Consider the following 57,080-nt stretch of genomic DNA (forward strand, 5'->3'; position numbering starts at 1 on the left):
CTTTCTTTTAGAGGCTTTGCAATTTGGTGCGCCACCCCACGGAGGTTTAGCTTTTGGACTAGATAGAATTATAATGCTTTTATGCAAGGCGCATTCAATCCGTGATGTGATTGCATTTCCTAAGACACAAAAAGCTACTTGCCCTTTAACAGATGCGCCAAGTGTTGCAAATGAAGAGCAGTTGAGAGAGTTGCATATTAGAGTGAGAGAAACTAAAAAGTAAGGAGAAAAAGGTGAAGAAGTTATTTCTAGTGATTGGTGCGCCCGGAAGTGGGAAAACAACAGATGCAGAGATTATTAGTAAAAACAATAGCGATTCTATGGTGCATTACTCCACAGGTGAGCTTTTGCGTGCGGAAGTTGCAAGTGGGAGCGAGTTAGGAAAGCGCATTGATAGTTTCACAAGTAGAGGGAATCTTGTGCCTTTAGAGATTGTGGTTAAAACAATTGTTGATGCGATTTCAAATGCACCAAAAAATGTGGTGTTAATTGATGGTTATCCGCGCAGTGTGGAGCAAATGACAGAACTTGATAAGATTCTACAAGATAAAAATGATATTACGCTTGCAAGTGTGATTGAAGTAGAGGTTAGTGAGCAAACAGCTTGTGATAGGGTGTTAGGACGCGCAAGGGGGGCTGATGATAATGTGGAAGTGTTTAATAATCGTATGCGTGTGTTTCAAGAACCATTAAAGGATATTCAAGAATTTTATAGTAAAAAAGGAATCTTGCATAAAATCAATGGTGAGCGCACAATTGAAGAAATTACAAGTGAAATGGAAGTATTTATTAAAAGCAAAATTTAAAGGAGTAAAGAATGGATTTAAGCAAAATTAAAGTAGGAAGTAACCCAGATAAGTTAAATGTTGTGATTGAGATTCCCTATGGTTCAAATATCAAATATGAAATTGATAAGGATAGTGGCGCAGTTGTCGTGGATAGAGTGATGTATAGTGCAATGTTTTATCCTGCAAATTATGGTTTTGTGCCAAATACGCTAAGTGATGATGGAGATCCTGCTGATGTGCTTGTGATTAATGAATATCCTTTGCAGGCTGGAAGTATGATTAAGGCGCGTTTAATTGGTGTTTTGATTATGGAAGATGAGAGTGGATTAGATGAAAAACTCCTTGCTGTGCCTATCTCTAAGATTGATCCAAGATATGATGGAATCCAAAGCCTAGAGGATTTGCCACAAATTACTTTAGAGAGAATTAAAAACTTCTTTGAAACTTATAAAATGCTAGAGCCAAATAAGTGGGTGAAAGTCAAAGAATACAAGGATTTAAACACGGCAAAAGAGATTTTGGAGAGGGCAATTAAGAATTATAAGTGATTGCAAAATGGTTGATGGAATCTTTTTTGAGTTTATTAGGATAATTAAATGGAAGAATCTCTGCTTGGGTTTTTTGAGAATGCGCCGTATCTAATAAGCTTATTTGCTGGGATTTTGACTTTTCTTAGTCCCTGCGTGCTTCCGCTTATTCCTGCTTATCTTTCTTATGTGTCTGAAATTTCCTTAGATGAATTTAAAAATACAGGGGGGTTGGATTTAAAACAGCGTTTTAGAATTCTAAGAAGTGCGCTGTTATTCACGCTTGGTTTAGGGCTTGTGTTTGTTGTTTTTGGCGCAGTAGCGGCTAGAATTTTAAATGTTGGAATCCTATTAAGTCCGCTTCTGCGTTATGCAGCTGGTGGAATCCTAGTAGTTTTTGGGTTGCATATGCTAGGGATTTTTAGGATTCCATTTTTAAACTACCAAAGGACATTGCAAAAAATACTTCCTGCAAGCGGTAACTTTGGAATCTTAAAAGAATATTTAATGCCTTTTTTGCTAGGTATTAGTTTCTCTCTTGGCTGGACGCCTTGTGTGGGTCCAATTTTAGCTAGCATTATTGCTCTTGCAAGTCTTGATGAGCAAAGCGGAATCACATTGCTTATAATTTACACGCTAGGATTAACATTGCCCTTTTTGCTTTGTGCATTGCTAATTGGCTATGCCTTTAATGCGTTAGAAGGGATTAAGCGGTATTTTAGGGTGATTAAATGGTGTGCTGGATTGTTGTTAATTTGTATTGGAATCTTAGTAGCAAGTGGTGGAATGGCAATTTTGTCTGCTTATTTAGTGCGTGCTTTTGCGTAATGAAAATTTGGCTTAAAAATTTTAGAGATTTAGATGCAAAGGAAGTTGTGCTTGTGTTAGAATGGCGTAATCATAAGAATGTTGCGCCTTTTATGAGACATAAAGTGGTAACTTTGCAAGAGCATTTGTGCTTTTTGGAAAGTTTAAAAAAGGATTCCACAAAAGAATATTTTTTGGTGTTTAAAGATGCAATTCCCATTGGAGTGATTGATTTTGTAGAAATTTCATTACAATCGTGTGCATTTGGTCTTTATCAGAATCCTAGTTTAAGTGGGTTTGGTAGCATTTTAATGCAAGAAGTGCTAGAGTATGCGTTTAAAATTTTAAAGGTAAAAGAGTTAAAGGCTTGTGTTTTTAAAAATAATACTAAAGCATTAGAATTGTATTTGAAATTTGGTTTTACAATCACAAAGGAGAATGCCACAATGTATAATGTAAGCTTATGTGCGGGGGGGGGGCTTAAATTCTAACCCTTATTGCGTTAATTTGGGAGTGGCAGCGTGAGAGTTGCCATTTTAACTTCTCAATCTCAATGGTTTGTGCCTTATGCTAAGGATTTACAAGCAAAGATTCCTGATGCAAAATTGTATTTTGATGCTAAAGAAATGCTAGAATCCTTTGATGTTGTTTTTATTTTGTCTTATCACAAAATTTTAGAAAAGCATTTTTTAAAGAGACATAAACATAATATTGTTATCCACGCTTCTGCATTGCCTAAGGGAAAAGGTTGGTCGCCCTTATTTTGGCAGGTGCTAGAAGGTAAAAAAGAGATTATTTTTAGTCTTTTTCAAGCAAGTGGTGGTGTAGATTCTGGAGAAATTTATCTGCAAAAGACATTGCATTTAAGCGGGGTGGAACTCTATGAAGAATTAAGAGAGAAGCAGGCTGCAATGTGTAGGGAGATGGCTTTGGAATTTTTAGAAATGTATCCAAACATTAAAGGTGTAATGCAAGAAGGGGAGAGTAGTTTTTATGCTAAGAGAAGCAAAGAGGATTCCAAGCTTGATATTACAAAAAGTATAGAATCGCAATTTAATCTTTTAAGAATCGTAAGCAATGAGGAGTTTCCTGCATTTTTCTATAAAGATGGAAAGAAATTCATTCTTAAAATTTATAAAGAGGATTCCGCTAACCAGGGGGGGGGATAATTATTAGCTTAGAAAATTATGTGGATTTAGATTTAAGGACACAAAGAGAGATTTTAAGCCTTCGTAATGATGCGAGGATAAAGTCAAATTTCTACACGCAACATACTATCACTTTACAAGAGCATTATGCCTTTATAGAATCTTTAAAGCATAATGCAGATAAGCAGTATTTTAGCATTTGCTTTTGTAAGAGAGTGCTAGGAAGCATTAATTTTTATAAAAAGGGAGAGAATGCGGAGTTTGGATTTTTTGGTAATCCTAATTTAGGCGTTAGCGGAATTGGGCGCGTGCTAGAGCAGATTAGTGTACTTTATGCCTTTAGGATTCTAAAGGTAAAGCGGTTGTGCTTAGAGGTTTTTAAGAGCAATAAGGAAGTGATTAATCTCCACAAGAAATTTGATTTTGTGTCTTGTGGAGAAAAAATTGTTAGGGGTAAGGAGGTTTTAGTTATGTGTAAAGAGGAATAGAATAAATCCATCAATATTTTTCACATTGTTTAAACATTTCTTCAAAGGTGTTGTGTGATTGTGTAATGAGCTTAACATCATCTAAAATTAACAATGTTTCATAATTGGTTTCAAAGGCGCTTTTAGACCAATTTGCTGAGCCTAGTATAAGATGCTTGTTGTCACTAATTGCCATTTTAATGTGCATTAAGCCATTGTATTTTCCATTTTGTGAACGCTCTCCTTCTAAAAGACAAGTTTCTATATTTTTGAGCTTTGCAAGATAGCCGATTGTGGATTTATTAGGATCTTGATTGCTTTTTTTATCATAAACAATGCGCACCTTTACACCCTTTTTTGCAGCATCTCTAATTGCCTTGCTAATTTCACGATTTGTGAAGCTGTATATTGCAATATCTAGTGTGTTTTGTGTGTTTTTGATGGTTTGTAACAGTGCATCTAACGCCCTTTTTTGTTCTTTTGGCATAAAATACAAATCGCTCGCAAGGAGATGATTTAAACACAATATGTTAAAGCAAAACAGAATGAAAACTTTTTTAAACATTATAATCCTTCCAAAAATTAAGATATAAATCGCTAAAATTGTAGCAATTCTTTGATTAAGCTAAGAGAAATGGAGCATTTATGAAGTTATATCTTGTTAGCAAAAATCCAATTATCAATAAACTTGTAGTCTTAAGCACTTCTAAGCTTGGTGTGGAAATGGTAGAATCTCAAGAGGTGGATATTAATATGAGTGCAGAGCTTGTATTAATGGATGATGAATGTTTTGAAGCAGAGAGTTTTACAGCATATAAGGCACAAAATACAGCAGCAAAAACAATTTTATTCTACTCTAAGGCGACTGAACGCATTGAGGGTTTTGACACTTATATCCAAAAACCATTTTTGCCTACAGATTTAGTTAAAACTTTAAGTGAGATTTCAGGTATTAGCATAGAGGATAATACCAAAAAGAGTGTGGAGAGTGATATTTTAGAGCTTGATAGTAGTGAGGATGCAGATGTGTTGCATTTTGATGAAGAGTTGGATTTTTCTAATTTAGATGATTTGGATTTGGAGGGTGATAAAGCGTTAAATTTAGAGAGTGATGAGGAGCTTTTAGATGGGATTGATATAAATGTGGAATCTAAGGAAGAAATGGAAGCTCAAGATGCAAAAGAGTCTTTAGGGGAAGAAATAGAGGGTGATTTGCAAGTATTAGACAAAGAGGATGTGGATGCTATTAAGGATTTGTTAGAAGATTCTGAGGATTCTAAAGAGGTTAGAGATGACGCTTTGCCTGAGCTTGATAAAGAAATTGGTGAAATTGCAGAAGAAACGGAGGCTATGGATTTGTCTGGTATGGCAGATGATGCGGAAGAAGAGTTAGAAGTTATAGAACAGGATGATTCTAATGTTGCAGAATCAAAGAGTGCAGAAGTTTCAAAAAATGTTGAGATGGATTTAAATGCTTTTGATGAAGAAGCCCAGAGTCAAGAAGCAGCAGAACAAGAAGCAATGGAATCTGAAAATGCAGATTTGGAGTCTTTGGAGGATTTAGACTTAGAAAATAAAGAATCCCTAGAAAATACAGAATTGGCAGAGAGTGTAGAAGTTATACAAACAGAAGATTTAGAGGATTTAAACAGAGAGCTAAGTGTGGAAGATTCTCTTAATAATCCCAACGCAGAGGAGATAATAAACAAGCAAGATGCTGTTGTGGAGGATGATTTAGCAGGGTTGAGTTTAGAAGGTGTTAATTTAGATGTAACGGATGAAGATGTAAGTGTGGAATCTAATACGGAAGCAACAGATGAGATTCCATTAGATAAGACGGATTCTGCAATGGATTTGATAAGTGGCGATGATACATTTGATGCACTAAGCCTTGAAGATATGGGAGAGGCTCTAGGAGAAGCAATTCAAAAAGACCCAATCCCAGTTCCAATTCCAATTCTCACAAAAGATACTCTAAAAGATAAAGAAGCGCAATTCCCAAGTAGCATTCAGGCAAATTCATTGGAATCCTTAATTAGCACGCTCCAAACACTCCAAACACAGGCTTTAAAAGATCTTTTAAGTGGTGCTACGATTAATATTAGTATCCAATTTCCTAAAAAAGATGAAAAAGAATGAAGTTAAAAGGGGCGATTCTTATTTTATCTGGTCCTAGTGGAGCTGGTAAAAGCTCATTGTGTAAAAGGTTAGCGCAAGAGTTTCCTAACCATTATTTTTCCATCTCTTCTACTACGCGTGCAAAGCGTGATGACGAAGTGCAGGGCGTGCATTATAATTTTATCTCCAAAGATGCTTTTGAAGAAAGCATTGCTAAGAATGAGTTTTTAGAATGGGCTAGGGTGCATAACCATTACTATGGCACTTCTAGGGAGCAAGTTTTAAAAGCATTAGAGGAAGATAAGCTTGTGATTTTTGATATTGATGTGCAAGGACAAAGGAATCTTAAAAAAGTCTTTCCCTTTCACACTACAAGTGTTTTTGTAACAACCCCTAATAAAAGTGTTTTAAAGGAGCGTTTAGGGGCGCGCGGGAGTGATATTGATAGTGTTATCCAAATGCGTTTAGGGAATGCGTTAGATGAAGTGAAAAGCCTGCCAAATTATGATTATTTAATCGTTAATGCAAATTTAGAGGAAGCCACAAGCAAGTTAATATGTATCGCAAAAAGTGCATTTTGTAAAACTTCTCTTTATGCGTTGGAATCCTTTTTGCAAAATTGGGAAAAATAAATTTTCTACAAGATTAAGGCATAAAACGCTAGAATTGCGAAATTTTAACCCAAAGAGATTCTATGCCAAAACGCACTGACATTCACACTATTTTACTCATTGGCTCTGGTCCTATTGTGATTGGACAGGCTTGTGAGTTTGATTACTCTGGCACACAGGCGGCAAAAACACTAAAAGAGCTAGGTTATAGAGTTGTGCTTATTAATTCAAATCCTGCTACGATTATGACAGATCCTGAATTTGCTGATAGAACTTATATTGAACCTATCACAAAAGAAGTGGTTGCTGATATTATTAAAAAAGAAAAAGTGGATGCGATTTTACCAACAATGGGCGGACAGACTGCGCTTAATATCGCAAGGGATATGTTTGAACAAGGAATGCTACAAGGTGTTAAATTTCTAGGTGCAAAGCCTGAAGCAATTAAGAAAGGAGAGGATAGACAAGCTTTTAAAGAAGCAATGTTAAAAATTGGAATGGATTTACCAAAATCCCACTATGCTTATACGCTTGAAGATGCGCTTGAGGCGGCAAAAGAGATTGGATTTCCTCTAATTATCCGCGCAAGCTATACGCTAGCTGGGGGTGGAAGTGGAGTTGCGTATAATATTGATGAGTTTAAGGCATTAGCGCAAAATGGCTTGGAAGTTAGCCCAATTAATGAGATTTTAATTGAGGAATCTTTGCTAGGCTGGAAAGAATACGAAATGGAGGTTATCCGCGATAGTGTAGATAATTGTATCATTGTGTGTAGTATTGAAAATCTTGATCCTATGGGTGTGCATACGGGGGATTCCATTACCATTGCGCCTGCTTTAACGCTCACAGATAAGGAATATCAGAGAATGCGTAATGCTTCTTTTGCTATTCTTAGGGAAATTGGTGTGGATACAGGTGGTTCTAATGTGCAATTTGCGATTAACCCTAGCACAGGGAGAATGACTGTAATTGAGATGAATCCGCGCGTTTCACGAAGCTCTGCTCTTGCTTCTAAGGCAACAGGCTATCCCATTGCAAAAGTTGCTACGCTTTTAGCTGTGGGTTATACCTTAGATGAGATTAAAAACGATATTACAGGCACCCCTGCTAGTTTTGAGCCAAGCATTGATTATATTGTTACAAAGATTCCGCGCTTTACTTTTGAAAAATTTCCACAAGCAGATTCTACGCTCACAACTTCTATGAAATCTATTGGAGAAGTTATGGCAATTGGCGCAACTTTTAAAGAGTCTTTGCAAAAGGCATTAAATAGCCTTGAAGCTGAGATTTTTGGCTTTAATCCTTTAAGCACAGATTTAGGCTACATCCAACACGAAGTGCGCCGTCCAAATGCGCAAAGATTGCTTTATGTTGCTGATGCTTTGCGCTTGGGAGCGAGTGTAGATGAGGTGCAAAAGTGGTGCAAGATAGATGCTTATTTTTTAGGACAGATTGCAGAGATTATTGCTTTAGAGAAAGAAATCTCTTTTGAGAAACTTAATGATTCTGCATTTTTGCGCCTTGTAAAATCTTATGGTTTTAGCGACAGAATGCTTGCTTTTTTGATTAATAAAAGTGAATCCTTAGAATTGCGTGAGGAGGACATTTATGCATTGCGGCAAAAGTTAGGGGTGCAGTTTGTTTATAATGAAGTGGATACTTGCGCAGCGGAGTTTGCGACACAAACAGCATATTTGTATTCTACCATTCCATTAAATGCACAAGCAGTAGAATCTAAGGAATCCTGTGAAAAGAAAGTTTTAATTCTAGGTGGGGGACCAAATCGCATTGGGCAGGGGATTGAATTTGATTATTGTTGCGTGCATTCAAGCTTTGCTTTGCGTGATATGGGATACACAAGCATTATGTATAATTGTAACCCAGAAACCATTAGCACAGATTATGATACAAGCGATGTGCTTTATTTTGAACCCATAACCTTTGAATGTGTGCGTAGTGTGATTGAGAGAGAAAAGCCGGAGGGAATCATTGTGCATTTTGGAGGGCAGACGCCTTTAAAACTTGCTAAAAAGCTTACAACCATTGGTGCAAAAATCATTGGCACAAGCGCAAAAACCATTGATATTGCAGAGGATAGAGAAAAATTTGCAAAATTTGTAGAAGAAAATGGGCTTTTGCAACCAAAAAATGGCACTGCTTACACTAAGGAGGAGGCAATTTCTATCGCACAAAACATTACCTTTCCCGTGCTTGTGCGCCCTAGCTATGTGCTTGGTGGGCGTGCTATGCGCATTGTGTATAGCGTTTTAGAACTCCAAGAGTATATGAGTGAGGCAGTGAGTGTGAGTGAGGATTCTCCTGTGCTCATTGATAAATTTTTAAGCAATGCGATTGAATTGGATGTGGATAGTATTTGTGATGGCAGAGAGGTGTATATTGCAGGAATTATGCAACACATTGAGGAGGCTGGAATCCATAGTGGGGATTCTGCTTGCTCCTTGCCTACAATTAGCATTGCAAAAGAAAAGCTTAAAGAGATAGAAGAGACCACAGCTAAAATTGCTAGAAATCTAGGCGTTATAGGGCTTATGAATGTGCAGTATGCGATTTTTGAAGACACGCTGTATTTGATTGAAGTCAATCCGCGTGCAAGTCGCACCGTGCCATTTGTAAGTAAGACTACTGGGATTCCGCTTGCAAAGGTTGCCACAAGCGTAATGGTGCATCAAAATCTAAAAGCTGCCCTAGAGCGTTATGATATTTTTAAAAGGGTGGAATTTAAAAATGGGCTTTATAAGCCAAAAGCATACAAACATATTGCTGTTAAGGAATCTGTATTTCCCTTTAATAAACTAAGTGGTGCGGTGATGACTTTAGGTCCTGAAATGCGTTCAACTGGTGAAGTTATGGGGATTAGCGAGAATTTTGGATTAAGTTTTGCTAAAAGCCAAATGGCGTGCAAAAATGCTCTACCAACAAGTGGCAAAATCTTCATTTCCTTGCGTGCGCTTGATAAACCAAATGCCCTTCCTTTAGCAAAAGAATTGCAAAATTTAGGTTTTAGTCTTTGCGCTACAAAAGGCACAGCAGAGATTTTAAACCAAAATGGAATCGCTTGTGAAGAGGAGCTAAAAATTAGTGATGGGCGTCCTAATATTGGCGATAAGCTAGCAAATGGAGAGATTGCTCTAGCGATTAATACAAGCGATGCGGCATCAAGCAAAGATGACACAGATAAAATTCGCACGCAAGTGTTGCGCAATAATGTGCCTTACTTTACAACCATTGAAGCAGCGCGTGTAGCTGTTAGCGCAATTTGTGAGATAAAAAGTAAGAATCCTAATACAGCAAAAGCCCTTCAGGATTATTTAGCATAATGGAAGCGTCAATTTTTCTTGCACAAAGCGACACAACAGCAGGCTTTTTATGCCAAGATTCCACGCAATTAAATCACATTAAAGGGCGTGATGCTAGACAAAGCGTGCTTTTAACACTCAATACTTTAAGCAAATTAAAAAATCTCGTGCGCATCCCAAATGTGCATAAAAACAGAGTCCGCAAAAGCACAAAAAGTACTTTTATTTATAAAGGGAGAAATGCTCTCCGTTACAAATCTTTAGCAATTCGTCTTGTGCCAAAGGAGGAAGCTAAAATGGGACATAGCGATTTGCTAGAGTTTTTTCCTTTTTTGTATTCAAGTTCAGCCAATGCGCATAAAAAAGAGTTTGATTTAAATTTTGCCTTACAAAAGGCAGATATTTTGGTATTAGATGAGAGATTTTTGAGTGCGCAAAAGCCTTCAAAAATGTATAAAATTGCAAACATAAGAATAAAAAAGATAAGGTAGATGATGAAAGTAACAGAGATTTTGCAGTCCTTTTTATTGGGTTTGGTGTTAGTGTTTTTGTTGTTTTGCGTATTTTGGGCGGCAATTTATGCGAGTTATATGCAATATTATGGGATTGCAGAATTTTTTAATCCCTTTTTTAGAAATGTTTTTAATCCCATAGCATTTTTTATTCTTACGGCGATTTTTGGATTGGGATTAATGCTTCCCTTTGTGGATAAGCTTTTTAAGATTCTGTTTTTTATACTTTTAGCGTGTGCCTTATTGCTTTTTATGCCCTCTTTAGGAAAGGTAGCAGGAAGTATTTTTCTAGCTAAAGACCAGATTATCACGCTACAAGGTGAGCAAAAGAGAATCCAAAGTTTATACGAAACTAATTATTATATTGTGTATTTAAGCGCAGATTCTGATGATTTTGAAACACGCAAACGCAATCTTGTGTATTATGAAAAGCCTATTGCAAAATGAAGGGTGTGTCTTGATACACACAGAAATTTAGCCAGTTAGCAAATAGCACGCTAGCACTTGAACGCCACGAGAAAATTGGCTCTGATTGCGTGTTGTAATAATTTTTAGGCTTTGCAATTTCTAAGCCCTTTTCTAAATCCCGCTTATATTCTAAATCTAGTGTGTCTTTAGAGTATTCTGGATGCCCTAAGATAAAGAAATCTTTTTCATCTTTTAATGCACTAACTCCGCTTTCTTTGCCTTCAAGCAAAATTTTTAAATGTGGATTTGCGCGCACTTGTGTTTCATCAATACCAGAATGCCTAGAGTGTGGAATCCTAACAAGCTCATCAAGCCCATTTAAAATCAAATCCTGCTCCACCCAAAAATGTTCAAAAATCCCAGAGAGTTTAGCGTTTAAAGCAATTTTTTGAATCTTATGGAAGTGATATAGCCCAGCCATTGCTCCCCAACACAAATAAAGCGTGCTTGTGCAATGCGTTTTTAAAAATTCCATAATCTCTATTAATTCTCTCCAATATTTTACTTCTTCAAATTCTAAATGTTCAATAGGTGCTCCTGTAACAATTGCGCCATCAAATTTTCTGTCTTTAATGGCATCAAAGCTAACATAAAATCTATCCAAATGTGATTTTGGAGTGTTTTTGCCTGCATAGCTAGCAGTTGTTAGTAGAGTGATATTTACTTGCAAAGGAGAGTTTGCAAGTAAAGATAGAATCTGATTTTCTGTCTGGATTTTTGTTGGCATTAGATTAAAAATCAGCACTTCTAATGTGCGAATATCCTGCGTTTTTGCACGCTTAGAACCCATAATAAAAGCGTGTTGTTTTAAAAGGCTAAAAGCTGGAATTTCTTCTGGAATAACAAGTGGCATTGCAAATCCTTATTTTTCTAATGCTTGCTTTAAATCTGCAATTAAGTCTTTTGGGGATTCTAACCCTATGCTTAAGCGCACGGTAGAAGGTGTGATTCCAGCAGATTCTAATTCTTCTTGACTGAGTTGAGAATGTGTAGTGGATGCTGGATGGATTACAAGAGATTTAGAATCGCCAATATTTGCAACAATTTTAAAGATTTCTAACGCATTGCAAACCTTTTTTGCTTCTTCATAGCTTTCTACTTCAAAGCTTAAAAGTCCGCTAGAGTTGGAATCTTTAAAGTATTTTTTAAGCAGAGTATGATAAGGATTTCCCTCTAACGCAGGATAGAAAACTTCTTTAACTTTAGGATGGGATTGTAAGAATTTAGCAACCTCTAAAGCATTTTGACTATGCTTTGTAATGCGCAATTCTAATGTTTCTAATCCTTGAAGGATAATCCACGCATTTTGCGGGGAAAGCGATGCTCCAATATTTCTTAGCCATTCTGTAAGCAAGCGCACACCAAAAATGGGCAAGGATTCCGCTAAGCTTGCATAGACTAATCCGTGATAGCTTGCATCAGGAGTGTTAAAGGCTGGATAGCGCGGGTTATTGACGATTAAGTCATTTAGTCCGTTGCGTTCAATCACAACGCCACCTAGTGCGCTACCTTGTCCGTTAGCATATTTACTAAGGCTATACACAACAATATCCACTCCGTAGTCAAAAGGTTTATGTAAAAATGCTGTTGCCACTGTGTTGTCACAAATTGTTGCGATATTATGTTTTTGAGCAATTTTTGTGATTTTTTCTACATCAGCAATAGAAATTTGCGGGTTAGACAAACTTTCAAAAAGAATCGCTTTTGTCTTAGAAGTGATTGCTTTTTCTAAAGATTCTTCTATGTTATCAATATCAAAGACACTAGAGCTTATGCCAAAGCGTTTGAGTGTATGCACAATGAGTGTTTGTGTCCCACCATAGATTTTATTAGAATACACGATATGATCGCCATTTTCTGCAAGATTGACAAGTGCATAAAAGATTGCTGCTGTTCCGCTTGCTGTTGGCACGCCAAAAGCCCCTCCCTCTACTGCTGCTAGTCTATCGCCTAATACCTTATAAGTAGGATTTGTCAGTCGTGTGTAGATGTTTCCAAGTTCTTGGAGGGCAAATCTAGCTGCTGCTTGCTCTAAATTCTCAAAGCTATATGCCGTGTTTTGATAGATAGGCACGCTTAGTGTGCGTTGCGTATCATAGTCGTATCCTGCGTGTAAAGCTAAAGTTGCTTCCGTATAATTTTGTGTTGCCATTTTTATCCTTTATAGTGAAATTTGAAAGTATTATAGCATTAAATTTAAAAAATACAATATGTATTTATAAAATTTTATCAAAACTTTCAAAATCTTGTAAATTTTGCACAATTTCTACAACCCACTCTAATCTTTTTAGATGCTTATCCGATATAGTTTTCGTAGTTAAACTTCACAAGATACATTTAAATCTTTAAGTTTATTTACTAGAGATAAATGCACAGCACAAGGAAGTGCTAGCAAAAATAAAAGGAGTTAAAATGGCATTTCAAGTCAATACCAACATTAATGCGTTAAATGCACACGCACAAAGCACTTTTACGCAGACAAGTCTTTCAAGTTCTTTGCAAAAGTTAAGTTCAGGTTTGAGAATCAACTCTGCTAAAGATGATGCTTCAGGGATGGCAATCGCTGATAGTTTGCGCTCTCAAGCAAATGCGTTAGGACAGGCGATTAGAAATACAAACGATGGTATGGGGATTATCCAAATTGCAGATAAAGCGATGGATGAGCAAGTTAAAATCCTAGACACGATTAAGACTAAAGCCACACAAGCTGCGCAAGATGGGCAAACAACACAAACAAGAGCAGCAATCCAAGCAGACATTAATCGTCTCATCCAATCTTTGGATAACATTGCTGGAACAACAACTTATAATGGTTTAAATCTACTTGCGGGTGGTTTTACAAATAAAGAATTCCAAGTCGGTGCTTATTCTAACCAAACCATTCGTGCAAGCATTGGCGCAACAAGCTCTGATAAAATCGGGCATGTAAGAAGTGAATCCACAAGATTTACAGCAATGGGAGAAATTGCCTTAGGTTTTGTGCAAGCAAGAGGCGGCGACACTGTTAAATTGGAATCTGTTGTGATTTCTACTTCAGCAGGAACAGGACTTGGTGTCTTAGCAGAGGTGATTAATAAAAACTCTGACAATCTAGGTGGAATCCGTGCGCAAGCAACCGTTAATAGAATGGGAGAGCAAGCTATTGGAAAAGGTGACATTACTAGTTTAACCATTAATGGTGTTAAAATTGGTGATATTGCAGATGTTAAGACAAACGATTCTGATGGACGCTTGGTGCAAGCCATCAACTCTAAAAAAGAAGAAACAGGAGTGCAAGCTTCTATCACTGAAGATGGTAGATTAATGCTAACTTCCACAGATGGTAGAGCAATCCGAGTAGAAGGTGGCGGTATGTCTGCTGGTGGTGCTGGTATCACAACAGGAATTGGTGCTAGCACATTTGTTGGAACATTAACATTAACAAGACTAGGCTCTAATGACATCAAGGTTTCAGCAAGTGGTGCAAATGCAGATATTGCAGCCTTTTCATCATCTGCTCAAGTAACAACAACATTAAGGGGAGTTACAGGAGGATTTGACAAAGATGTAAGATCAGCTGTTGGTGCAAATGCGGCACACTCAGCGCAAGCACTAGGTGGCGCAGCACTTTCTGGTGTGAGTTTAGGAGTTGGTGTAACAACACTTAAGGGTGCGATGCTAGTAATGGATATTGCAGAATCAGCGTTGAAGCAACTTGATCAAATCCGCTCTGACTTAGGTTCTGTGCAACAACAAATGCAATCCACAGTCAATAATATCACAATCACACAAGTGAATGTGAAGTCAGCGGAATCTGGTATTAGAGAAGTGGATTTTGCAAGTGAATCTGCAAACTATACAAATACAAACATTCTAGCGCAAGCAGGAAGCTATGCGTTAAGCCAAGCAAACGCTGCACAACAAAACATCTTAAGACTATTGCAATAGTCTTATTCCACAGAATCCCTTTTGGGATTCTTTCTTTTGTAATATTCTTCTCAAAGCTTCTTATTTGGTTTTATAAGGGATTTCTAAAAGTGATTTGTAGTGGTTTGGAAGTCTTTAATGGTGGAGCTGTGGGGAATCAAACCCCAGTCCAAAATCTAAATCAACAATAACCGATTTACATGCTTATTTGGGTTTAAAAATCTTTCTTTATCTAAAAAACTCCCAAAAATTTTTAAACAAAGGCAGTCAAAATCTTAACCTTATGTTTGACAGCACAAGGCGCATCTAGCTTGAATGATGTCCTTAGAAAATCGCTAGAATCCTAACTAAGAACAGCTCCAAAAGTTAGTTAAACCTACGCAACTTTAGCGTAAGCTGGAGCGTAATTTGCATTGTTTGCGTTTATATTTAAGAGCTAGTTTTGCGACTTAGCACAAGTCGGCATGCAGTTAGAGCCATCTAAATCCTGTCGAAATTCTAATCAGCCCCAAAAAGTAAAGTTTAAATTATACTATAAAATCTGAAAATGTAGTAAAATGCGCTTAAAAATCTTTGAGGATAAAAATGAGTGCGCAAACACAAAGTAAAATCACAACCACGCAAATTTTAAAGAAAAAAAACAAAGAAAAAATCACAATGCTAACTGCCTATGATGCGCTTTTTGCAAAAATTTTTGATGGGGAAGTGGATATGCTTTTAGTTGGCGATAGCCTAAATATGAGCTTTTTTGGGGAGAATGATACGCTAAGTGCAACGCTAGAGCAGATGATTTATCACACAAAGGCAGTTTGCAATGGAGCAAAAACAAGCCTTGTGGTGTGTGATATGCCTTTTGGTAGCACTATTAGCGCACAAGTTGCCCTAGAGTCTGCATTGCGCATTTTTAAAGAAAGCAAAGCACAGGCGGTTAAAATTGAAGGTGGAGTGGAGGTTAAAGATATAATTAAGCTTTTAGTGCAAAATGGAATCGCAGTTGTAGGACACATTGGCTTAAAGCCACAATTAGTGCGTTTAGAAGGTGGTTATAAGGTTAAGGGTAAGCAAAAGAGAGAGTTGGAATCGCTTTTACAAGATGCAAAGGCATTAGAGAATGCAGGAGCGTTTTGCTTTGTGCTAGAAGGGGTGTGTGCGGAGGTTGCAAAGCAAATTACACAGAGTGTTCAAATCCCTGTTATTGGAATTGGAAGTGGTGCAAGTGTTGATGGGCAGGTGCTTGTGTGGAGTGATGCGTTTGGGTTTTTTGAAGAGTTTAAGCCTAAGTTTGTGCGTCAATATTTGCAAGGTGCAAAGATAGTAAGAGAGGCAATGCAAGCCTATATTAAAGATGTGAAAAATGGGGATTTTCCAAGTGCTAGTGAGAGTTATTAAAGGAAAATTATGGAGCGCATTGTAGAGATTGAAAAAATGTCGCTTGATGGGGAAGAGGAAGTTAAACTTCGCCCATCGTGTTGGGATGATTATATTGGGCAGGAGAAGTTAAAAAAGAATTTGCAGGTTTTTATTGCAGCAGCAAAAAAGCGCAAAGATGCGCTAGATCATTTACTGCTTTTTGGACCGCCGGGGCTTGGCAAGACAACTTTAGCACATATTATTAGTGCAGAAATGCAAACTTCTATTAAGGTAACTGCTGCGCCAATGATTGAAAAAGCAGGAGATTTAGCGGCGATTTTAACAAATTTAAATGAAGGCGAGATTTTATTTATTGATGAAATCCATCGCTTAAGCCCAGCAATTGAAGAGATTTTATATCCTGCAATGGAGGATTTTAGATTGGATATTATTATTGGAAGTGGTCCTGCGGCACAGAGTGTAAAGATTGATTTGCCCCGCTTTACGCTAATTGGCGCAACAACAAGGGCGGGAATGATTAGCAATCCTTTGCGCGATCGCTTTGGAATGCAGTTTAGAATGCAGTTTTATGAGAAGGAAGAACTTGCAAGGATTGTAATGCTAGCTTCCATTAAGCTACAAAAGGAGTGCAAAAAGGAAGGGGCGTTAGAGATTGCTAAACGCTCGCGTGGCACGCCAAGAATTGCATTGCGCTTGCTTAAGCGTGTTAGGGATTTTGCAGAAGTGGCAGAAGAAGCAATGATTACAAAAGAGCGCACGCAATATGCACTCAATGAACTAGGGGTGAATGAACACGGCTTTGATGAGTTAGATTTGCGCTTTTTAAAGATTATTTGTGAGAGCAGGGGGCGTCCGATTGGACTTAGCACGCTTGCAGCGGCGATGAGTGAAGATGAAGGCACGATTGAATATGTGATTGAGCCTTATTTGCTAGTGAATGGGTTTTTAGAGCGCACAGCAAGGGGTAGGATTGCTACGCAAAAAACTTATGAACTCTTTTCTTTTAGGAATGCTTTGTTTTAGATTTTCATTGTGGAATACCTTTTGCTTTAAGCCTTGTAATTTTGTCAAAAAGGCTTAGAATGCAAGGTGGATATTATAGTTCCGTAGGTGGTATGGTAACACAAATTAACCGCTTAGATGTGATAGCAAATAATATTGCAAATGCTAACACAACAGGTTTTAAGCGTGATGATGTTGTCATTGGAGATTTTTTGCGCTTGTATGAGCAACACAAAGAGTTTTTGCCCTTAAAAGAGCAAACAAAAGATGCGGCAAAGTTTTATAATCGCTCCCTTAATCGTGTGCCACAAATTGTGGAGGAATTTACGGATAATAAAGTGGGCGGAATGATGATTACGGGTAATACATTTGACTTTGCTTTGAGTAGAGAAAATATGTATTTTATGGTAGAAACTCCTGATGGCATCCGCTACACACGCGATGGTTCTTTTGTGCTAAATGAGCAAGGTAGACTTGTCACAAAAGAAGGCTTCCCCGTGCTTCCACGCGAATATTTAGATGCTCCACAATACATTGAATTTATTGATGGATTCCAAGTAGAAGTGGATAGCAATGGCAACATTTACACAAGGGATTTAAATAACGAAGGCATTAGTGAGATGGCATTAATTGCAAATGTTGGTGTGGTGTCCTTTGAAAATCCAAAATATCTTAAAAAAATCGGTGATAATCTCTACTCTTATCCCAAAGAACGCAATAATGAGCGTGAAGCATTAGCACAAAGCGGAGCAGTTAGGCAAGGCTTTTTAGAAAAAAGTAATATTAATGTTGTCCAAGAAATGACAGGACTCATTGAAACAAATCGCTTGGTTGAAGCGTATTCTAAGGTGTTAAAAACACATATGGATGAGCTAAACACAGAGGCAATCACAAAACTAGCGGCAAAAGCATAAAGGATTTAAAATGATGCGCGCATTATACACAGCAACAACAGGAATGTTAGGACAGCAATTACAAATTGATGTCACTTCAAATAATATCTCAAATGTGAATACCTTTGGTTACAGAAAAGAAAGGGCGGAGTTTGCAGATTTGTTCCATCAAGTGCTACAATATGCAGGTTCTAGCACGAGTGAGACGACACTAAGCCCCACAGGCATTGAAATAGGACTTGGCGTGCGTCCAACGGCGGTGCAAAAGATTTTCTCACAAGGTAATTTTAAGGAAACAGAACAGAATCTTGATGTGGCAATCACAGGGAATGGGTTTTTTCAAATTGAATTGCCTGATGGGACGATTGCTTACACGCGCGATGGTTCCTTTAAGCGCGATGATGAAGGGAATGTAGTCAATTCTCAAGGTTATCTGCTTGTGCCAAATATCACAATCCCAGATGATGCCACGCAGATTAATATCGGCACAGATGGCACGGTTACCGTGGTGCAGGGGAATGAAACAGAAGTGAATCAAATTGGGCAAATTGAAACAGCTAATTTTATTAATCCAGCAGGATTACACGCTTTAGGGGATAATCTCTATCTTAACACGAATGCTTCAGGAGATCCAATTGTAGGCACTCCGGGGCTAAATGGCTTTGGGCAGCTTAGGCAGGGCTTTGTGGAGACAAGCAATGTGAAGCTTGTTGAAGAGATGACTGATTTGATTGTGGGGCAAAGGGCGTATGAGGCAAATTCTAAATCCATCCAAACCGCTGATGCGATGCTACAAACCGTCAATCAACTCAAGCGTTAAAACTAATTAATGCTTGATGATGGAAATTGAAACTAGAATCCTAAGAGATTCTAGTGTGTATGCTGTTATTTTCTGCATAGAAGCTAACCTTGCTTCCTTCTTTGATTTTATCTTGTAGAATTAAATCTGCTAGGCGGTCTTCTATCTCTTCATACAAGGAGCGTTTAAGCGGTCTTGCTCCAAAAATTGGATCAAAGCCAACTTTTGCGATAAACTCTTTTGCGCTATTTTCTAGTGTAATTTCAATATTGCGCTCTGTTAGTTTCTTTTGGATTCCTTTAAAGAGAATATCTACAATGCGCGCAATTTGTTCTAAGCCTAAAGGATTAAAAATAATAATATCATCTAAGCGGTTTAAAAACTCTGGTTTAAAATAACTTTTTAAGGCATCTTTTACAGCCTTTTGGCGTGCATTTAAATCGCTAATTTCCATAATCGCATTGCTTGCAATATTGCTTGTTAAAATAATAATAGTGTTTTTAAAGTCAATGGTTACACCTTTATTGTCGGTTAATCGCCCATCATCAAGCACTTGTAAGAGCATATTAAACACATCTGGATGCGCCTTTTCAATCTCATCAAAGAGCACCACGCTATAAGGTTTTCTACGCACTGCTTCTGTGAGTTGCCCACCCTCTTCATAGCCTACATATCCAGGAGGTGCGCCAACAAGTCTGCTTGCGGCGTGTTTTTCCATATATTCGCTCATATCAATGCGGATAAGATTCTTCTCACTATCAAATAAGAATCTAGCTAGGGTTTTTGCTGATTCTGTTTTCCCAACGCCTGTGGGACCTAAGAATAAAAAGCTTCCAATGGGGCGATTTAGCTCACTTAAGCCTGCTTTATTGCGCTTTATGGCTCTTGCAATGGCGTGTAAGGCGTTATCCTGCCCTACAACATCTTTTTTAAGCTCCCATTCAATGCCTAAAATCCTATCTTTTTCCTCTTGAAGCATTTTTTTAATAGGGATTTGTGTCCAACGACTAATCACTGCGGCAATGGATTCTGGTAGCACAGCATTTCTTAAAAGCGTGCCATTTTCTTGCATACTCTCCCATTTTTGATTTTGCGATTCTAACTCTTTTTCTAACTCTGGAATCTTTCCATAATCAATTTCAGCAGCTTTGCTAAACTCTCCGTTGCGTTTTGCTAGCGTGCTTTGTGTGCGTAAAGAGTCAATCTCTACCTTAATGCTAGCAATTTTATTAAACACTTGCTTTTCTGTTTCAAATTGCGCTTCTAATGTTTTTTTGGTTTCTTCCTTGTTGCTAAGTTCCTTTTCAATCTCTTGAATGCGTGCTTGGTTTTTCTCGCTTTTTTCCATTAAAAGTGCTTCTTTTTCAACTTGTAAGGCTTCCATTTCTCTTTTAACTTTGGCAAGCTCACTTGGTTCAGATTCTATTTGCATTTTAAGCTCTGCTGCTGCTTCATCAATTAAATCAATGGCTTTATCAGGCAAAAATCTATCGCTAATGTAGCGGTTTGATAGCTTTGCAGCGGCGACTAATGCGCTATCTGTTATGGTTACATTATGGTGGGCTTCTAATTTCTCTTTGATTCCACGCAAGATTTGCAAGGCTTCATTGATATTAGGCTCATTTAGCATTACAGGTTGGAATCGTCTTTGTAAGGCGGCGTCTTTTTCAAAATATTTGCGGTATTCTTTGAGTGTTGTTGCACCTATGGTATGGAGTTCTCCCCTTGCAAGAGCGGGTTTTAGGATATTTGCGGCGTCCATTCCGCCTTCACTTGCGCCTGCACCTACGATTGTGTGAATTTCATCAATAAATAAAATAATATTACCACTTTTTTTGACTTCATCAATCACTTTTTTCAAGCGGTCTTCAAACTCTCCGCGATATTTCGCCCCTGCAACTAATGCACTCATATCAAGGGCAATCACGCGTTTATTTTGTAAAGAAAGTGGCACTTCTTTTTTAATAATTCTCTGTGCTAGCCCTTCTACAACAGCGGTTTTTCCAACGCCGGGTTCTCCTAAAAGAATGGGATTATTCTTTGTCTTTCTGATTAAAATTTGCATCATATGCGTGATTTCTTCATCTCTACCAATGACTGGGTCAAGCTTGCCTTCAATGGCTTTTTTGGTTAAGTCAATGCCAAATTTTTCTAGCGATTCTAAGTTTTCATCAGCACTTTGTGAGTCAATCCTAGCCCCTGCACGCATTGCTTCAAAAGTCTTTTTAAGTTCATGAATATCTAAGAATTTAGAAAAAAGATTCCTAATGGTTGGCTCTTGTAAATTTGCTAGGATAAAGGTATCAAGAGCGATATAGGAATCGCCATTTTTTGTGGCTAGTCCATCAGCTTGGTTTAGAGCATCGCTTAGATTGCGTGAGATTTTAAGATTTTCCTTCGTTACATTATTGTTTTGTGGAAGTGTGCTAGCAATGCTTTTTGCTTCAAGTTCAAGGGCGGTTTTGTCAAGGTTTAGGCGGTTTAGGGCTTGGTTTAAAAGTGAGCTAGTGTTTGCTAGCATTGCCCAAAAGAGATGGATGGGTTCAATTTCTTGGTTTTTATTGTGTAAGGCAAGAGATGTGCCTTGTTCTAAGGTTTCTTGCAATGTGTTGGTGAGTTTTTCTAAAAGATTCATAAACACTCCTTTTTAAAAATGATTTGTTTGCATTATATAACTTTAGTGTAATATTGTCAAGTTTTATAATAATAAAATACTAAGATTTTCTAAATGCTATAAACTAAGATTTAATGGATGGAATATATTGCTTAAGATGGGTAGTTTTGAAAATGCTTTGTAAAAATTTAGAAATTTATGGAATTTTTAGCTTTATTTAGTGTATGTCTTTTGGTATAATTTTTAGGATATTAAATTTACAAAGGGTGGAGGTTTGTATGAAAGATAGAATTGTAGTTGCAACGGATTTTTCAAAGAATAGTTTAGTTAGCATAACAAAGGCAATGGATTTAGCAAAAAAACAAAAATGCTCGCTTGATGTTGTGCATATCGTGGAATATTCCATTTTTCACGATACTAAAAAGGATAAGAAGGCAGGTAAAGAGGCGTTGGCAAAATTTCTTGCAGAGCATTTTCCAAAGTTAGAAGTGGAGGTTTCGCAATTTTGTTATGTAGGGACAATTTACAAAGAAATCCATAAACACTCAAGGGATAGAGAGTGCCGTTTGCTAGTCATTGGTGCAACAGGGGAGACACAGCATTTAACAGATGTTCTTTTGGGTTCTGTGGCAAAGCGCATTGTGCGTAAAGCAGAGATTCCGGTGCTTGTAACAAAAAATGAGTCTTTGTCGGATTATGCAAATATTTTTTCTCCAACAGACTTTTCAGAAGATTCTTTGAAAACTGCTGAAGCAACACGTAAGCTTTTTCCTAATGCACATTTGATTTTTTATCATATGATTGCTCGTCCTTTTGAGTTGCGTTTGGGGCATTATGGTGCTGATGATGCGCAGATTTCAAGCTTTAATAAAGAATCGGAAGCTAAGGCAAAAGAAATTTCAAAAAAATTCTTAAAAAACTTTTCTGGAAAAAATGAAGTGGTGTTAGATAGTGGAATCTTATCTTACACTAGGCTATTAAGTGTTGCAGAATCCAAAAATGCTTCGTTAATCGCACTTCCAACAAGTGGAAAAATTAGCTTTTTTGCTTTAGATGTGTTACAAAATTCTCATGTAGATGTGTTTATTTGTAAATTTTAACGCTATAAGAATTGCTCTAAGCGATTCTTTTTCTTAAAGTGCAGCTTGTTCCTTTGTTTTTTAGTTTTAAAGAGCGGGTTGTTTTACTTGTATGTCTAATGCTTCTGTGTTGTTTTACGCTAGGTTTTAAATCTTATCAATTCCATACGCTCAAATCACAACAAACACCACAAATCAAAGCGGAAGTTTTATTGCAATACACAAAAACCAAAAATAATAAAACTTATTTTGTGTTAAAGCTAAAAAGTGATTTTGGAATCTTTTACACCACAACTTATGAGGATTTACGCACGATTAAGCATAGGCAGGTTTTATTGCGCATAGTGCTTAAAAATGTGGGATTTTTAGAATTTTTAAAAGGGTTTTATGCGCCAAGTTTTAACATTGTTTTATTGCAAGATTCCACTTTTAAAACAGCCTTGCGTCAAAATATTTTATCGCAACATAGCACACAAGTTATGGGGGAGTATTATTTAGCGCTTTTTTTAGCAGATAGTTTGCCAAAGCAATGGAGGGATTTAGCGCAGAGTTATGGCATTGCGCATCTTTTTGCCATTTCTGGATTCCATATTGGAATTTTAAGTGCAGCAGGATTTTTTATTTTAGGGCTTTTGTATAAGCCTTTGCAAGCAAGGTTTTTTCCTTTTAGGAATTACTTTTTTGATGTGGGTTTTATTGTGGTTGTTTTGCAGTTAGCCTATTATTCCATCCTTACGCAATCGCCTTCGTATTTGCGTGCAATGACAATGAGTGCGGTGGCGTTTTTTATGCTGTGGAAGGGGATTAACATTTGGCGCATTGAGATGCTGTTTTGGTGTGTTGCAATTTTGCTTGCACTTTTTCCGCAGCTGCTTTTTTCTGTTGGTTTTTATTTCTCCTGCCTTGGGGTTTTATACATTGCTCTTTTCTTTAAATATTTTAAGTCTCCAAAAGGTGCGCTAAAGAAACTATTATACGGAATTGCTTTGAATGCTTCTACCTTTTTTCAAATGAGCATTATTGTGCATTATTTCTTTCCGCCCTTTTCTCCTTTAGTGCTTCTTTCGCTTCTATTTACGCCATTATTTATGCTGTATTATCCCTTCGTTTTGTTGGCGCATTTACTAGGATTTGGTGGAGTCTTAGATGCACCTTTGGTGTGGTGGCTAGAGATTCCAACACGCACAATTGTGTTAAATCCCGGAATTTATGCGTTTTTACTCTGCAATGCTTTAAGCCTTGTGGCAGTTAAATATAAAAGCGCATTTTTGGCACTTTTAGCATTGAATATTATGTGTTTTTGCTACGGAGTGTATTTGTATTTTTATGCTTTTTAGGCTAGAATTTACCATTTTTAGTTTTGAATAAGGGTTGTTGCGTGGATGGTATTATTTCTAAGGTGAGTAAGGGAATCTTTGCGATTCTACCTTTTTTGTTATTGTTTTGGATTTTTTCTTTTGTGTATGAATTTTGTGCAAAAATCTTTTATTCTGTTTTTGGAATCACAAATGCAAATTTATTTGTTACACTTTTGATTTTTGTTTTGAGTGTGGTTTTGCTCTATTACATTGGGCATTTAGTGGATAAAAATAAAGAGTTTTTGCTCATTAGAGTCACAGAGATTATCATTGGTAGGATTCCGCTTGTTAAAAGTATTTATTCTGGGATTAAAGAGGTGCTAAACATTTTCTCTGGCAAAAATAAAGAGGGATATTTAGGTGTGGCATATGTCAATGTCGGAAATATGGAGTTGCTTGGTTTTATCACTAAAGAAGAGGAGGAAGTATTTTGGGTCTTTGTGCCAACAACGCCAAATCCTACTTCAGGCTTTGTGCTAAGGATTCCAAAAGATAAGGTTAGGATGTCAGATTTATCCGTGAGTGAAGGTTTTAAGAGAATCATTTCTTTGGGCGTGAAATAAGGAAGTTTATGCAATTTTTGCAAAAGGTTAAAGATTTTAGAGAGCTTGTGATGTTTGAGCATAGTGTTTTTTCTCTGCCTTTTATTTTTATCGCAATGGTAACTGCTGCGCAAGGGTGGTTTGGGTTTAAACTGCTGATTTTTGGAGTGATTGCAAGTGTGAGTGCTAGGAATTTCGCAATGGCATTTAATCGCTTTGCAGATAGGAGGTTTGATGCCACAAATCCCCGCACACAAAATCGTCCAAGTGTAGATGGTAGAATCTCTAAAAAAGCAATGCTAATATTTATTTTTGTAAATGCGCTGATTTTTGTGGCAATGGGGTATGTGATGAATCCTTTGTGTTTTTATCTTTCTTTTCCGATTCTAATTATTTTAGCAGGCTATTCTTTGGTGAAGCGTTTTTCTAGTGCGGCTCATTTAGTGCTTGGGCTATCTTTAGGGCTTGCACCTATTGCTGGAGTGGCGGCAGTTAGCGGAGAGATTCCGCTTTGGAGTGTGTATTTATGTATTGGGGTGCTATTTTGGGTGGCAGGATTTGATTTGCTCTATGCTTTACAGGATATACAGCACGATAAGAAAGAAGGGTTATATTCTGTGCCAAGTGTCTTTGGTGTGCAAAAAACACTTTGGATTTCACGCATTTTTCATTGTTTAACGCTTGCCTTTTGGGGCTTGTTTATAGTGGAAGCACATCTTGGGCTTTGGATGTGGATAGGGTTTTTTGTAGCGGTGGTGGCATTGTGTTTTGAGCAGTATTTAGTAACTAAAAATTTTGAGCATATTCCGCGCGCATTTTTTACGATAAATGGCTATTTGGGAATTGCATTTTTAGGATTTTGTATTGTGGATTTTATTAGTCAATAAAGGGAGAGTAGATGGAAAATTTTGCAAAAAGTCGTTTGATTGAAACTTTATTAAACATTGAATATGCAGTGGCACATAATAATGCAGAAACCTTTGCAGAGGAGTTTAATAAACTCACGCAAAGCGATGAAGATCCTATTGGTGAGTGGTTGCGCTTAACCCGTGCTAAAAAAGGAAATTTAGAAGCAGATAATGTGGTGATTTTAGAATTGCTTGTGGAGGTTTATAGAAAGATAGAGTCTCTTGAGGCACGCATTAGCGGAGAGACAAAAAATTATGTCGCATTAGAGAATAAAGGAAGTGTTAGCACAATTGGGCATAGTTGCTTTGCACTTAAGGATTCTAAACTTTTAGAAAACACCCTTTATTATGGTAGAATAGAACTTCCTACTTTTCCTACGCGCATTGTTCCTGTGTATTTTGTGTATCGTTCAGGGCTTGCGTGGATTGAACGCATTCATGGGCGCGATGAAGTAGAATGGGATGGTTATGTTGCAAGCAAGGAGCGCGCATTGATCCGCTCCATTAAGAATAAAAAGGTAGAGAATGGGTAATGCTGTTGATATAATGCTTTGGGGTGGGATTGGACTTGCAATTGTTTTTATTCTCCTTATTGTATATTTATATCTAAAAGAAGGGGAAGGCAATAAGCGTGCAAGGCGTTATGAAAAATCCATTGAAGAGCTAAACAAAGAAGTCTATCGTTTGACTAAACGCATAAAGGAGCAAGAAAGTGAGCTAGAGCGTTTTAAAGTCAATATTAAAGCACAGATTTATCAAGACACGCGCTTAGAGATGAAAAACTTGCTTGATGCAAATTTAAGTGCGCAAGTTGCGCCATTACGCAATGATATGGAATCACTAAAAGCAGAGTGGCAAGGCGCAAAGTGTGCTTTAGAGAGTGTAGAGCATTTAGAAAATAAAATGTTTGCACTTGAAGATAGAATTAAAGAATTTGTTTATACACCAACAAGCCCTACAAACATTGATGAAGGACGCATTATTGCTATGTTTAAAGAGGGTTGGAGTGTGGATTCTATTGCAAAAGAGTTGCGTATTGGTAAGGGTGAAGTGGAATTTACTCTTAAGTTTGCGAATTTAAGTTAAGGAGCGGTAATGGAATTTCGCGTCCCTGCAACAAGTGCTAATTTGGGTCCGGGCTTTGATAGCTTAGGGCTTGCATTGGGATTGTATAATCGCTTTAGTTTAAAACCATCTAAAATCCCTTCCATCCAAATCCGTGGTGAAGGTGCTAAGAATCCAAAATTGCGTGTGGATAATGTGTTTGTTAGAATCTTTAATGAACAATTAAAGAAACTCATAGGCTCTACGCTCCCATTTAAATTTATTTTTGATAATGCGATTCCAATTTCTAGGGGGCTTGGAAGTAGTTCTGCAGTGATTATCGGAGCAATTGCAGCAGCATTTAAAGTTGCACAAATGCCTTTTGATAGACAAAAGATTGTGAATCTTGCATTGCGTTATGAAGCCCATCCAGATAACATTACGCCTGCGTGTATGGGTGGGTTTAATGTTTGTGTGTTGGCAAACAGAGATAGGGAAGTGCGCTTTATTAATCAGCCCTTTCCTGAGAGTGTGGCTGCTGTAATTGTGATCCCCAATCAATCTACTTCTACGCATCTTTCGCGCCAGAGTCTTCCTAAGCGTTATTTTCAAAAAGATGTTATTTTTAATCTCTCACACGCAAGTTTGCTTTCTAGCGCATTTATCACGGGGCGTTTTGATTTATTGCGTGAAGCAAGCCAAGATAGAATGCATCAATTTTATAGAATGAAACAGATTCCATTACTCTTTGAAGTGCAACGCACTGCTTTGCAAAATGGTGCATTAATGAGCACACTTTCAGGGAGTGGTTCAAGCTTTTTTAATCTGTGCTATAAAGACGATGTAAAGCATCTTTGTGGCACGCTTAGTCAAAAGTTTTCAAAATTAAGGGTATTAAGTTTAGGTTTTGATAATGAGGGAGTATGGTTTGAAGACGAAAATCTAAGACATTTTGATGATGAATTTAAGCTCTAGTTTGCTATAATGAGGGTTTATGTCTAGTTCGGTTAGAATGTGCATTGTATGCAGGGGGAGATTTCCACAAAAATCTTTGTTGCGCTTGCAATATCAAAATTCTAAATTACAGGCATTTAAAGGCTTTGGTAGAAGTTTTTATGTTTGTCAAAACTGCCAAAATACTCCAAAATTAGACGATTGCATCATAAAAGTTTGTAGATTGGATAAGAAACACAAAGAAACCATTAAATCCGCATTAAAGGAGATTTTTTTATATGGATAAAATCCGTATTAGTCAAATTGCTAAAGAATTGAGTAAAACAAGTAAAGAAGTTTTGCAAAAAGCAGAGGAGCTAGGTTTTGAGGTGAAAACTGCTTCTAGCACTGTTACTGCCACAGAAGCCGATGTGCTTTATAACTACATTTTATCTGGTGTAAATCCCAATGCTAGCAAAGAAGGTAGCCAAAAAGCAAAAACAACAAAATCCAATGCTACCGAATCCCAAACTAAAGAGTCTAAAAAAGGCACAAAAGAAAGCGTAAAATCTAGCGCAAAAACAACAAAATCTAATGCAAGAAGTGAATCAGAAGCTAGCACACAGGATAAGAAAGATTCCAAAAAGCAAAAAACTGCCAAATCTATAAAGGATTCCACACAAGAAAGCAAGGAAAAGTTAAATACCAAAAAAGAAAGTGCTTTAAAAGTTGAGCAGGAGCCTTTAGGGGAAATGCACCAAAACAGCACAGAAGCTTTTAAGGCGGAGGGAAATGGTCCGCAGGATAATGTGTCTATTAAGCGCACAGGCTTAAGGATTGTCAAAAAGCGTGATTTTAAGGACAATGCAAAAGAGGAAAACATACAAGAGCCCAAAAAAGAGGAGCGCAAGGAGTCTCCACGCACATTGCAAGATTTGCTAGGAAATTTAGAAGAAACTCACACACAACACAAAAACAAGAAAAAAGAAAAATCCAACTTGCATAGTAGCAAAAATCTAGGGCAACAGAAAATAGATTTAATGGATAATAGAGAGTTTCAAAGTATGCACGATGATGAGGAAGAGGGAATTATTTTATTTGATTTAAGTGTGCAAGATGAACGGGATATGGATGAGGAGGAGAATGAGCGTAAGGCAACAGCGGAGCGCATTAAGGTGCAACGCCATAATCCTTTTATGGAGCAAGGAAGTACAAGGCGTTCTAGCCGTAAAAAAGCCCCAAAAGTGCAAAAGGTGCAAGAGATTGTAAGTGGTGTGGTTAAGATTCCAGAAGAGATTAGAGCTTATGAGTTTGCTGAGAAGGTTGGCAGAAGTATAGGTGAAGTGATTAAAGTGCTTTTCAGTCTTGGAATGATGATTACTAAAAACGATTTTTTAGAAAAAGATGCCATTGAGATTTTAGCAGAGGAATTTGGTGTGCAAGTGGAGTTGTTAAATACCGCTGATGAACTAGATTATACACAGCTGCATAATGAGAATGATAAAGAAGAGCATTTAATTGTGCGTGCGCCTGTTGTTACGATTATGGGGCATGTAGATCACGGCAAGACTTCTTTATTGGATTATATTAGAAACACAAAAATTGCTTCAGGAGAGGCTGGGGGAATTACACAGCACATTGGTGCTTACACGATTAGCAAAAATGGCAGGGAAATTACTTTTATTGACACGCCCGGACACGAAGCCTTCAGTGAAATGCGTGCTAGGGGGGCATCTGTTACAGATGTAGCAATCATCGTTATTGCCGCAGATGATGGTGTGAAGCCCCAAACTATTGAAGCATTAAACCACGCAAAAGCAGCAAATGCGCCTATTATCATTGCGGTTAATAAAATTGATAAACCCGATGCAAATCCTGATAAGTTAAAAGCAGAAGCAGCAGAGCTAGGTTTTACACCGCTTGAATGGGGCGGGGAATATGAGTTTGTGCATATTTCTGCCAAGACAGGAGAGGGGATTGATGATTTGTTAGAAACAATCCTTTTGCAAGCGGAGATTTTAGATTTAAAGGCAAATCCAAACCGCCCAGCACGCGCTGTTGTTATTGAAAGCAGTTTGGAGAAGGGTAAAGGTCCTGTTGCAACACTTATTGTGCAAAATGGAACGCTAAAGGTTGGTGATAGCATTATTGCTGACACAGCATTTGGGCGCGTAAGGGCAATTAGCGATGATTTAGGAAAATCCATTGTTAGCATTGCGCCATCTGGAGTTGGTGTGATTACAGGATTGAGTGAAGTGCCACCGGCGGGTTCTGTGCTTTTAGTAGTAGAAAATGATATGATTGCTAGGGATTATGCGCAAAAGCGCGCAGCACACTTGCGTCAAAAAGAGCTTTCACATTCTACAAAAGTTTCTTTTGATGAACTAAGCTCTATGGTTGCTCTAGGGCAATTAAAAAGCTTGCCTGTGATTATAAAAGCTGATACACAAGGAAGTTTAGAGGCAATTCGTGGGAGTTTAGACAAATTCCAAAATGAAGAGGTGAAAGTTAATATCATCCACAAAGGTGTAGGTGGCATTACAGAGAGTGATGTAACGCTTGCTGGAGCTAGCGCAAATTGTGTCATTTTAGGCTTTAATGTGCGCCCAACAGGAGGCGTGAAAAATAAAGCAAAGGAGCTTGGAATTGAAATTAAGACTTATTCCATCATTTATGCTTTATTAGACGACATTAAAGCTTTGTTAGGAGGGCTTTTGTCTCCTGTTACAGAGGAGGAAAACACAGGGCAAGCTGAGGTTAGAGAAATATTTAGCATTGCAAAAGTTGGAACGATTGCTGGTTGTTTTGTAACAGAAGGCACAATTCAGCGTGGAATCAAAGTGCGCTTAATCCGCAATGGCGTGGTGATTCATACAGGAAATATCGCTTCGCTAAAGCGCTTTAAAGACGATGCAAGAGAAGTTGCTAAGGGCTTTGAGTGTGGGATTATGTTAGAGGATTATAATGATATTCAAATTAGCGATGTGTTTGAAACTTACAAAGAAGTGGAAAAGCAAAGGACGCTTTAATGCAAAATATTAAGCTAGCGCGTATGCAATCGCTTTTAAAAGAGATTTTACCAAGTGCGCTAGCGCATTTAAAGGATACTCGCCTAAATGCGCTTAATGTTGTAGATGTGCGCTGTTCGCGTGGTAAATACTTTGCAGAGGTGTTTTTGAATGCGCCTTTTGCAAATGAGAGGGAAAAAACTGAGATTTTAAAGCAGCTTAAAAAAGCACATGGTTTAATCAAGGAGTTTTGTTTGGAGGAGACAGGTTGGTTTCGTTGTCCGAATTTTAAATTTTTCTTTGATGGAAGCTTGGAGAAAGAAAATCGCTTAGATAGAATTTTTGAAGCTTTACAAAAAGAGCGGGAAAATAAACCAAAGGAATCTTAATGACACTTTCTCCAAATTTAGAAGAAAAAATTAAAGTTTTAGTGGAAAGCTTAGGCTTTGAACTCTATGATATTTTAACCCTTAAAGAAAATGAAAACCAAATTTTGCGCATTTGCATCACAAAAAATATGGAATCCAAAAGTATAAAACTCGATGATTGCCAAGAAGTAAGCCTTGCACTCTCGCCCTTGCTTGATGTGGAAATGCCAGATTTTGAGAAGTATTATTTAGAAGTGAGTTCTCCGGGCATTGAGCGTGTTTTAAAAACCTTAGAGCATTATAAGGGCGCAATTGACGCGCTTGTAAAAGTTAAAACATTCCAAGAAATTGAAGGCAAAAAGGAATTTAAGGGCAGATTAGTAAGCGTAGATGAAAGCGTGCTTGTGTTAGAAAGTGGGGCAAAGATTCCATTAAATGCGATAAAAAAGGCACAAACTTACTTTGAGTGGTGATGATGCTAACACACGCTTTTTATTTGGATTTATGCTTGCAATGTGCTTGGAAGGAGCAATTAAAAACGCTTCCAAACCCAGCTGTTGCGGCTCTTGTGCTAGATAAAAATGGGATGATTTTAAGCTTAGAATCGCATAAAGAATGTGGCAAACCCCACGCTGAAGTGCTAGCCTTGCAAAAAGCCTATGCAGCCCTAAGTGGCAATAATGCGATTCTATCCTTGAAAGATTCTGAAGCAATCCATTCCTATCTTTTAAAAAATGCGATTCCAACTTTTAAAGACATAACACTTTATGTTACCCTAGAGCCTTGCAGTAGTAATAAGAAGGGAAAAACTCCATCGTGTGCAGCATTGTTAAAAGCCTTAAAGCCAAAATGTGTGGTCATAGGAGCGCAAGATTGTAATGAGAGTGCAAAAGGCGGTGCACAGGAACTTTTGGATTCTGGAATTATCGTGCTAAAGGCTTGGGAAGTGGAATCCTTACAGGAATGCCACCAAAAGGCAAAGGCTCTTTTGCTGCCCTTTAGAGCCTTGCAAACACAGGGTAAATTTATGCTTTTTAAATATGCAAGCAGGCTTGATGGTAGCATTGATGGGGGGCAGATTAGCACAAAGGGAGCGCAAAGTTTGATGCACGACTATCGCACAAAGGCAGATGTGTTGCTGATTTCTGGGGAGAGTGTGCGTGCGGATAATCCGCGCCTTGATACGCGCTTTGCCACTTTAGCGCAAAGGAATCCTAATGTTGCCATTCTAACGCACCAAAAAGATTTTCCAAAAACTGCGCCTTTATTTACGATTCCAAATCGCAAAGTAGAGATTTTGCATTCCCTAGAGCAGGTGGAATCCTTGCGTGGTTTTATTTTTTGTGAAGGGGGAGCTAGGTTTTTTAACGCTCTACAAAATTTTATAGATTTAGTGCTTGTGATTTTAAATCCAAGTTTGAAAAAGGATTCCAATCTTAGAATGTCATTAGATGCAAGCTTTCACTTGCTCCATAGCGCACAAATTGCTGAAGATATTTTTCTATGGCTCGCAAAAAATAAATTTATTTTTTGGGATATAACGAAGCGTGCCAAATAGAGAATCCTACAAGTGCAACGCCCGCTGTTATATGGATTGTCTTTGCGGTTTTATTCTTTAAAAATAATGCACTTCCAGCTGTTAGTAATAAGCTTACGCTCATACCTATTTTTGCAATCTCGCGCTTTGTTTCAACAGAGGCTTTATTGGATTGAATTTCTAACTCTTTTTCCATATTTTCTCCTATTTTTTATTTTCTTTTAGAATATTTTTTGTATTTTAAAAATGCTTGTCTTGCCATTTGCGCTGCTAAAAATCCACTTCCAGCAGTTGCTAAAATTAGTAAGAATGGCATAAAACTTTACTCCTTATCTTATACGGATTCTTTGGAGTGCATTTAAAAGCAGTCCAATAGTTGTGCCATTGTGCATAAATGCTGTTTGGATGGGGCTTAATTTTCCAAGTGTTGCCAAAATTAAAATCATAGAATTCACACCCACTGTAATTTTAAACCCTCTTTGTACCTTTTTAAGACACGCAAGCGCAAGCTCTCTAGCTTCTGCTACCGCTTCAATATCATCACGCAATAGCACCACATCTGCACTTGCCTTTGCGATGTCTGCACCCTTGTGCATACCAATGCCAATGTCTGCACGGATTAACGCTGGAGCATCGTTGATGCCATCGCCTACAAAAGCTACTTTTTTTCCCTCTTGCATAATTTGTTCTAAAATCTCTGCCTTTTGTGTGGGTAATAATTCTGCATAATAACGATTAATTCCCAACTCTTTAGCGATTTTATCTGCTTTTTGTTGTGTGTCGCCTGTTAGCATAATGATTTCCTTAATGCCACTTTTGCGCAAGCGTTCTAATGCTGTTTTTGCATTTTCTCTTAGAGAATCTTTGAGTAAAATCATACCTAAAAGCTCTTTATCATAGCCGATAAAAAGGGGCATTTCACCACTTTCTAAAATTGTTTCAATTGCTTGGTTTTGTGCCTTAAAGCTAATCCCTTCATCATCTTCTAAAAAATGTCTTGAGCCAATTATTACACTTTTGCCATTAATCTCACTTTTTACTCCGTGCGCAACAATAAAAGTTACTTCATCGTGATGAAAATGTTTAAAATCTTTGTCTTTTGCGGCTTTTACAACTGCTTGTGCAACAGGATGAAAATAATGCTCTTCAATGCTAGCAGCAAGATTTAATACTGCATCTTTATCCCAGTCGTTGTGGAATGAATACACATCAAGCACTTTTAAATCTCCTTGTGTGAGTGTGCCTGTTTTATCAAAAATAAACACTTCACTAAGTTGTAAAGATTCTAAACTTTTTGCACCCTTGATAATGATTCCTTCTTTTCCCGCACTTGAGATTGCAGATTTAAAGGTTACAGGCGTAGTAAGCTTTAAAGCGCAAGAATAGTCCGCCTGCAACACGCCAGCACTGCGCATTAAATCGCGTGTTAAAACATAAGAGAGTGCGGCAAGTCCCAAAGTAATAGGCACTAAGGAATCTGCCATTTTAGACGCATTGAGCTCTTGAGAGGATTTTTGCACTAAAGTCTCTTCAATGTAGCTTTTAATTCGCGCTGTTGCTGTTTCTTCTCCTACCGATTCTGCCCATACTTTGATTTTTCCTTCTTGCACAATTGTGCCAGAAAGCACCCTATCGCTATGCTTCTTTTGCACAGGAGTTGCTTCTCCTGTCATAGAGATTTGATTTACAAGTGCTTCTCCCTCAATAATATGTCCATCAACTAAAATCGTATCGCCTGCACCAATGACAACAATATCGCTAACTTTCAACTCTTCACTTGGAATCTGTTTTAAAACACTTTTGCCTTCTTCTATGTATTCAACCCAAGCTAAACCGCTCTTTTGCTTTGCTAACTCTTTAATTAAATCATCGCTTTTATACATTGTCATTTCTTCAATGTATTCGCCAAGTGCTAGCATAAAATTTGTAGAGTTTGCTGTTTTAAAGTCTTTTAAACACAAAGAAATTGCAACTGCCATTGCTTCTAGAGAACGGGAATTGATTCCGTGCGTAAAGGTTTCTTTTAATCCGCTAAAGAGCAAAGGAGCAGATGCAACAAGAGAGAATCCAAGTTGTGCTGTGGTGTTATTTAATAAAGGAGAGAACAATAACGCACTCCCAGCGCGCGCCACTTCTGATGAGCTTGGAATCTCATCACGCAGTGCAAGATAACTTTCATCGTGTTTGATGGAATTTGATTCTACCGCAACGCTATCAAGGGCTTTATGGACATTTTGTTTTAGGGTTTCTAAATCTCCACAATATTGCAAAATGATATTGTTTAAAATGGCATTAACACGCACATTACTTACATTTGGTGTTTCTTCTAAAGCCACGCGAAGTTGTATGGGGTTTACCCTGAAGCTACTTTTGCAAATGTATTTAAAACGCACCCTTTTAGCTGTTGCGTGGAGTAGAATTAATCGCATTTTCTGCCTTAGATTTTATTGGTATCGTTAATTTCTGCTTTTGCATCCTCATAGCGCTCTTTTAATTCTTCAATTCCACTTTCAAAGAGACTGCTAATCTTTGCAAAGCCTTTAAAGATTGCTTTTTGTGCATTTTCATTGGTTAAAATAAAAGTTGCAGCAGTCCCTATGAGTGCACCTTTTATGAAGACTTGCTTAGAATTGTTGGCATCTAGTAAGCCCCCTAAAAAGTTTTGCGTATTGTTTTGTGTGTTATTTTGAGAATTATTTTCTCCTTGATTTTGCATACTTTGTTCTCCGTTGTTTATATTCTTGATGTAGGGATTATTTGGGTTTGGCTGTGTCATATTAGTCCTTTGTTAGAAATTTTGAAGCGGTGCAACAGCTTTTATTAGCGAGTGTTCGGATTCCATACACGCTTGCTGCTCCAATAGCTACAAATGTAGTGGCTTCAATGATTCCTTGTGCAGTTGATTTGGTATTGCTCCCTAAGGCATTTGCCGCTGCTATTCCACAAGCTGTAAGGATTCCGCCTTCAACACTTGCTTTTATTGTTTTAGTGATAGCCTCTTGCTTATTAATTTCATTGCGTTTATATTTTGCATACGCACAGGCTCCACTTAACATAAATGCGATAAGCCCCCCGCTAATTGCGTGTCCTGTAACAGAACGCGGAGTTCCTGTATTTACTACCATTTGTTATCCTTTATTTTTGTTGTTTTGCGCGTTATTTGTGTTTTTTGTGCTTGCGGTTCTTCTGTTTTGGATTCTGTATTGAGCGCATTTGCAAGGCTTGTCTTTGCATAGTTTAATGCATTGCTAGAAATCTCTTTGCCTTTATTAATGCTATTGCTTAAACCTTTTTGAATGTTTTCAGAAAGTTCGCTATTGCTTAATTTTTGCTTGATTTGTTCTCTTTTTGTGAATAATAGTGCAACTCCTGCACCAACTGCTAATCCTGCAACAAATGGTAATGCCATAATTTACTCCTTATTCTTTTGATTTAAAAGTTCATTAAAAATAATGACGCCAAAAGCACCTGCAATGACGCCACCCATTAATGAATAGTTTAATTTACCTAAAAAGCCTTCTAGCTGTTCTTGTGTAAGATTTCCCTCCTTTAGCCTTGTAACCATCTCGCCTGTTTCATTTAAAAGTTCTTTGCCATTATTGAGTATGTCCATCATATTCATCGCATTGTCTTGCGCATATTGAGAAAGTGCATTTTGTAATGCTGGGATATGATTGTTAAAGCTTGCAGCTTGCAAACGATAAAATACATCTAAAACATCTAAATCTTGTTCATTGGTAATTAAATTATTATACAGCGCAATGTTTGCATTCTCATACATAAGCGCAGTTTGTAGTGCTTCTACTTTATTGTTTGGAGGCATAATTGCATTAAAGTAGGGATTGTTAGGAATGGGGGTATTTAACTTTTGAAGTTGATAGGTCAATGCGCTGATGTGTGCAGCCTCTGCATTCTGAAGATTTACAAAAATCTCACCTAATGGGCTTGCTGACATATAAAAACTATACGACTTATATTCATCGTCTAATGCTAATAATAAATTCTCTGCACTCATACAACCTCCCTTAAATTTTGATTGATAATCCTTGCGATTTCTTCTAATGATTCTCCATTTATGCAATCTTCCCAAAGTTTGGGGCTTAACAAGTTGGAATCGTAATGGATTGTAAGAGAGCCAACTAAAGGATTGAATTTAATAGAAAGAATCAAAGGAATCTTTTTTAATATTTCTAAAAGTGCCTTTGGATTAATCTTATTTTCCTGTGCAGCAGTTTTTAACTTTAAACTTGCTCTAAGACGGATTCTACCTTTTGTGTGATGCACAATTGAAAAATAATCTTTTAAAAACTGCAAATCATCAGATTTTATTTCCAAGTCTCTTAAGGTATCAAGCAATTTTGCTTTGTCGTCTCCCATAAAAATCCACTTAAAATAAATTTGTCGCAAATTTTAGAATAAAGGTTATAAAATTTTTCTTAATAAAAAAATAATGGGATTTAATAAAAATAAAAACACCTTTATATTCAATGGATTCTAAGGGTATAAAATTCTCTAAAAATTAAAAAATAAGAATCAAAAATAAAGTTAATCTTGTGTGCTAAAATTAAAAATCTTAGATTCTTCCATTTTGGATTTTGTATTTTCTTCTAAAGCAAGCTCTGCTTTTTGACTATCAATATTGACTAGCCAATAAAATGTATTTGCGCCTTCAATGGAGGGTTTAACTCTGGCAATTTGATACCCTTGCTGCTCTTCTACAGATTCCACGATACCTACAAGCACGCCGGGATAAAAAATCTCATCAAAACCGCTTGTTTGAACTTGTTCTCCTACTTCAATTTTAGGATATAAGGGGATATAATCTACTACAAAGCCTTTGTTTAAGTCGTGCTTTGCAACTCCAGGGGCTTTCTTGTCCCCTATTGTTACACTATAACTGCATTTTTCGTTACCATTTAAATAGCCTAGCAAGCGACCATTTTGCATTGTGGCAATTCCTGCTGCTTTATTTTGGATAATCAATCCAAAAATTGTATTTTCTTTTTGTTGCAATGCATCTTTTTGTTCAAGCCAAACTTTTGTGTAATTATTTATTTCCACATAGGAAATCATTCTAGTGAGTATAATTTGCATCGCACTTGGTTTGGATTCCAATGCTTGCAAAAGTGTGTCGTGTTCAATTTTTAGCGCATCGTAAGAATATTGAAGTTTTTCCTTGTCTGCAAGGGCATTTGTCAAGTTTTTAATCTGTTGCACTTGATTAAAATAGCGTGTGATAATATTTGAAAAATTATTGTTTAAATTTAGAATTCCAATTTTTACTGCATCACTTAAATATAAGACTTTTGAATGAAACTCTTTAGATATTTGTATGGAAATAAAAAAAGCAACTGCTAAGAACAATATCCAAAGAAAAAGTTTTTTCAATGTTTGCCATCACTCGTATGTAAGTTGCTGTAAGACATCAATTTCTTCTAGGGCTTTGCCTGTTCCTTTTGCCACACATAACAATGGATCATCACCTACATACACAGGAAGTTTAACAATGTCTGAAAGATACTTATCAAGTCCGCGAATTAAAGCACCACCACCTGTTAGTGCGATTCCATTCTCTACAATATCTCCTGCTAAATCTGGTGGCATTTGTTCTAGCACATCTTTGAGCGCATTTGAAATCTCTTTAAGAGTTTCTTTCATTGCTTCTCTTACATCTTCACTTGTTAGTTCAATAGAGTTTAGCAGACCGCTGACTTGATCGCGCCCTTTAACTTGCATTGAAAGTGGCTCATCAAGGCTAACTGCTGAACCAATTTGAATCTTAATTTCCTCCCCCGTGCGCTCACCAATTAATAAGCTATATTTTCTGCGCACATAATCCACAACCGCCATATCTAGTTTATCTCCAGCAGTGCGCAGAGATTTTGAAATCACAAGTCCCCCAAGAGAAATCACACCAATTTCTGTCGTCCCTCCGCCAATGTCTACTACTAAACTTCCTTTGGGTTCTTTTACGGGGAGTCCTGCCCCAATTGCTGCTGCCATTGGCTCTTCAATTAAAAAGACTTCTCTAGCTCCTGCGCTAATTGCAGATTCTCTAACAGCCTTACGCTCCACTCCTGTTAGTCCATAAGGCACGCATACGATAATCCTAGGACGTATTAGTGCTTTTCTGCGATGTGCTTTTTCAATAAAATGGCGAATCATTTTTTCTGTCATATCAAAATCTGCAATCACCCCATCTTTCATAGGGCGCACAGCTGTAATGCTTCCGGGTGTTTTGCCTACCATTTCTTTGGCTTCTTGTCCAACAGCTAAAATTTTGTTTTTTCCGTAACGATCATTTTGCACAGCCACAACAGAAGGTTCATTAATGATTACCCCCTGTCCTTTGACTAGGACAATCGTATTTGCTGTCCCAAGATCAATGGAGATATCGTGTGAAAACCAACCAATTATTTTATCTATTAACATTTTCTCTCTCTTTTGTGTAGATTTAAGCACTTTTTTTGCTTGTTTTTTTCTGCTTTACTAGCATTGGTTTTGCTTCTTTTAATACAGCTTCTTTTGTGATAATCACTTCATAGTCTTTAAGTTCTGGTAAATCATACATCACATCTAGCATAATGTCTTCTAAAATTGCACGCAAACCTCTAGCCCCAGTCTTCCTAGAAATTGCAAGTTCTGCTATTTCTTCTAATGCTTCTTCTTTAAAAGTGAGTTGCGCACCATCAAGTGCAAAAAGTTTTTTATATTGCTTTGTGAGTGCATTTTTTGGTTTTTGTAGAATTTCTACCATTGCTTCTTTTGTGATTTCTTCAAGTGTTGCAAACATATGCAAACGCCCGATGAGTTCAGGGATTAAGCCATAATTTACTAAATCATCAGGTTCAACAAGCTCTAATGCATATTCCGATTCCATCTTTTTGCCTTGTTTATTTTGGAATCCTAGCGTATTTCCTCCAAGCCTACGCGCAATAATATCCTTTAGCCCATCAAATGCACCTCCACAAATAAATAAAATGTCTTTTGTGTTAATCTGAATGAAATCTTGATTAGGATGTTTTCTGCCGCCCTTTGGTGGGACATTTACCACACTTCCTTCAATGATTTTTAAAAGTGCTTGTTGCACGCCTTCCCCTGAAACATCGCGTGTAATAGAGCGATTTTCTGAAAGTCTTGAAATTTTATCAATTTCATCAATGAAAACGATTCCTTTTTGTGCTTTTTCCACATCTCCATTTGCTTCTTGTAAAAGCCTTGTTAAAATGTTTTCCACATCTTCACCCACATACCCTGCCTCTGTTAGACTTGTTGCATCGCAAATGGCAATGGGAATGTTTAAAAATTTCGCCAAAGTTTGTGCCATTAGCGTTTTTCCACTTCCTGTTGGACCAATTAGTAGAATGTTAGACTTTGTGATTTCTGTGTCATCTTCTTGTGTTGCAGTCCCTTGTAGCACGCGTTTGTAATGATTATACACTGCAACACTGAAAACCTTTTTTGCCTTTTCTTGTCCAATGACATACGCATCAAGTGTTGTTTTTAATTCCTTTGGAGGGACAATTTTGAAATCACTTATCTCTTTTTCTGTTTCTTCGTCTTTGTGGTGTTCTATTCCAAATAACAAGTTATAAGATGCAATAATGCAGTTTTTACAAATACAAGCACCATTACCGGAAATTAAGGGATTTTTAATAGATTCCTTACTTTTACAAAAATCACAAATTCTATCACTCATAATTCTTCCTTACAAATGGGATTCCACGCGTGGAATCTATTATAAATTGACACATTTTTATAACATTTCCATCTTGTAGATTTTCCTCTAAAATTTCTTTGGCAATCTCTTTAATGGGTGCGTTGCCTAAAAATAGGCGTTTGTAAGCATTGTGAATTTTATCCACTTGGTGGTGTTCAAAGCTTTTGCGCAATCTATGCAAGTTTAGCCCGCGAATTACTGCACGATTCCCCTCTGCCATACAAAAGGGTGGAATGTCTTGTGAAAGTGCGCTTGCCCCTGCAATCATTGCATAATCCCCAACTTTCACAAACTGATGAATAGGTGTTAAGCCCCCAATATTAATGTAGTTTCCAAGCACAATATGTCCGCCTAGCGTTGCTCCATTTGCTAAAATGCAAGAATCCCCAACAATGCAATCGTGCGCAATATGCACATACGCCATTAGTAAATTTTTGCTTCCAATAATGGTTTTCCCGCCTCCACCTTCTGTGCCGGGATTTATCATCGTAAATTCTCTAATTTTATTATAATCCCCAAAAATTAGTGCATTTGGTTCACCATTATACTTTAAATCCTGTGGTTGCGTTCCAAGTACCGCATTTGGAAAAATTTCATTTCCTTTACCTAGAGTTGTGTTGCCAAGAATTGTTACGCAATGATAAAGCTTGCAGCCATCACCAATTTTTACATCTTTTCCAATCACACTATAATGTCCAATTTCTACATTTTCTCCAATGATTGCCCCCTCTTCAATGATGGCTGTTTTGGCAATTTTTGCTGACTTTGCGACGCTCACTTTTGTGCCTTTTTTTCTGCATTATCCACAACCATTGCCTTAAGCTCCGCTTCTGCAACAAGCTTATTATCCACATATGCATAGCCTTGAAGCACCCAAATCCCCCCTTTTTGCTTCAAAACCTCTAGCTTATACACAAGCTTATCACCGGGAATTACAGGATTTCTAAATTTTGCTTTATCAATGCTCATAAAATACACAATCTTATCGCCATTATTGTATGCTTCCTCTCCAAACATACTCACAAATGCCAAAACACCGCCTGTTTGTGCCATTCCTTCAATAATATATACACCCGGATAAATTGGTTGAATGGGAAAATGCCCATTGAATACATCTTCATTGATTGTTATGTTTTTATACCCTTCAATGTTTGTATTTGGTGTAATTGTTGTAACCCTATCTACTAATAATAACGGATAGCGGTGCGGTAAAATTTCACGAATCTTTTGCACATCAAAAATCATTTTACTCCTTTTATAGTCCCATTTTTCCCGGATTTAAAATATTGTTTGGATCAAAGGCTTGTTTAATGGAACGGAATAATTGCATCTCTTCTTGTGAAAATGCTAGATGCATAAAAGGTGCTTTAGATAATCCGATTCCGTGTTCTCCACTAAGCGTTCCACCAAGTTCTACCGTGATTTCAAAAATCTCTTCAATTGCCTTATGTCCTTTTTCTAATTCCTGTGGATTTGTGCCATCTACCATCACATTTGTATGCACATTTCCATCACCAGTATGCCCAAAACACGGAATCACAACGCCATACTTTTTAGATACTGCAGCTATTCTTTCTAAAAGCTCTGGAAGTTTTGCGCGCGGCACAGTGATGTCTTCATTTATTTTTTTACTTCCATAAATAGTGATGCTAGGACTTGCATTTTTGCGCGCAAACCATAAATCTGCTGCTTCTTGCTCGTTGTTTGCTTTAATAAAATCTATTGCACCATTTTCGCGGAATTTTTCCTCCACCTTACTTAATTGATAGGCAATCTCTTCTTGCAAGTTGCCATCAACTTCGGTGATTAAAATTGCTCCTGCGTCCTTTGGCAAGCCTTTATTGAATTTCTCTTCTACTGCTCTAATGCTAAGATTGTCTAAAAATTCCATTGCAACAGGAGTAACTCCGCTTGCCATTGTTTTATACACTGCATTCATTGCTGATTGTATGCTAGGAAATATACCCATTGCGCTTTGTCTGTGCTTTGGTTTGCTAAGAAGTTTGAGTGTGATCTCTGTGATCACTCCAAGAGTGCCTTCGCTTGCAATAAGGATTCCAGCAATATTATATCCCGCCACATCTTTAATTGTCTTTTTGCCTGCACGGATTACATCTCCATTTGGGAGAACAGCCCGTAGAGCCATCACATAATCTTTTGTGATTCCGTATTTTGCAGCACGCATTCCTCCAGCATTCTCACTGACATTTCCGCCAAGTGTAGAGTAATGCTCACTTGCAGGATCTGGCGGGTAAAACAATCCTACAGCTTCCACTGCCTTTTGAAGTTGCATATTTACAACTCCGGGTTGGACGCGTGCTACCATATTTTCCATATCAATTTCTAAGATTTGATTCATATGCTTTTCTAGTGCTAGCACAACACCACCATTAACAGCTAGTGAGCCTCCTGTAAAGCCACTTCCTGCACCGCGTGGAATGATTGGGATTAAATGTGTGTTGCAATATTTTAAAATAGCACTCACTTCTTCTTCGTTATGCGGAAATACTACACATTCTGGATATTTACGCTCTTTTGTAGCATCGTAGCAATATGCACTTAAATGCGCTTTATCGCTAAAACATTCATTCTTGCCAACAATAGCTTCAAGATCCTTGATGTTTTGATGAGTCATCTTGCGCCTTTAGAAAATATTTTAATTTGATTTGTGAAATACTTTGTAACACGCCCAAAAAATGTTGCATCTTCATCACTAATGTCGCCTTTTAAAAGTGCATCAAAATACAAATAATAATCGCGCGTTGTTACATTATTGATTAAGTAGGTAAACCAGTTTTGGTTGTCAATTCCAATGCGCGAGAAAAAAGGTAGCATTCTTTCATCAACTGGTGCGCGCCCTGTAATGTAGTCTTTTTTTATGGCTATAAAAGTTTGGCAATCTAATGCTTGCCCTTCATTAAGATTGACTAAATACACAATTCCAGCAGCATATTGCGTGCAAACTTTACGAAAATCTCCCTTTACGGGTGAAGTGTGTCCAACATCCATTAAATATGCTGCTAGCAAATCTGGGTGTAACCAAGTAACATCGGGATATGCTGCCTGAATTTTTTCATAGATTTCTTGAGAAGGAGCTACCAAAAATGCGCGATCATTAAAAGAGCGAAAAATCACTTCATCACCCTTCTTGGGAAAAAGGATTGGTGCTGGAAAAGCCCCTTGTTCTAAGCCTTCAAATGGTTCAAAGGCTATTTTTGCGCGTGCATCTTTAATTTCTACAACTGCAGCCCTAGCGACAATTGTTGAATGTTCTTTTGTAAACCAACGCACAATCTCACCACTCTCGCCAACTTTCAAATCAAACGCTGGAACATAGGCGTAATGTTTGGGATCTTTATCTAATTCCACAATGGGAACAATTAATTTATTGCCAAAAGGAGAAGCATAGGACAAAATGCTAAAAAGCGCAATCAATAAAGAATATTTTAAGAAGTCTTGAAAGGAATTTAAAAATTTCATAAGCAAACCCTTTTAAAAGCCAATAATTGCTGCAATTAAATGTTTAAAAAACTAGAAACAAACATTGGGATTTTAATTTATATTTGCTTAAAGCGTGGCAATGTTTTGTGTATTTTCTTGCATTATTGGGTTTAAATTGTGGAATCTTTTTTGCTTAAAGTGTGGATTATTTATGATTTTGAAAGGATTAATTTGAATGCTTGTTAATAGAAGTTTAAACGCACCGGGCTTAAATGAAATTTTCAACGATGCACAAAAGGTGCAATCCCATAAAAATATGCAACACATTGATGCAATTAATCCACAAAATCAGGAGCAGGATTCTGCATTTAAAGAGCGTGTAACTTATGGGCTTGTAAGCCTTGAAATAATGAGTGATGAGCAATATAAAGCATTTGAGCGTGTTACTGCTAATATGTCGCCTAATGAGAAAATTGCTGTAGCACAGATTCTAACGCGCGCTGGAAATCTAAGTGCTAGCGTTGAGCATATAAGGGAACAAGAAAGAGCAGTTGCTGACCAAAATGTAAAAAGCGCACAAGGCTTTTTGGGCATTACACAGGATGGTTGGAAAGAAGTGGCAAAGGAATTTCAAGAAAATCTTAATCACTTAGAGGGAATCTACACAAAAAGTTATAATAAAAACATTACAAGCAATTATAATGACATTTTGCGTAAGAATGATGAAGCCAAGACACAACGCATTTTAAGAGAGTTTAGCCACGCAATTTATAGCGGTAGTGTGCGCATAGACACAATGGGTTAGTCTTTATCATTTTTTAAAGAAAAGAATATTACAATCCGCATTCCACTTTTTTGCCAAGGTAGCTCAGCTGGTTTAGAGCGCTGGTCTCATAAGCCGGAGGTCGGGGGTTCGAGTCCCCCCTTTGGTACCACTTTAAATTTTCTATTAATGCGCTCATAGCTCAGCTGGATAGAGCAACGGCCTTCTAAGCCGTAGGTCAGAGGTTCGAATCCTCTTGGGCGTACCACTTTAGCCAATGCTCCCATTTTAGATTCTATTAGCTGCTAAATAAGCTTTTTAAGCATTGATTCCCTTTTGCACATAAGAAAAGGCGATTTTGACAAAAATAATTTAAATTTTAAAAAGTAAGAAATTTGTAAGCTAAAGTGCAAGGAAAATATAGGGTTTGCAAAGCCTTTTAGGATTTTAAATTTTCCAAACAAGAGAAGGAGAACCTGAAAATTGCAAGCATTTTTCTTCCTTATTGCTTGTAAGATTTAAAATCCTAAAAGGCTTTTTAAGAGTTTGTAAGTTCCCTTAAATAGAATCTAAAAAGTTGGAATTAGAATTTAAAACACTAAAAGACTTGTTTTGATATAAAAACCAACAATGCGATTCCAACCTTATGAAGCTTCAGTTATTTAAGAAGTTTTAAAGAGTTCGCAAAACCGCCAAAAGCGGAATCGCAAATCAATGTGCTACCGCTTCGCTAATCCCAACTCCGCTTTGTGCGCGAAAGTCTTGTGCGTCAAACCCTGCTCTATCTACTTTTGCACGCTTGCTATTGTCTAGTTTTGAGATGAAGTAAATAAGCATAAAAGTTAATGGCATAGAGAAAAGTGCTGGGTGGTCATAAGGAAAAATTGCTTCTGCAAATCCAAAGCTTTTTACCCAAATGCTAGGGCTTAAAAGCACCATAGTAACTACTACTACAAGCCCGATTAATCCGCCCCAAAATACCCCTTTTGTTGTCAGTCCCTTCCAATAAATGCTTAAAAGTAAAATCGGAAAATTTACACTAGCAGCAATTGCAAAGGCAAGCCCAACGGTAAATGCAACATTTTGATTTTCAAACACAATTCCTAAAATAATCGCAAAAATTCCGATTCCAATTGTGGCAATTCTTGTTACTTGCATTTCAAGTTTTGAATCGCATTGTCCATTTTTGCAAACATTAACAAATAAATCGTGAGAAATTGCTCCAGCTCCAGAAATTGCTAGTCCAGCAACGACTGCCAAAATCGTAGCAAACGCAACTGCAGAGATAAATCCCAAGAAGAAATCCCCACCAATAGCCTGTGCAAGAGTGATTGCTACCATATTTGAGATTCCATTAAAGCTACCATCAGCATTTGTAAATTCTGGATTTCCAAGCAATAGTGCTATTGCTCCAAATCCAATAATAAAAGTTAAGATATAAAAATATCCGATTAATCCTGTTGCATAAAACACAGATTTTCTAGCTTCTTTTGCATCTTTTACGGTAAAAAAGCGCATTAAAATGTGTGGCAACCCTGCTGTTCCAAACATTAGCGCAAGCCCTAAAGAGAGTGCAGAAATCGTATTGGGTAAGAATCCACCCGGAAGCATTATTGCCTCTCCTTTTGGATGATTTTGCACCGCTTGTGTAAAATAATAAGTCAAATCAAATTTTGTTATGTATAAAATCATTAATGCCATAAAAGTTGCTCCGCCAAGCAATAAAATTGCTTTTATGATTTGCACCCAAGTTGTTGCGTGCATTCCTCCAAAGACAACATAGCAAATTATTAAGATTCCTACAAGCACGACAGCCATAGTGTAAGGAAGTCCAAATAAAAGTTGAATGAGCTGTCCAGCACCCACCATTTGAGCAATGAGATAAAACACAATCACGCTAAGTGCAGAAACTGCCGAAATCACGCGAATAGGCTTTGCATTTAAGCGATATGCCGTAATATCTGCAAAGGTAAATTTGCCAAGGTTTCTAAATTTTTCTGCGATTAAAAATAAGATAATAGGCCAGCCCGCAAGGAATCCAATAGAATAAATCAATCCATCAAAGCCATTTGTGAAAACAAGTGCTGTAATCCCAAGAAAACTAGCAGCACTCATAAAATCTCCAGCAATTGCCGTCCCATTTTGCAAACCTGTGATATTTCCGCCTGCTGTGTAAAATCCACTTGCGCTTTGGCTTTTTTTGTTTGAATAATAAGTGATTAACAATGTAGCGCATACAAAAATTAGAAACATTGTTACCGCAATAGGATTAAACGCCTTTTGTGTGACATTTTCTACATCAAAACTTGCTGCATTGGCAAAGCTAATATTAACAAGCAATGCGCTAAAGATTAGTTTAATATTTTTTGCCATTTTTCAAATCCTCCAATGCTCCACTTTGCTCTAGGCTTTGTAAAATCTCCTCTTGCTTCTTATCAAAATATTGATTTGCAAAAAATGTATAAAGCCCTGTAACTACGATACATAAGATAATTAGAAAGATTCCAACAATAATACCAAGTGTAATAAAGCTAGGACCTAAATGGTATCCTAAAACATCTGGAAAAAGCCCAATGCTAACCACAAAGGCATAGTAACACACTAAAACAATAGCAGATAACCATAATGCTATTTTGTTTCTAAAAGAAACAAACTTTTTAAATGCTTGGATGGATTGCTGATAATCTAAATTTTCATTCATCAATACTCCTTATAAATTAAAATGAATTTTTGTAATGCTACAAAAAATTTTACAAACAAATGTAGTGAAACATTAAAATTTTAATAAAATAGATTCCATATCTTGTATATAAGTAACATAGAAGGATAATTATTACTTTTTGAAACAAATTTTAATGTATTCTAGTGCATTTTGGCTTCAAAATCAATGTTTCAAAAAATGCGTTTTAGAGAGTGTTTGAATGTGTTTGAAAATTTTGTTAAAATCTACGCCATATGCACGCGTATCGCCGATGGTTGTAAAAAAGTTTGTATCGCCAATGTAGCGAGGGACAAGATGTAAATGTAGATGTTCTGGGATTCCAGCACCGCCGGCTCTTGCAATATTCATTCCTAGATTAATACCACTTGCGCCAAATTCCTTTAAGAGTGCCACCCCTTTTTGTGCAAATGTCTGTAAATGTAGCCAAGTGTCTAAATCAAGCAATTCTGGGGAGTGCGTGTGTGTATGGGGAAGGATTAAAAAATGTCCGGGAGTGTAGGGAAATTTATTCATCACACAAAAAATCTTAGAATCTCTGTAAAACACGCAATTCGCTTCATCGCTTAAAGAAAGGTCTTGCTTAGTGTTTGTGTGTAAATTTAACCCCTCAGAAATAGCACAAAACACACATAAATCTTGTTTTGAGCCAAAGTATTCACTCCGCCAAGGCGCATATAAATAGTCCATATTTTACCTTCTAAATGTAGCTTGGTGCATCGTTTGCAAATAGAATCAAATCGCCACTATTTGTTGTGGATTTTAGTATATGTTCAATATTTGTCTTATCTTTTAGTAAAATTTTTTGCGCATTGTGAATATTTATGCGCAGGATGTTCGCGTTAAGTTCACCTGTTATGATAGCGAGATTAAAGACTTTGTCAATCGCTCTTGCAAGCTTTATATTTGCTTCTTTAGAGCTTTCTATGAGTCCGGGAGTTACGATGATTTTCTTGCCATTATGCAAAGAGGCAAGGCGGATAGCTTCTAGCATTCCATCTAAGTTACCATTGTAGCTATCATCTAGGATAATTTTGCCATTAACAATAATTTTGCTTAGGCGGTGGTTTATGGGTTCTAGTTTTTGAGCCTGTTTAATTAATCGTGCGTTACTGATTCCAAGATCACTTCCAACAGCAATAGCAGCACTTATATTAATCACATTAAAAGCTCCTAAAATGCGTGTTTGGAAATTTAGCTTTTCACCTTTGATTGTAAGAGAGAAGTTTGTTCCTTTAAGTGTGGCTTCTATATCGCTTGGATTTTGTGGGAAGTTGATGATTTTTGCTAAAGGGGGAGGGTTTGTTGGTTGGATATTGTCTTTGTAAATATAAGCAGTCTTTAGGCGTTTGCTTTCTAAAATCTCATATTTCGTGCGGTAAATGTTTTCAATATTTTTAAAATATTCAATGTGTGCCTCGCCAATTTTACCAATAATAACAATTTGTGGAGCAATCAATTCCACAATCTCTTTAATATCACCACTCCCCCTAGCTCCAGCTTCTACAATGTAAATGTCTGTCAAAGGGGAGAGATTTTGGTTAATGTCTGCAATGATTCCTGTTAAGGTATTGACACTGCGCGGAGTTGCATAGACTTTGAAGCCTTCTTGTAAGATTTGGTTTAGGTAGTTTTTAAGACTTGTTTTGCCATAGCTACCTGTAACTGCGATAATTATGAGATTTGGAATGTTTTGTAATTTGTCTTTAGCGAGTTTTTTGTAGCGATTTAATAGAATTTTTTCTGTCAGAGAGGAGATGAAAATTGAGATAAATAATGGTAGGACATAAATGCACTGAATGATTGGTGAATGCCCATCTATGCCTAGAAGTAAAAGTTCATTAAAAATAATATAGAATCCAAAAAAGCGTAGCACTCTACCTGTTAGAATTAATTTTTTACTGAGATTAAAAATCCAAATTCCAAGCATTAAGAGATAAAGATATAGTCCTACATAAAAATAAATATTATCAGGGATAAAAATGAAATATAAAATTGGCAAGGTAAAATAAAAGAGATGCCAGCGTTGTTTATGGTGTTTGAAAAGAACGCGCGTGATTTTATAGTGATACCATTGGAGATTTACCATAGCATAATACCCAAGAGCTACAAGAAAAATCCAACGCGTTGCCATTATAAAAATATCAATGTCTTGCAAAATAGGAATCCTTAAAGAGAAAAATCGCAGAATTTTAACAAAAAATTTATTAAGTTTTTATTGTTTATAAATGTAACATATTAGATTTATAGAAAGGATTCTAATTACTAGTGGGGGCGATAGCTATGGGAGATGCGCGCAAATGCTTGGCGAATGGAGGAAAGTGTAAATGCAATAAGTTAAAAGGTGGGTTTGAAGCCATAGAGCAATTTTTAGCAATGGTAAAGACACTAGGCTGAAAAATTTAGCCTAGTAATGCCTTAAAACCTTTTAGTTGTAAGATCCATTTAAACTCCACTAACATTTTGATGTAAGCAGCTATTCTGCCTTTAATCTGTGTTTTTCCTATTAATCCTATGGCATAGTTATTTCCTAGAGAACATATTGTTGCCCTTGGAAGATAATTAAAGGGAGCAGGGGAGCTAGTATTAAAGTTTTTTGCTAAATAAATGCCTTGCTGGTTTGCTAGTTGTGCAGTTGGAGGAAAAAACCTTCCTGTGTTTGGATCTTTTAATGCAGCACAATCTCCTAACACAAAAATATTAGCCCTTTCTTGTTCTATTGGTTTTAAGAAGGCATCCACTTCAATTTTACTTCTTTGGGATTTTAAAAAGCTTGAGTTTTCTATGACTTCATTTCCTTTAACGCCGGCAGTCCATAAGATTAAATCTGCTGTAATTTTTTCTTGCTGTCCATCTTTTTCTATAATCAAAGTTTTATCTTGGCATTCTAAGATTTTAGAACCAAGATAGAATGTAACACCTAGCTTTTCTAGGTATGTTTTGGCGTGTAAGGCTAATTCTTTGTCAAACATAGGCAATATCATAGGCATAGCTTCTATACATTTAAGTTTGATGTTTTTGGCATCTTGTGCTAAATTCCCTAAAAGTTCAATCCCGCTAAATCCGCCACCACATACAACAACTTCGCAACTTTTATGGTTTGTTTTTTCTGCAATCATCTTATGGATTTCTAGGCAGTTTTTAAAATTTTTCATACTATGAGCATATTCCTTTACACCCGGTATTCCAAAATCATCACTAGTGAATCCTAATCCCACAATAAGGATATCATAGGAATAGATTCCATTTTTTCCTAAGACTTGTTTTTCTTGAATTTCAACAATGCTATCTTGCACAAAATGCACTGCTTTTGGCAAAATATCCTGATACTCTATTGTAATGTTTTGTGCCTTGCTAACAACCTCGTGGAGTAAAACGCTGGTATAATGGCTTGTTTCTTCAGAGATTAAAGTAAAGTTAAACTCTTTAAAATTTTCTTCTTTTAAATTTTTAATAAAGGATAAATTTGCATATCCTCCTCCTAGCAATACAACATTTTTCATTTTTTCTCCTTTATGTGATCTGGCAAAAATAAATTATTTTTTATAATTTAAATGCTTAAAAAATTTTTATTTGCCTTGATACTTTTGGTAGATTTTTTCAATCTCCTTTGCCTGTTTTAAAAAAAAGAAATGGTCGCCATCTAGTGGAAAAAATTTGGAATCCAAAATGAGTGCGTGGATGCGCTCTCCTGAACTTAGTGGTGTGGCAAGGTCCTCTCTGCCCCAAAAGATAAAGCAAGGGTTTTGAAAGTTTTTAAAAATGTTTGAAAAGTCTTCATCTACGACATTTTTAAAGGTTTGATACATTGTTTCATCCATATTTTGCACATCTTTTGAACGCAAAAGGTTTTTAAGGTTTTTGCTTAAGGGTGGTGCGATTTGATTGAGTAATTTTGTAAAAGCAATTTTTGCGCGCACTTTAAAGCTTTTTTGTGTGGGGATTCCAGCACTGCTTAGTAAAATTAATATTTTGGGATTTAATAGTGTGGCAACCTTTCCTCCAAAACTATGTCCTATAATGCTAATTTTTGTGGAATCTAAATGCAAGGATTCTAACATTAATCGCAAAATTTCTGCATAATCGTAAGTCTTTAGCGCAAAAGGCGGAGTTTTTGAGTTTCCAAAGCCCGGCAAATCAATGTAGTAATGTGTAAAATCTTTAAAAGTGCCTTTAAAGGCTTGCTGCATTAAATGCTTGCTAGCCCCCCAGCCGTGTAAAATCACAAGCGGTTTTTTGCCTGCTTGTGCATTATTAATGGTGTAAGATAGGTTAAATTCTGCATTGTTATAGGTTAGAATCTTTTGCGCCACTATTTGCCTTTTGCAAATTGGATTGTGTGCAATAGTGCATAATCTGCTTTAATGGAATTGGGCTTTGGTAAGGCGTGTAAGAGTGATTCTAGCGCATTTCTAAAATCCTTAAAAAGATAGTTTGCAAGACTTCCTGGCACGGGATTGATTTCATTAAGATAGCATTCTCCCTCTTTTACAAAAAAATCACAGCGGATAAGTGCGCCTTCAAAAGCGTTAGTGTAAAGCTTTGTGAAACTCTCTTGCAAAGCTTGTTTTAGGGTGTCGCTAATCTCTGCTTCTTTAGCGTTGCTTGTGCGCGAAAAGTCTAAATATTTTTTCTCAAAATCTAACATTTTATTTTTCTCTGGCTCTTCAATGAAGGAGAATTGGATTCCCTCTTTGCCCTTAAATCCTGCAAGATTATATTCTTTAATCCCTGCAATAAAAGGTTCAATGATAATCTTTTCATCGTATTCAAATGCGCAATCTAAAGCATATTGTAAATCTGCTTGCGACTCTACAATATTAATACCAAGTGAGCTTCCAAGGCGTGCAGGTTTAATGATGACAGGAAAGTTTAAATCATTAGGTGGAGTGTCATTGTAATAAAGCACGCGATAAGTTAGGCATTTCACGCCACGACTTTTGGCAAAAGATTTCATAAGTTCTTTATCATAGCTTAACACGCACGCAGGATTGCGCGGTCCGATGTATGGGATTCCATAAAAATCTAGCAAAGAAGCAAGTGTGCCATCTTCACCATCGCCCCCGTGGATTAAATTTAGGATTGTGGGAAAATGCAAGGGTTTTTGTCCAAAGAATGTGCGTGTGTAGAATCCATCTTTTTTCAGATAGATTTTTTGGGCTTTTTCATAGGATTTGTTGCTAAAAAACTTTGATTGCATTTGTTCTGCTGGTATGTGGTAAAAGTTATGGTTGGAATCTAAAAAAATAAAATGCCTCACTTCTGGAAGTAACTTTTTTAGGGTAATTGCGCTTACGATACTAATTGCGTGTTCATAAGATTTTCCGCCAAATAAAATACAGAGATTCACGAATTTTCCTTTAACGATGCAAGATGATTCTAAAATCATACCAAAAGTAATGTTAAACACGCAAAAAGTTGGAATCCTAAACGATAATGCGTGGAATGTAGGCGTGTAAATGCGCTAGGATTTCATAGGGAATCGTGTTAAACGCCTTTGCAAAGGCATTGACATTATTAAATAGACACACACTTGGTGCATCACTTTCTATGCTAATGCAATCCATACTAGCACGCGGTAGAATCCTATACCCTTCAGTTGTGTATAATTCCATTCCCTCACGCAAGCGAAAAAGTCCATCGCCATAGCCTATATCATAAGTAGAAACTCCATTGCTTGTTTTTAATGTGCTAGCTCCTCCATAGCCGATACTTGCGCCACTTTTTAGCTTAAAAGTAGAGATTTTGTTAGCAAAAAGAGAAGCAATAGGCTTTAGCTTTGGTGTGTTTAAGGGGCTACAATTATAGCCATAAAATGCGATTCCAATGCGGAATAAATCATCTTGTAATTCTTTGGGTAAGCTTGCATTAAAAGCACTTGCACGCAATGCACCAGATGAGCTTAAAGAATGGAATCTAGGACGCGGAATCTTAAAGGATTGACACAATTTTAGGGCTTCTTTTTTGATGTCTAAAAACTCCATATTTTGCGTATAAAATGCACTATTTAAATCATCGCCATAGCCATTGTGTGTAAAGATTCCTTTAAGGTTTAAATTGCGTGTTGTCATTAGTCTTAAGGCGTCTTTAAGCTCTGTTTTATCAATCCCATTGCGGTGCATTCCGCTATCAATTTTGAGTTCAATATTTGTGCCACTTGGATAATCTTGCAAGGATTCTAAATTTGGCACACAAAAGGCAATATAAGGAATCTTAAGTGCAGAATTTAAAGCTCTTTGATTGGGCAGTGAGTTTGGATAAAGGATTGTGATGTCTTTAAAAAAAGGCGTGATGCTTAGGGCTTCTTGTATGTTTTTTACAAATGCAGTTTGGATTTTTGCTTCTTTTGCTAAGGTTGCAATTTCTATAATGCCGTGTCCATAGGCATTATCTTTTAGCACAATGGCAATTTTTTCTGGATTTGTAGGTGCAATAGCTTGCGTGGTAGTTTTGTGATTATAAAAAAAGTTTTGTTTGCTAATTTCTAAATAAGGCATAAAAAGTCCCCAAACAACAAGGGGGCTTGAGAGTTATTTTACAGGTGGGAGTTTAGAGATATAATCTGCAACTGCTTCAATGTCTGCATCTGTTAATTTAAAGGCTTTCATATTTGCATACATAATCGCTTTTGCGCCACCATTATCTGCTGTTCCTGCTGCATATCCTTTAAGCTGCTCAATGAGATAGCTTTTTTCTAAACCAGCAAGCTTCACATTGCCTTTGCTTCCCGGTGCTACTTTATCGCCTTTAGCACCGTGGCAAGCAACGCATTTTCTATAAATTTCTTCACCATTAGAAGCCATTAAACAGCCACTTGCTAGCATTAAACCTAATAAAATTTTTTTCACGCCAACTCCTTTTTGGTTGATTTTGTTTTGTAATGATAGCCTTTTAACTTAAAAGAATCATAAAATTTACACACATTGCATTTTAGTTTTTAAAAAATCATCTAGCATAAATTTGTATTTTTGGTGTTACAATAAGGGTTTCATTCCTTGAAGGATAAATTTTGCGGATATTTAGAATTGTTGGGACAACACTTGAACATAAAGCGCGTATTTTAGTGTTTAACATTGCTTCTGGGCTGCTTTCGCTTGCTGTTGTGTCTTTTGTGTATCATTTTAGTTTAAAATATGATTATGATATGCTTTTTATGGAGTATAGTCAGTTACTTATGGGGCTTGAAGAAGTTCGGAGTAGGCTTAATAGTGCGCAAAATCTAGTCTATGTAGCACGCCACCAAGAAGAAATTTTGCAAGCAAAGCAGAGCGTGGTTGCGCAGTGGAATAGTTACAAGGCTTTGCAAGAGAAACTCTTATATGAGAGCGATTCTACGCATTTTTTACTCAATGTCTATCGGTTTTTTGCAAAAGGTGATTCTGTGCTACGCAAAAAGATGGAATTACAAAGCAGTTTAGAGAGCTTAGAAACAGAGATTGGTCTTTATTTAGAGTTTTTAAGTCCTAATAGCCAACAAAGTGCTGTGCAAAGTCAGAAAGTTAAACAAAGCATTAATTCTTTAAATGATAAGATTTCTGGAATCGCACATTTAAATTTGCAATTGACAGAAGCTAAAAAAGTGCGTAATAATGCTTTACATAATGCATTGCAAAAAGTAATTTTAGTGATTATGTGTTTAATTATGCTTATTACAATGCTATTAAGCTTTTTGATTTTGCGCAGTATTAAAAATCTTCACGCAACGCTAGAGGAAAAGGTTAAAGAAAAAACTAAAGAATTGCAAAAACTCAATAATTCCTTGCAAGAAAATATAGAAAAAGAAGTGCTTGAGAGTCGCAAAAAGGATCAGATTATGTATCAGCAAGCGCGCCTTGCAAGTATGGGAGAGATGATTGGAAATATTGCTCATCAATGGAGACAGCCCTTAAATGCGTTAATGCTACTGATTCAAACTTTTAAAGTCAAATCCCAAAATGGCAAACTCACGCAAGAGTTTATTGAGCTTCAAGTAGAAGATGGGCTAAAGATTGCAAAAAGAATGTCCCAAACCATTGAAGATTTTAGAAACTTCTTTCACTCAGCAAACGATAAAGAGCCTTTTAATTTAAAAGAAAACATTTACGATTCTATCTCTTTAGTGGATGCATTTTTAAAGCAAAATGAGATTGAAATGATTGTGGATTGTGCAGAAAATATTGTGCTTTGTGGTTACAGAAATGCTTTTTCTCAAGTGTTATTAAACCTAATAAAAAACTCTGAAGATGCTTTAAGGGCGCGCGGAGTTATGCCAGCAAGGATTAAAATCCTAGTAGAAATTACACACGAAAGTGAGAGCAAAGATAGCCCTAAAGATTGTGCTAGGATTTTATTTATGGACAATGGCGGTGGAATCAAGCTTGATGATATTCAAAAGATTTTTGAGCCTTATTTTACAACCAAGCATAAATCCGTAGGCACAGGGATAGGGCTTTATATGTCCAAGCAAATTATAGAAAAGCAAATGCAAGGGAGTATTGAAGTGCGTAATGTGCGCTATGATGATGCGTTTAATCTTGTGTGTGATGGCAGAGATTGCGTACGAGATTGTGGGTTTAAAGATGGCACTTGTGGGGCACAATTTATCCTTACGATTCCATTAAATGCGCAAAAGGAGCAAGCGTGATTAGTAAAAATGATGAAAAAGTTTTAAAACGCCTTAAAGTCTTGTATGTAGAAGATGAAGAAGATATTTTAAAATTTGCCGCAATGGTGCTTGAAGACTATGTGGATAAGCTTTTTATTGCGCATAATGGTAAGAAAGCTTTAGAGATTTTAAAGCAAGAAAGCATTGATTTAGTCATTACTGATATTTTAATGCCAAAATTAAATGGGATTGATTTAATTAAAGAGATGCGTAAAAATCCCCTTTTAGAAGTTGCGATTATTGTGGTTACTGCACACGCAGAAACGCATTATTTGTTAGATTGTATTGCATTGCGTGTTGATGGATATATTTTAAAACCTATTGATGTAGAGGAGCTCTTAAAAACGATTTTGCGTGCGGTTTTGCCAAAGTTTCAAGCCAGTGAAATTAAAATGCAAAATGTGCTATTAAATGCGATTTCTATTTTTGTAGGGGGCAAGAAAATAGAAATTATTAGGTATTTAATAGAGCATAGCGATGATGAAAATATTTTTTATGGTTCTTATGAAGACATTGTGCAAGAAGTGGGCGTGAGTAAGCCTACGGTGGTCAAGACATTTCGTCAGCTGATTGATACAGGATTGCTTGTGCGTTTAAAAAATAAAATTTACAAATTTCGGTCTGATATTGCGCAGTATAAAGAGTGATTAAAATATAGTTAATGTAGAATTGTGCTTTTAACTTAGGAAGGAAAATGGAACAACAAGCATTAGCTTTAAAATACCGCCCAATGGACTTTGATGCGCTTGTAGGACAAGAAGCGGTTAGTCGCACACTCTCTTTAGCACTTGATAGCAAACGCTTATCGCACGCTTATTTATTTTCTGGGTTGCGTGGGAGTGGAAAAACTTCTAGTGCTAGGATTTTTGCTAGAGCCTTGCAATGTGAGAGTGGTCCTAAGTCTAAGCCTTGTGGCACTTGCGCAAATTGTCTTGCTGCAAATCCGCATAAAATGAGCCACATTGATATTATGGAGCTTGATGGTGCGTCAAATCGTAAGATTGATGACATTAGAGATTTGATTGAGCAAATAAAATACCATCCTAATATGGGGCGGTTTAAGATTTTTATCATTGATGAAGTGCATATGCTAACGCGTGAAGCCTTCAATGCGCTCTTAAAAACACTAGAGGAGCCACCTGAATATGTGAAGTTTATCCTAGCAACAACAGATCCTTTGAAATTGCCTGCTACCATTTTAAGTAGAACGCAACATTTTCGTTTTAAGCGCATTTCTGACAAACAGATTTTTGAACACTTAAAAAAGATTCTAAAAAATGAGCAAATCTCCTATCAAGAAGAAGCACTTAGAATGCTTATAAGAAGTGGGGCTGGTTCTTTGCGCGATACGCTAACCTTGCTTGATCAAGCCATTATTTATTCTAGCTATAATGTAACTTCTGCAGTGTGTGCAAATATGCTAGGACTTATCAATACAGAGAGTTTAAACGCACTTTTTGAATGCATTTTCGCGCAAGATAGAGATGCGCTACTTAAGATGCTTGAAGGTTTTTTTGAATACGAATGCGGAATGCTTTTAGATGAGATGAGCATTTTTCTAAAAGAGAAGCTTTTAAAAGGTGAGGATTTGCGCTATTCTAGCTTGCTTGTGGATCGCTTTTTTAGGATTATCACACAGGCTAAGGAGCTTTTATTTTTAGGTTCTGA

General features: G+C 37.0%; 61 protein-coding genes, 2 tRNA genes and 1 other RNA gene (2 of these 64 cut by a window edge). 36 read left to right on the forward strand and 28 right to left on the reverse strand.

Annotated elements, in window-relative coordinates; genetic code table 11:
* The 7 genes in view from aspS to pseH (MRZ19_RS07535) are tightly spaced (at most 48 nt apart) and all read left to right on the forward strand, a layout consistent with a single transcriptional unit that may run on beyond the window.
* A protein-coding gene (aspS, locus tag MRZ19_RS07505; protein WP_291031868.1) for an aspartate--tRNA ligase crosses the window boundary here: on the forward strand, positions 1-223 show its 3' end. It extends 1,526 nt beyond the left edge of the window; the window shows 223 of its 1,749 coding nt (coding positions 1,527-1,749); its start codon lies beyond the left edge, outside the window; its stop codon occupies positions 221-223.
* A 10-nt stretch (positions 224-233) separates the two neighbouring features.
* A complete protein-coding gene (locus tag MRZ19_RS07510; RefSeq protein WP_291031680.1) occupies positions 234-806 on the forward strand; it encodes an adenylate kinase in 573 nt (190 codons plus the stop codon).
* An 11-nt stretch (positions 807-817) separates the two neighbouring features.
* Entirely contained in the window at positions 818-1,336 is a 519-nt protein-coding gene (gene ppa / locus MRZ19_RS07515) for an inorganic diphosphatase (protein ID WP_291031681.1), read from the forward strand.
* A gap of 48 nt (positions 1,337-1,384) precedes the next feature.
* Positions 1,385-2,143, forward strand: a complete 759-nt coding sequence (locus MRZ19_RS07520) for a cytochrome c biogenesis protein CcdA (protein ID WP_291031682.1) — start codon at positions 1,385-1,387, stop codon at positions 2,141-2,143.
* Complete coding sequence (pseH, locus tag MRZ19_RS07525; protein WP_291031683.1) at positions 2,143-2,613, forward strand: UDP-4-amino-4,6-dideoxy-N-acetyl-beta-L-altrosamine N-acetyltransferase; 471 nt, start codon at positions 2,143-2,145, stop codon at positions 2,611-2,613. Before MRZ19_RS07520 ends, pseH (MRZ19_RS07525) begins: the two co-directional genes overlap by 1 nt.
* Before the next feature lie 30 nt (positions 2,614-2,643).
* The gene (locus MRZ19_RS07530; protein WP_291031684.1) at positions 2,644-3,291 is read left to right on the forward strand and encodes a formyltransferase family protein; all 648 of its coding nucleotides are present in this window, start codon (positions 2,644-2,646) and stop codon (positions 3,289-3,291) included.
* Positions 3,292-3,311: 20 nt separating this feature from the next.
* On the forward strand, positions 3,312-3,758 hold the full coding sequence (gene pseH, locus MRZ19_RS07535) for a UDP-4-amino-4,6-dideoxy-N-acetyl-beta-L-altrosamine N-acetyltransferase (RefSeq protein WP_291031685.1): 447 nt from the start codon (positions 3,312-3,314) through the stop codon (positions 3,756-3,758).
* A 10-nt stretch (positions 3,759-3,768) separates the two neighbouring features.
* Here the strand turns inward: pseH (MRZ19_RS07535) and MRZ19_RS07540 are convergent, their stop codons facing one another.
* Positions 3,769-4,302, reverse strand: a complete 534-nt coding sequence (locus MRZ19_RS07540) for a phospholipase D-like domain-containing protein (protein WP_291031686.1) — start codon at positions 4,300-4,302, stop codon at positions 3,769-3,771.
* Between the two features lie 80 nt (positions 4,303-4,382).
* Here MRZ19_RS07540 and MRZ19_RS07545 point away from each other — a divergent pair, with 80 nt between their 5' ends.
* The 5 genes from MRZ19_RS07545 (at position 4,383) to MRZ19_RS07565 (ending at position 10,742) form a co-directional block, all read left to right on the forward strand.
* Positions 4,383-5,876 carry a hypothetical protein gene (locus MRZ19_RS07545; protein WP_291031687.1) on the forward strand — a complete coding sequence of 498 codons (1,494 nt, stop codon included), beginning with the start codon at positions 4,383-4,385 and terminating at the stop codon, positions 5,874-5,876.
* On the forward strand, positions 5,873-6,487 hold the full coding sequence (gene gmk, locus MRZ19_RS07550) for a guanylate kinase (RefSeq protein ID WP_291031688.1): 615 nt from the start codon (positions 5,873-5,875) through the stop codon (positions 6,485-6,487). Before MRZ19_RS07545 ends, gmk begins: the two co-directional genes overlap by 4 nt.
* Positions 6,488-6,549: 62 nt before the next feature.
* Entirely contained in the window at positions 6,550-9,804 is a 3,255-nt protein-coding gene (gene carB, locus MRZ19_RS07555) for a carbamoyl-phosphate synthase large subunit (protein WP_291031689.1), read from the forward strand.
* Positions 9,804-10,274, forward strand: a complete 471-nt coding sequence (locus MRZ19_RS07560) for a hypothetical protein (RefSeq protein ID WP_291031690.1) — start codon at positions 9,804-9,806, stop codon at positions 10,272-10,274. The genes carB and MRZ19_RS07560 overlap by 1 nt, the downstream gene beginning before the upstream one ends.
* Positions 10,275-10,742, forward strand: a complete 468-nt coding sequence (locus MRZ19_RS07565; protein ID WP_291031691.1) for a hypothetical protein — start codon at positions 10,275-10,277, stop codon at positions 10,740-10,742.
* On the opposite strand, the gene metA is transcribed toward MRZ19_RS07565, so the two are convergent.
* Entirely contained in the window at positions 10,729-11,616 is an 888-nt protein-coding gene (gene metA, locus MRZ19_RS07570) for a homoserine O-succinyltransferase (protein ID WP_291031692.1), read from the reverse strand. The two genes, MRZ19_RS07565 and metA, sit on opposite strands and share 14 nt — an antisense overlap.
* 9 nt (positions 11,617-11,625) lie before the next feature.
* Positions 11,626-12,915, reverse strand: a complete 1,290-nt coding sequence (locus MRZ19_RS07575) for an aminotransferase class I/II-fold pyridoxal phosphate-dependent enzyme (protein ID WP_291031693.1) — start codon at positions 12,913-12,915, stop codon at positions 11,626-11,628.
* A gap of 260 nt (positions 12,916-13,175) precedes the next feature.
* Here MRZ19_RS07575 and MRZ19_RS07580 point away from each other — a divergent pair, with 260 nt between their 5' ends.
* A complete protein-coding gene (locus MRZ19_RS07580; protein ID WP_291031694.1) occupies positions 13,176-14,690 on the forward strand; it encodes a flagellin B in 1,515 nt (504 codons plus the stop codon).
* 118 nt (positions 14,691-14,808) lie between these two features.
* Here MRZ19_RS07580 and ssrA read toward each other — a convergent pair.
* Positions 14,809-15,179, reverse strand: a transfer-messenger RNA (tmRNA) gene (ssrA, locus tag MRZ19_RS07585).
* Between the two features lie 75 nt (positions 15,180-15,254).
* Here ssrA and panB point away from each other — a divergent pair.
* The 4 genes from panB to flgG are packed head-to-tail and all read left to right on the forward strand — an operon-like array spanning position 15,255 to position 18,755.
* Positions 15,255-16,058: a 3-methyl-2-oxobutanoate hydroxymethyltransferase gene (gene panB / locus MRZ19_RS07590; protein WP_291031695.1), complete on the forward strand. Its 804-nt coding sequence runs from the start codon at positions 15,255-15,257 to the stop codon at positions 16,056-16,058.
* 9 nt (positions 16,059-16,067) lie between these two features.
* Entirely contained in the window at positions 16,068-17,063 is a 996-nt protein-coding gene (ruvB, locus tag MRZ19_RS07595; RefSeq protein ID WP_291031696.1) for a Holliday junction branch migration DNA helicase RuvB, read from the forward strand.
* A gap of 59 nt (positions 17,064-17,122) precedes the next feature.
* Positions 17,123-17,956 (forward strand): flagellar hook-basal body protein, encoded by an 834-nt coding sequence (locus tag MRZ19_RS07600; protein WP_291031697.1) that lies wholly within the window; start codon positions 17,123-17,125, stop codon positions 17,954-17,956.
* Between the two features lie 10 nt (positions 17,957-17,966).
* Positions 17,967-18,755, forward strand: coding sequence for a flagellar basal-body rod protein FlgG (gene flgG, locus MRZ19_RS07605; protein ID WP_291031698.1), 789 nt, complete (start codon positions 17,967-17,969; stop codon positions 18,753-18,755).
* 40 nt (positions 18,756-18,795) lie between these two features.
* On the opposite strand, the gene MRZ19_RS07610 is transcribed toward flgG, so the two are convergent.
* The gene (locus MRZ19_RS07610) at positions 18,796-21,369 is read right to left on the reverse strand and encodes an AAA family ATPase (protein WP_291031699.1); all 2,574 of its coding nucleotides are present in this window, start codon (positions 21,367-21,369) and stop codon (positions 18,796-18,798) included.
* A gap of 257 nt (positions 21,370-21,626) precedes the next feature.
* Between MRZ19_RS07610 and MRZ19_RS07615 the strand changes: the two genes are divergently transcribed.
* The 12 genes from MRZ19_RS07615 to ribD are packed head-to-tail and all read left to right on the forward strand — an operon-like array spanning position 21,627 to position 32,146.
* A complete protein-coding gene (locus MRZ19_RS07615; protein ID WP_291031700.1) occupies positions 21,627-22,448 on the forward strand; it encodes a universal stress protein in 822 nt (273 codons plus the stop codon).
* 38 nt (positions 22,449-22,486) lie between these two features.
* Positions 22,487-23,764, forward strand: coding sequence for a ComEC/Rec2 family competence protein (locus tag MRZ19_RS07620; RefSeq protein ID WP_291031701.1), 1,278 nt, complete (start codon positions 22,487-22,489; stop codon positions 23,762-23,764).
* Between the two features lie 41 nt (positions 23,765-23,805).
* Positions 23,806-24,348: a DUF502 domain-containing protein gene (locus MRZ19_RS07625; protein ID WP_291031702.1), complete on the forward strand. Its 543-nt coding sequence runs from the start codon at positions 23,806-23,808 to the stop codon at positions 24,346-24,348.
* Between the two features lie 8 nt (positions 24,349-24,356).
* A complete protein-coding gene (gene mqnP, locus MRZ19_RS07630; protein WP_291031703.1) occupies positions 24,357-25,214 on the forward strand; it encodes a menaquinone biosynthesis prenyltransferase MqnP in 858 nt (285 codons plus the stop codon).
* Between the two features lie 11 nt (positions 25,215-25,225).
* A complete protein-coding gene (locus tag MRZ19_RS07635; RefSeq protein WP_291031704.1) occupies positions 25,226-25,768 on the forward strand; it encodes a hypothetical protein in 543 nt (180 codons plus the stop codon).
* Complete coding sequence (locus MRZ19_RS07640; RefSeq protein WP_291031705.1) at positions 25,761-26,321, forward strand: hypothetical protein; 561 nt, start codon at positions 25,761-25,763, stop codon at positions 26,319-26,321. Before MRZ19_RS07635 ends, MRZ19_RS07640 begins: the two co-directional genes overlap by 8 nt.
* Positions 26,322-26,330: 9 nt before the next feature.
* On the forward strand, positions 26,331-27,254 hold the full coding sequence (gene thrB / locus MRZ19_RS07645) for a homoserine kinase (RefSeq protein ID WP_291031706.1): 924 nt from the start codon (positions 26,331-26,333) through the stop codon (positions 27,252-27,254).
* A gap of 19 nt (positions 27,255-27,273) precedes the next feature.
* Positions 27,274-27,519: a DUF448 domain-containing protein gene (locus MRZ19_RS07650; RefSeq protein ID WP_291031707.1), complete on the forward strand. Its 246-nt coding sequence runs from the start codon at positions 27,274-27,276 to the stop codon at positions 27,517-27,519.
* A complete protein-coding gene (gene infB / locus MRZ19_RS07655) occupies positions 27,512-30,241 on the forward strand; it encodes a translation initiation factor IF-2 (RefSeq protein ID WP_291031708.1) in 2,730 nt (909 codons plus the stop codon). Before MRZ19_RS07650 ends, infB begins: the two co-directional genes overlap by 8 nt.
* On the forward strand, positions 30,241-30,609 hold the full coding sequence (gene rbfA, locus MRZ19_RS07660) for a 30S ribosome-binding factor RbfA (protein WP_291031709.1): 369 nt from the start codon (positions 30,241-30,243) through the stop codon (positions 30,607-30,609). Before infB ends, rbfA begins: the two co-directional genes overlap by 1 nt.
* A complete protein-coding gene (gene rimP / locus MRZ19_RS07665) occupies positions 30,609-31,061 on the forward strand; it encodes a ribosome maturation factor RimP (protein ID WP_291031710.1) in 453 nt (150 codons plus the stop codon). The genes rbfA and rimP overlap by 1 nt, the downstream gene beginning before the upstream one ends.
* A complete protein-coding gene (gene ribD / locus MRZ19_RS07670) occupies positions 31,061-32,146 on the forward strand; it encodes a bifunctional diaminohydroxyphosphoribosylaminopyrimidine deaminase/5-amino-6-(5-phosphoribosylamino)uracil reductase RibD (protein ID WP_291031869.1) in 1,086 nt (361 codons plus the stop codon). Before rimP ends, ribD begins: the two co-directional genes overlap by 1 nt.
* Here ribD and MRZ19_RS07675 read toward each other — a convergent pair.
* The 14 genes from MRZ19_RS07675 to MRZ19_RS07740 all read right to left on the reverse strand — a co-directional run bounded on the left by MRZ19_RS07675 (position 32,112) and on the right by MRZ19_RS07740 (position 43,325).
* The gene (locus MRZ19_RS07675) at positions 32,112-32,321 is read right to left on the reverse strand and encodes a hypothetical protein (protein ID WP_291031711.1); all 210 of its coding nucleotides are present in this window, start codon (positions 32,319-32,321) and stop codon (positions 32,112-32,114) included. The genes ribD and MRZ19_RS07675 overlap by 35 nt on opposite strands.
* Positions 32,322-32,454: 133 nt before the next feature.
* Positions 32,455-34,554 (reverse strand): heavy metal translocating P-type ATPase, encoded by a 2,100-nt coding sequence (locus tag MRZ19_RS07680; protein ID WP_291031712.1) that lies wholly within the window; start codon positions 34,552-34,554, stop codon positions 32,455-32,457.
* An 8-nt stretch (positions 34,555-34,562) separates the two neighbouring features.
* Positions 34,563-34,901 (reverse strand): YtxH domain-containing protein, encoded by a 339-nt coding sequence (locus MRZ19_RS07685; RefSeq protein WP_291031713.1) that lies wholly within the window; start codon positions 34,899-34,901, stop codon positions 34,563-34,565.
* 1 nt (position 34,902) lies between these two features.
* Positions 34,903-35,250, reverse strand: a complete 348-nt coding sequence (locus MRZ19_RS07690; RefSeq protein ID WP_291031714.1) for a hypothetical protein — start codon at positions 35,248-35,250, stop codon at positions 34,903-34,905.
* Positions 35,244-35,534, reverse strand: coding sequence for a YtxH domain-containing protein (locus MRZ19_RS07695; RefSeq protein WP_291031715.1), 291 nt, complete (start codon positions 35,532-35,534; stop codon positions 35,244-35,246). Before MRZ19_RS07695 ends, MRZ19_RS07690 begins: the two co-directional genes overlap by 7 nt.
* 3 nt (positions 35,535-35,537) lie before the next feature.
* Entirely contained in the window at positions 35,538-36,140 is a 603-nt protein-coding gene (locus tag MRZ19_RS07700) for a hypothetical protein (protein WP_291031716.1), read from the reverse strand.
* Positions 36,137-36,502, reverse strand: a complete 366-nt coding sequence (locus MRZ19_RS07705; RefSeq protein WP_291031717.1) for an HMA2 domain-containing protein — start codon at positions 36,500-36,502, stop codon at positions 36,137-36,139. Before MRZ19_RS07705 ends, MRZ19_RS07700 begins: the two co-directional genes overlap by 4 nt.
* 168 nt (positions 36,503-36,670) lie before the next feature.
* The gene (mreC, locus tag MRZ19_RS07710; protein WP_291031718.1) at positions 36,671-37,513 is read right to left on the reverse strand and encodes a rod shape-determining protein MreC; all 843 of its coding nucleotides are present in this window, start codon (positions 37,511-37,513) and stop codon (positions 36,671-36,673) included.
* Positions 37,514-37,522: 9 nt separating this feature from the next.
* Positions 37,523-38,557 carry a rod shape-determining protein gene (locus MRZ19_RS07715; protein ID WP_291031719.1) on the reverse strand — a complete coding sequence of 345 codons (1,035 nt, stop codon included), beginning with the start codon at positions 38,555-38,557 and terminating at the stop codon, positions 37,523-37,525.
* 22 nt (positions 38,558-38,579) lie between these two features.
* The gene (gene clpX, locus MRZ19_RS07720) at positions 38,580-39,824 is read right to left on the reverse strand and encodes an ATP-dependent Clp protease ATP-binding subunit ClpX (RefSeq protein ID WP_291031720.1); all 1,245 of its coding nucleotides are present in this window, start codon (positions 39,822-39,824) and stop codon (positions 38,580-38,582) included.
* Positions 39,817-40,623 (reverse strand): acyl-ACP--UDP-N-acetylglucosamine O-acyltransferase, encoded by an 807-nt coding sequence (gene lpxA, locus MRZ19_RS07725; protein ID WP_291031721.1) that lies wholly within the window; start codon positions 40,621-40,623, stop codon positions 39,817-39,819. Before lpxA ends, clpX begins: the two co-directional genes overlap by 8 nt.
* Entirely contained in the window at positions 40,620-41,090 is a 471-nt protein-coding gene (fabZ, locus tag MRZ19_RS07730) for a 3-hydroxyacyl-ACP dehydratase FabZ (protein ID WP_291031722.1), read from the reverse strand. Before fabZ ends, lpxA begins: the two co-directional genes overlap by 4 nt.
* Positions 41,091-41,100: 10 nt before the next feature.
* Positions 41,101-42,480, reverse strand: coding sequence for a glycolate oxidase subunit GlcD (glcD, locus tag MRZ19_RS07735; protein WP_291031723.1), 1,380 nt, complete (start codon positions 42,478-42,480; stop codon positions 41,101-41,103).
* The gene (locus MRZ19_RS07740; protein WP_291031724.1) at positions 42,477-43,325 is read right to left on the reverse strand and encodes a plasminogen-binding N-terminal domain-containing protein; all 849 of its coding nucleotides are present in this window, start codon (positions 43,323-43,325) and stop codon (positions 42,477-42,479) included. The genes glcD and MRZ19_RS07740 overlap by 4 nt, the downstream gene beginning before the upstream one ends.
* A 196-nt stretch (positions 43,326-43,521) precedes the next feature.
* Here MRZ19_RS07740 and MRZ19_RS07745 point away from each other — a divergent pair, with 196 nt between their 5' ends.
* The 3 genes from MRZ19_RS07745 to MRZ19_RS07755 all read left to right on the forward strand — a co-directional run bounded on the left by MRZ19_RS07745 (position 43,522) and on the right by MRZ19_RS07755 (position 44,317).
* Complete coding sequence (locus MRZ19_RS07745) at positions 43,522-44,091, forward strand: hypothetical protein (RefSeq protein ID WP_291031725.1); 570 nt, start codon at positions 43,522-43,524, stop codon at positions 44,089-44,091.
* A gap of 52 nt (positions 44,092-44,143) precedes the next feature.
* Positions 44,144-44,221: transfer RNA gene (locus MRZ19_RS07750), tRNA-Met, on the forward strand.
* 19 nt (positions 44,222-44,240) lie between these two features.
* Positions 44,241-44,317: transfer RNA gene (locus MRZ19_RS07755), tRNA-Arg, on the forward strand.
* Positions 44,318-44,760: 443 nt separating this feature from the next.
* Here the strand turns inward: MRZ19_RS07755 and MRZ19_RS07760 are convergent.
* The 4 genes from MRZ19_RS07760 to murF all read right to left on the reverse strand — a co-directional run bounded on the left by MRZ19_RS07760 (position 44,761) and on the right by murF (position 48,926).
* The gene (locus tag MRZ19_RS07760) at positions 44,761-46,410 is read right to left on the reverse strand and encodes a cation acetate symporter (protein WP_291031870.1); all 1,650 of its coding nucleotides are present in this window, start codon (positions 46,408-46,410) and stop codon (positions 44,761-44,763) included.
* Positions 46,406-46,750, reverse strand: a complete 345-nt coding sequence (locus MRZ19_RS07765) for a DUF485 domain-containing protein (RefSeq protein WP_291031726.1) — start codon at positions 46,748-46,750, stop codon at positions 46,406-46,408. The genes MRZ19_RS07760 and MRZ19_RS07765 overlap by 5 nt, the downstream gene beginning before the upstream one ends.
* 183 nt (positions 46,751-46,933) lie before the next feature.
* On the reverse strand, positions 46,934-47,458 hold the full coding sequence (locus tag MRZ19_RS07770) for an HIT domain-containing protein (protein ID WP_291031727.1): 525 nt from the start codon (positions 47,456-47,458) through the stop codon (positions 46,934-46,936).
* A 10-nt stretch (positions 47,459-47,468) separates the two neighbouring features.
* Positions 47,469-48,926, reverse strand: coding sequence for a UDP-N-acetylmuramoyl-tripeptide--D-alanyl-D-alanine ligase (gene murF, locus MRZ19_RS07775; RefSeq protein WP_291031728.1), 1,458 nt, complete (start codon positions 48,924-48,926; stop codon positions 47,469-47,471).
* A 110-nt stretch (positions 48,927-49,036) separates the two neighbouring features.
* Here murF and MRZ19_RS07780 point away from each other — a divergent pair, with 110 nt between their 5' ends.
* Positions 49,037-49,165, forward strand: coding sequence for a hypothetical protein (locus MRZ19_RS07780; RefSeq protein WP_291031729.1), 129 nt, complete (start codon positions 49,037-49,039; stop codon positions 49,163-49,165).
* Between the two features lie 5 nt (positions 49,166-49,170).
* Here the strand turns inward: MRZ19_RS07780 and MRZ19_RS07785 are convergent, their stop codons facing one another.
* The 5 genes from MRZ19_RS07785 to MRZ19_RS07805 form a co-directional block, all read right to left on the reverse strand.
* On the reverse strand, positions 49,171-50,271 hold the full coding sequence (locus tag MRZ19_RS07785) for an NAD(P)/FAD-dependent oxidoreductase (protein ID WP_291031730.1): 1,101 nt from the start codon (positions 50,269-50,271) through the stop codon (positions 49,171-49,173).
* A 66-nt stretch (positions 50,272-50,337) separates the two neighbouring features.
* Complete coding sequence (locus MRZ19_RS07790; protein WP_291031731.1) at positions 50,338-51,081, reverse strand: alpha/beta hydrolase; 744 nt, start codon at positions 51,079-51,081, stop codon at positions 50,338-50,340.
* Positions 51,081-52,118 carry a D-alanine--D-alanine ligase gene (locus MRZ19_RS07795; protein WP_291031732.1) on the reverse strand — a complete coding sequence of 346 codons (1,038 nt, stop codon included), beginning with the start codon at positions 52,116-52,118 and terminating at the stop codon, positions 51,081-51,083. Before MRZ19_RS07795 ends, MRZ19_RS07790 begins: the two co-directional genes overlap by 1 nt.
* Before the next feature lie 76 nt (positions 52,119-52,194).
* Positions 52,195-53,265 (reverse strand): alanine racemase, encoded by a 1,071-nt coding sequence (locus tag MRZ19_RS07800; protein WP_291031733.1) that lies wholly within the window; start codon positions 53,263-53,265, stop codon positions 52,195-52,197.
* Between the two features lie 33 nt (positions 53,266-53,298).
* Entirely contained in the window at positions 53,299-53,616 is a 318-nt protein-coding gene (locus MRZ19_RS07805; protein ID WP_291031734.1) for a c-type cytochrome, read from the reverse strand.
* 161 nt (positions 53,617-53,777) lie between these two features.
* Between MRZ19_RS07805 and MRZ19_RS07810 the strand changes: the two genes are divergently transcribed.
* The 3 genes in view from MRZ19_RS07810 to MRZ19_RS07820 are tightly spaced (at most 47 nt apart) and all read left to right on the forward strand, a layout consistent with a single transcriptional unit that may run on beyond the window.
* Positions 53,778-55,391, forward strand: coding sequence for a HAMP domain-containing sensor histidine kinase (locus MRZ19_RS07810; RefSeq protein WP_291031735.1), 1,614 nt, complete (start codon positions 53,778-53,780; stop codon positions 55,389-55,391).
* Entirely contained in the window at positions 55,388-56,059 is a 672-nt protein-coding gene (locus MRZ19_RS07815; protein ID WP_291031736.1) for a response regulator, read from the forward strand. Before MRZ19_RS07810 ends, MRZ19_RS07815 begins: the two co-directional genes overlap by 4 nt.
* A gap of 47 nt (positions 56,060-56,106) precedes the next feature.
* Positions 56,107-57,080, forward strand: the 5' portion of a protein-coding gene (locus MRZ19_RS07820; protein WP_291031737.1) for a DNA polymerase III subunit gamma/tau. Its footprint extends 766 nt past the window's final position; 974 of the gene's 1,740 nt are visible here — the first part of the coding sequence; its start codon is at positions 56,107-56,109; the stop codon falls past the right edge of the window.

It is taken from the genome of Helicobacter sp., assembly GCF_022770205.1.
Taxonomy (GTDB): Bacteria; Campylobacterota; Campylobacteria; order Campylobacterales; family Helicobacteraceae; genus Helicobacter_D.

Bases quoted from the DNA above. Each gene is read 5' to 3' on its own strand.
- MRZ19_RS07740 (WP_291031724.1), bottom strand. From the start codon at position 43,325: ATGAAATTTTTAAATTCCTTTCAAGACTTCTTAAAATATTCTTTATTG.
- ruvB (WP_291031696.1), top strand. From the start codon at position 16,068: ATGGAGCGCATTGTAGAGATTGAAAAAATGTCGCTTGATGGGGAAGAG.
- glcD (WP_291031723.1), bottom strand. From the start codon at position 42,480: ATGACTCATCAAAACATCAAGGATCTTGAAGCTATTGTTGGCAAGAAT.
- MRZ19_RS07675 (WP_291031711.1), bottom strand. From the start codon at position 32,321: ATGGAAAAAGAGTTAGAAATTCAATCCAATAAAGCCTCTGTTGAAACA.
- gmk (WP_291031688.1), top strand. From the start codon at position 5,873: ATGAAGTTAAAAGGGGCGATTCTTATTTTATCTGGTCCTAGTGGAGCT.
- MRZ19_RS07705 (WP_291031717.1), bottom strand. From the start codon at position 36,502: ATGGGAGACGACAAAGCAAAATTGCTTGATACCTTAAGAGACTTGGAA.
- MRZ19_RS07800 (WP_291031733.1), bottom strand. From the start codon at position 53,265: ATGCCTTATTTAGAAATTAGCAAACAAAACTTTTTTTATAATCACAAA.
- MRZ19_RS07540 (WP_291031686.1), bottom strand. From the start codon at position 4,302: ATGTTTAAAAAAGTTTTCATTCTGTTTTGCTTTAACATATTGTGTTTA.
- carB (WP_291031689.1), top strand. From the start codon at position 6,550: ATGCCAAAACGCACTGACATTCACACTATTTTACTCATTGGCTCTGGT.
- metA (WP_291031692.1), bottom strand. From the start codon at position 11,616: ATGCCACTTGTTATTCCAGAAGAAATTCCAGCTTTTAGCCTTTTAAAA.
- thrB (WP_291031706.1), top strand. From the start codon at position 26,331: ATGGAATTTCGCGTCCCTGCAACAAGTGCTAATTTGGGTCCGGGCTTT.
- pseH (WP_291031683.1), top strand. From the start codon at position 2,143: ATGAAAATTTGGCTTAAAAATTTTAGAGATTTAGATGCAAAGGAAGTT.
- MRZ19_RS07600 (WP_291031697.1), top strand. From the start codon at position 17,123: ATGCAAGGTGGATATTATAGTTCCGTAGGTGGTATGGTAACACAAATT.
- mqnP (WP_291031703.1), top strand. From the start codon at position 24,357: ATGCAATTTTTGCAAAAGGTTAAAGATTTTAGAGAGCTTGTGATGTTT.
- MRZ19_RS07690 (WP_291031714.1), bottom strand. From the start codon at position 35,250: ATGGTAGTAAATACAGGAACTCCGCGTTCTGTTACAGGACACGCAATT.
- MRZ19_RS07545 (WP_291031687.1), top strand. From the start codon at position 4,383: ATGAAGTTATATCTTGTTAGCAAAAATCCAATTATCAATAAACTTGTA.
- MRZ19_RS07565 (WP_291031691.1), top strand. From the start codon at position 10,275: ATGATGAAAGTAACAGAGATTTTGCAGTCCTTTTTATTGGGTTTGGTG.
- rimP (WP_291031710.1), top strand. From the start codon at position 30,609: ATGACACTTTCTCCAAATTTAGAAGAAAAAATTAAAGTTTTAGTGGAA.
- MRZ19_RS07745 (WP_291031725.1), top strand. From the start codon at position 43,522: ATGCTTGTTAATAGAAGTTTAAACGCACCGGGCTTAAATGAAATTTTC.
- MRZ19_RS07715 (WP_291031719.1), bottom strand. From the start codon at position 38,557: ATGTTAATAGATAAAATAATTGGTTGGTTTTCACACGATATCTCCATT.
- MRZ19_RS07610 (WP_291031699.1), bottom strand. From the start codon at position 21,369: ATGAATCTTTTAGAAAAACTCACCAACACATTGCAAGAAACCTTAGAA.
- MRZ19_RS07695 (WP_291031715.1), bottom strand. From the start codon at position 35,534: ATGGCATTACCATTTGTTGCAGGATTAGCAGTTGGTGCAGGAGTTGCA.
- MRZ19_RS07640 (WP_291031705.1), top strand. From the start codon at position 25,761: ATGGGTAATGCTGTTGATATAATGCTTTGGGGTGGGATTGGACTTGCA.
- panB (WP_291031695.1), top strand. From the start codon at position 15,255: ATGAGTGCGCAAACACAAAGTAAAATCACAACCACGCAAATTTTAAAG.
- clpX (WP_291031720.1), bottom strand. From the start codon at position 39,824: ATGAGTGATAGAATTTGTGATTTTTGTAAAAGTAAGGAATCTATTAAA.
- MRZ19_RS07580 (WP_291031694.1), top strand. From the start codon at position 13,176: ATGGCATTTCAAGTCAATACCAACATTAATGCGTTAAATGCACACGCA.
- MRZ19_RS07700 (WP_291031716.1), bottom strand. From the start codon at position 36,140: ATGAGTGCAGAGAATTTATTATTAGCATTAGACGATGAATATAAGTCG.
- MRZ19_RS07635 (WP_291031704.1), top strand. From the start codon at position 25,226: ATGGAAAATTTTGCAAAAAGTCGTTTGATTGAAACTTTATTAAACATT.
- MRZ19_RS07575 (WP_291031693.1), bottom strand. From the start codon at position 12,915: ATGGCAACACAAAATTATACGGAAGCAACTTTAGCTTTACACGCAGGA.
- MRZ19_RS07785 (WP_291031730.1), bottom strand. From the start codon at position 50,271: ATGAAAAATGTTGTATTGCTAGGAGGAGGATATGCAAATTTATCCTTT.
- MRZ19_RS07765 (WP_291031726.1), bottom strand. From the start codon at position 46,750: ATGAATGAAAATTTAGATTATCAGCAATCCATCCAAGCATTTAAAAAG.
- infB (WP_291031708.1), top strand. From the start codon at position 27,512: ATGGATAAAATCCGTATTAGTCAAATTGCTAAAGAATTGAGTAAAACA.
- MRZ19_RS07680 (WP_291031712.1), bottom strand. From the start codon at position 34,554: ATGCGATTAATTCTACTCCACGCAACAGCTAAAAGGGTGCGTTTTAAA.
- flgG (WP_291031698.1), top strand. From the start codon at position 17,967: ATGATGCGCGCATTATACACAGCAACAACAGGAATGTTAGGACAGCAA.
- MRZ19_RS07560 (WP_291031690.1), top strand. From the start codon at position 9,804: ATGGAAGCGTCAATTTTTCTTGCACAAAGCGACACAACAGCAGGCTTT.
- MRZ19_RS07685 (WP_291031713.1), bottom strand. From the start codon at position 34,901: ATGACACAGCCAAACCCAAATAATCCCTACATCAAGAATATAAACAAC.
- MRZ19_RS07615 (WP_291031700.1), top strand. From the start codon at position 21,627: ATGAAAGATAGAATTGTAGTTGCAACGGATTTTTCAAAGAATAGTTTA.
- MRZ19_RS07650 (WP_291031707.1), top strand. From the start codon at position 27,274: ATGTCTAGTTCGGTTAGAATGTGCATTGTATGCAGGGGGAGATTTCCA.
- ppa (WP_291031681.1), top strand. From the start codon at position 818: ATGGATTTAAGCAAAATTAAAGTAGGAAGTAACCCAGATAAGTTAAAT.
- MRZ19_RS07770 (WP_291031727.1), bottom strand. From the start codon at position 47,458: ATGGACTATTTATATGCGCCTTGGCGGAGTGAATACTTTGGCTCAAAA.
- rbfA (WP_291031709.1), top strand. From the start codon at position 30,241: ATGCAAAATATTAAGCTAGCGCGTATGCAATCGCTTTTAAAAGAGATT.
- ribD (WP_291031869.1), top strand. From the start codon at position 31,061: ATGATGCTAACACACGCTTTTTATTTGGATTTATGCTTGCAATGTGCT.
- MRZ19_RS07520 (WP_291031682.1), top strand. From the start codon at position 1,385: ATGGAAGAATCTCTGCTTGGGTTTTTTGAGAATGCGCCGTATCTAATA.
- fabZ (WP_291031722.1), bottom strand. From the start codon at position 41,090: ATGATTTTTGATGTGCAAAAGATTCGTGAAATTTTACCGCACCGCTAT.